Source organism: Actinomadura chokoriensis (assembly GCF_039529475.1).
Lineage (GTDB): Bacteria > Actinomycetota > Actinomycetes > Streptosporangiales > Streptosporangiaceae > Spirillospora > Spirillospora bangladeshensis.
The window spans coordinates 1-56,013 of record NZ_BAAAMW010000030.1; the positions used below are offsets into that span (position 1 = coordinate 1).

The window sequence follows — 56,013 nt, forward strand, 5'->3', positions numbered from 1 at the left end:
GCCGGGCGTCCGGCCCCCGCCGAAGCCCGCCGGCGGAGGGGGGCTGCGGGGGCGGCGGTGCCCGCGCGGCGCCGGCGGGCGGCCCCGCCGGAGGAGCCTGCTGAACGGCCGTCATGTCGCCTCGCCTCGGGTGAGCGTGATGGTGGTCCAGGCGCCGACGTGGATGCGGTCGCCGTCGGCGACGGGGACCTCCACGTTGTAGGGGATGGGCTCGGTGGACCCGTTCACGCAGGTCCGGTTGGTGGAGCCGGGGTCGACCAGCGTCCAGGTGCCGTCCGGCTTGGCCAGCAGCACCGCGTGGACGTGGGACACGCCGGGGTCCTCGGGGGGCTCGCGCAGGTCGATCTCGGGCGGGGACGGCTGCGACGAACTGCGGCGGCCGATCCTGATCTGCGCCCCGGTGAGCGGGATCCGCCGCTCGGGCGCGTACGGCGGGAAGGACAGCGACGCGGAGTCGGGCCCCTCCTCGGCGATGACCGTGGTGAAGTACTCGCGGTCGGCCGTCACCACCGCCGTCCACGCCGCACCCGTGGCGGGCGGGGGCGGGGCGGGCGGCGCCGGGGTCGGTGCCGGGGTCGGTGCCGGGGTCGGGGCCGGGACGAGGGGCGGGTGCGGCGCGGGCGGCGGCTCGGACGGCCCCCGGAGCAGCGGAGAGGGCGCGGGAGGCGCCGGGGGGACGGGCGGCCCCGGAACCGGCGGGGCCGGCTGGGCGGGGGCCGTTCGCGGCGTGGGCAGGCCCCCGCCGGTCGCGAAGTCGTAGCCGCACATCTCGCAGAAGCGGTCGGCGCCGGGCGTCCCGCAGTCCGGGCAGGGCGTCCCGCCGGGCGGGGGCGCCTGCGCGTGCGGGGCGGGCGGCGGCGCCGGCGCTCCGGTGGCGCCGCCGGCCGTGGCGCCGCCGATGCGCTCGCCGCAGACGTCGCAGTAGTCCGCCGACTGGGAGGCGTGTCCGTTCGGGCAGCTCGCCATGCTCAGCCCTCGCCCCGCCGGGTGGTCACGGTCTCGTCTTTCCGGGTCCGGACCGTCTTGGTCGACCGGGTCTCGATCTCCATCTCGGCCGCCTTGTCGACGTCGCGCTTCAGCCGGACGGTGCCGGTCACCGGATCGACGACGTCCACGACCTTGCGCAGCATCGCGGTGATCGCGTCGTTGCCGGCCTCGTCGGCGAGCACCACGGCGCGGCCGAGCCGGGCCGTCGCGGTGTCGAGGTCGCCGTCCCGGCGGGCCTGCAGCCCCTCCTGGATGACGGCCGCGAGCTCCGCCTGCCCGGTGTAGTGCGCGACCCGGTCGTTGATCTTCGTGGACTGCGCCTCGTCGTCCGTCCACTGCGCGAGCACGTTCCCGGTCGCGAGGACCTGCGCCTCCTCGCCCGGCCCGCCCGGCACGACCAGCTTCACCCACGCGGCGCGCATCTCCTTGCCGCCCACCTGGCCGGGCGTCATCTCGACGCAGATGTGGTAGTCGCGGCTCTCCGCGCCCCACGCGCCGAGCGGGTAGTCGCCCGCCTGCGGCGCCGACTCGACGCGCTTGCCGGTCAGGTCCTCCACCGCCGGCATGACCTGCTTGACGAACCGGAGCGCCGCGGTCTGCGGCGTCCAGATCCGCAGCGCGACGTCGGCGACGGACTTGCCCATCGCCGCCTCGGTCATCGCGCGGAAGTCGGCGACGAGCCCGGCCGGGTCGGCGACGATGTCGACGCTGCCGAGCATCGCGGAGGCGACCTTGCGCAGTTCGGCGACCTCCCAGTCGGTGCCGACGCCGCGGCAGTCGCACACGAACCGGCCGCCGCACGCCGCCAGCGCGGCGTCCAGCTCCTCGGGCGTCTCGTGCTGGTTCTTGCCGTCGGTCAGCAGGATCGCGTGCCGGATCCCGCCCGGCACCGTGTCGAACAGCTCGTTCGCCAGCCGCAGCCACGACCCGATCGCGGTGCCGCCGGACGCCGTCAGCCGGCCCAGCGCCTGCTTGGCCTCGCCCCGCGTCTCCGGCGTCGCGGCGACCAGCCCGGCGTGCTTGGGGAAGATCATGGAGGCGGTGTTGGAGCCGGAGACGATCGCGAACTCCACGCCGTCGCGCAGCGTGTCGACCGCGACCTGCGCCGCCGCGACCGCCGCGCGCAGCTTCGCCTCCGGATAGGACATCGAGCCCGAGGTGTCGATGATGATCACCTCGGACGCGCGGGCCGCGGACGGGGCGGGCGCGCCGTCCGCGGCGGCCGCCTCGACGGACACGATGGCGTGCACCTCGCGTCCGCCCTCGGGCAGGTACCGGTTCTGGTCGATCGTGACGGTGAACTGCGGCTGCTCGCTCATCGGGGCTGCTCCGTGCTCGGGGTGTCGCTGCTGCGGGCGGTGGGGAGCCGGTTGTCGGCGGGTGCGGCGGAATCGGCGGGGGACGGGAGCGGGATCACGGCGACGGTGATGTTGTCGCGGCCGCCGGCGTCCAGGGCGTGGCGGACGAGCGCCCTGGCCGCGCCGAGCGGGTCGGCCGCCGGATCGGGCGCCGGGTCGGGGGAGGGGTCCGGCGCGCCGTCCGCGCCGCCCGGGGCGGGTGCGCCGGACAGCAGGGCGGCCAGGTCGCCGGCCGCCGGGAAGTAGTTCCACAGGCCGTCGCTGCAGACCAGCAGCGTGCCGGGCCCGGCGGGCCGGAACGTCGCGACGTGCGGGCGGACCTCCCCGGCGTCGACGCCCAGCCACGCGGTGATGACGTGCGCGTTCGGGTGCGCCTCGGCCTCGGCCTCGCTCAGCGAGCCCTCGGCGACCATGAACGCCGCCCACGAGTCGTCCTCGGTGAGCCGGCGGGACGGGCCGAGCTCGGCCATGTCGCCGGTGCCGACCTCGCTCTCGTCGAGGTCGCTGCTGCCCGGGCCGGTCCCGTTCGATGCCGTGTCCCCGGCGGGCTCGGCCGCGCCGGCGGCGGACAGCCAGTAGGCGCGGCTGTCGCCGACCCAGCCGACGGTGACGGTCGGGCCGCGGGTCACCGCGGACACGTACGTGCAGGACGGCGCGTCCGACGGCGAGGTGGCGAGCGCGGCGACGGCAGCCGCCGCGCGCAGCGCCGCGTGCCGGGTGGCGTCCTCGGGGTCCTCGCCGGCGTCGAGGCGGGCGACCAGCTCGGCGGCGCCGGTGTCGGCGGCCGTGCGGGAGGCGTCCTCGGGGCGCTGGGACGAGCCGACGCCGTCGGACACGACGGCCGCGATCCCGGCGGCGTGCGCGGCGAGGGCGAGCGCGTCCTCGTTGCGGCTGTAGCGGCGGCCGCGGTCGCTGGCGCCCGCCGCCACCACCGGGCCCGCGCCGTTCGCGCCGGCGGCCGGCAGCTCGATCTCGACGTGGTCGCGCTCGGCGGGCTGGCGCAGCCCGCAGTTCTCGCAGTAGCCGTCGGCGTCGATCGCCGGCCCGCCGCAGCTCGTGCACGCCCGCGCCGCGCCCCCCTCCGGCCCGGCCCGCTCCGGGCCCGCCGGGGCGGCGGGCTCCGGTTCGTCGGCGAGCCGGTGCCCGCACTTCTCGCAGAAGACCTCCTCCGCGTAGACGATCTCGCCGCAGGAGGGGCAGGACAGCTCCGCCGCCTTCGCGTGGTCGGCCGCCGCGCGCTCGGCGGCGGCTCCGGTCTGGTCATCGGTCACAGCAGCGTCCTCGGGCGTACGGCGTTGGCGGAGTCGACGAGGCGGCGGCACTCGTCCCGGTCGCGGGTGCGGCGCGCGAGCTCCCGGTACGTCGCCTCCAGCAGGCGGCGCAGCGCGGTCTCGGTGAGCGGGGCGCCGAGCAGCGACCCGCCCTGGGAGCGGCCGGCCGCGCCGGACCCGGCGAGCAGCCAGTCGAGCGCGGCCTCCAGCACCTCGGCGGCGAGCCGGTCGCGGCGCTCGGCGTCCAGGTCGAGGCCGCCGAGCCGGTCCCCGGCGGCGACCAGTTCCGCCGCCGACAGCTCGGCGGGCGGGCGGCCGCGTACCGCCGTGGCCACCGCCGCGACCTGCGCGGGCACGTACCGGATGGAGATCCGCGGCACCGAGTCGAGCGCGGCGACCGCCGCCGCCCGGTCGCCCGCCGCGAGATGCACGCGGGCCAGGCCGAACGCGGCGTTGAGGTAGCTCTGGTCGGTGCGCCACACCGTCCCGTAGAGGCGGACCGCGTCGGCCGGCGCCGTCCGCTCCCGGCAGTAGGCGAGGGCCAGCTTGGGCGCCGCCTCGCCGGGCAGCAGCCCGTACATGCGGTCGAACAGCGGCTCGGCCTCGGCGGTCCGGCCGAGGGCGAGCAGCCCGACCGCGCGGTACCAGCCGATCCGCCAGTCGCCGGGGCGTTCGGCGTCCAGCTCGTCGAGCAGCGCGCCGGCCTCGTCCGCCGCGCCCAGCTCGATCTTGACGCGGGCGAGCGCCAGCCGGACCTCGGGGGTGCGCGCGGGCGCGTTCGCCGCCGCCTCCGCGACCTGCGCGGGCTCCAGCGCCGCGAGCCCGGACACGAACGCGGCGGCCGGGTCGGTCCCGTCCACCAGCGGCACCGGCAGCGCCGCCGCGGCCACCTCCGGGGGGACGGGCGGCAGCGCCTGCTCGTCCGCGTCCCCGCCCGCCATCCGGGTCGTGAACCGCTCCGGCCCGAACAGCCCGGACGGGGCGGGCCGCGGGTCGCCGTCCTCGGCGGCGAGCACCTCCCGCAGCACGCCGGTGAGCTGCTCGGCCATCTCCGCCGCGTCCTGGAACCGCTCGGCCGGGTCGGCGTGCGTCGCGCGCAGCAGGAACCGGTGGAACGACTCGAACCGCTGGAACACCGGGACGTCCTCGCGCGGCGGCAGCGAGTGGACGTACGTCCTGGTGTAGCCGCGGAACGGGAAGCTCAGCACGGCCAGCGCGCGGCCGACCGTGTACAGGTCGGAGGAGATGGAGGGGCCGTCGTCGGCGATCTCGGGCGCCTGGTAGCCGACCGTGCCCCAGATGGCGCCGTCCGGGTCGTCCAGCCGGCGGACCCCGCCGAGGTCGATCAGCCGCAGCTGCTCCTCGGACTGGATCACGTTGTCCGGCTTGAAGTCGCAGTACAGCAGGCCCTGCGCGTGCAGGTACTCGAACGCCCGCAGCGCCTCCAGGCCGTAGGCGATGGCCTGCGCGAGCGGCAGGTGCCGCTCGCCCGGCGGCTGCGGCTGGCGCAGCAGGATGTCCTTCACCGACTCGCCGCCGACGTACTCCATGACGATGTAGCCGTCGCCGTCGTGCTGGACGAAGTTGTAGATCTTGACGATGTTGGGGTGCTCGACCTCGGCGAGGTAGGCGCGCTCGGCGGCCGCCGCGGCCATCGCGTCGGCGTCGCCGCTGTCCAGCAGGCCCTTCAGCACCACCCACCGGTCGCTGACGTTGCGGTCCTTGGCGAGATAGATCCAGCCGAGGCCGCCGTGCGCGAGGCAGCCGAGCACGCCGTACTGCCCGCCGACGAGGTCGCCGGGCGCGAGCTTCGGGGTGAAGGAGAACCGGGCGCCGCACTTCGGGCAGAAGCCCTCGGTCAGGCCGGGGCGGTCGCCGCGCCCCCGGCCGACGGGGCTGCCGCAGCTGCTGCAGTACCGCTTGGCCTCCGCGACCTGCGGGTCGCTCATCACCGCGCTGGAGGGGTCCCGGTACGGGACGCGCGGCACCTCGACCAGCCCGGCGCCGAGCATGCCGCGGCGGCCGGACGAGCGCGACGACCCGGTGCGGGTGCTGCCCGTCCGGGTGCTGCCGGTCGGGGTGCTGCCCGAGGTGGCGCCCGTGCCGCCGCCGGTGGACGCCGTCGCCACCCGGGCCGTGCGGGCGGGCGGCGAGCCGCACACGTCGCAGTAGCCGTCCATGATCGTTCCCGTGCAGCCCGCCTGGGCGCACGCGTCGTGCGGTGGCCCGGCCGCCGGCCGCGGGGCGGGCACGCCCGGCGTAGCGGCGTCCGGCGGGTTGCCGCAGACGTCGCAGTAGCCGTCGGAGATCGTCCCGCCGCAGCCCGGCCGCGCGCAGCCGCCGGGCGGCGCCGGCGGGGCCGGGGTTCCGGGAGAGGCCGCCACGCCGCATACGACGCAGTAGCCGCCGTCGACGGTTCCGCCGCAGCCCGGCTCGGTGCACCGACTCATCGTTCCGCTCCCTCCGCCCGCGCCATGATGGCCCGCTGGTATCCCGACAGCGACACGGTCGCCTTCCGCAGATCGCAGGGCGAGGTCCACAGGAGCTCGCGGGCCTGCTCGTACATCCGGGCCAGTTCGGCGTCCTCGGCGTGGCCGAGCCGCGCGGCCTTCACCCGGTAGGCCTCCAGCCGGCCGCGCAGCTCCTCGCGGCGGTCCAGCAGCCCGCGGACCACGCCCGCGGTCTCGCGCGCCCGCTCCAGCGCCGCGGCGGCCGCGCGCTCGAGGCCGGCGACCCGCTCGGCCAGCTCGTGCCAGCCGCCGCGCGCCGTGCCGCCGAGCGCGGCGAGCCGGTCGGCGAGCCCGGCCGCCATGTCGGGGAGGTCGGGCAGCGCCGGGGAGGCGATCTTGGCGAGCACCTCGTCCCGGACGGCGCGGGCCTCCGCCTCGGTCTCGCGCAGCAGCTCCACGATGTCGGCGATCGCATGGATGCGGTCGGCGTACCCGTCGCGCAGCCGCTCCGCCTCCGCCAGCGCGCGGCGCACCCCGGCGAGGCCGGTGCGGACCGCGTCGAGCCGCGCGGTGTCGGCGCGGCCGTCCCGCGCCAGCGCGAGGGGGTCGCGGCGGACGACGTCCGCGACCGACTCCAGCTCGGCGCGCAGCCGGTCGAGGTCCGGGTCGGTCCCGCCGAGGGACGCCAGCAGCTCCTCGGCGGCGCGCCGCTCCGCCTCGACCTCCGCGAGCCGGGACAGCAGCGTCGACCAGACCGCGTCGAGCGCCGCGACCGACCGCGCGACCTCCTCGTACAGCGGGGTCATCCGGTCGACCGCCGCGCGCAGCGTCAGCCGCTCGCCGGACGGGACGGCCAGCAGCGTCCGCCGCTCCAGCGGGACCTCCCGGACCGGCAGCTCCACCGACGGCCCGGCGAGCAGCCGGTCCAGCTCGGCGAGCTGCGCCTGCCCCGGCCTCGGATGGCGGGCCCGCAGCTCGCCGGCGGCGTCGACCGCGCGCCCGTACAGGTCGAAGAGCGTCCACAGGGACGCCATGCGCGACCGGACGTCCGACTGCACGCGCAGCGTCTCGCCGGTCAGCGCCGCGCCCTCCAGCAGCTGGTACCCCTGGTGGGCCTCCAGTTCGAGGAGCGCGGCGGCGATGCGCTCCCGCTCGTCGCGGAGCCGTGCCAGCGCCCGGTCGGCCTCCTCGCGGCTCATCGGGGGACCGGTCACGCGCGCGTCACTCAACGCCGGTCCGCGGTTGACCCATGTTCGCCCCCGATTCCCCCGAATAGAGCACGTTTTGGAGCCTCAGTTTTCCCCATGCACGGGCGCCTTCTCAACCGCTGGTCGATCTTCACCGCCCGGCGGGCCCGCCGTGCGTCACGCGACGCGATCCGGCCGTGCCCGAAGGGTGGGAAATGTCAGTGTTCGAACGTATGATCGAACCATGGCGAACGTTGCGACGCACCCCCAGACCGCGCCCACCGCGCCGGCCCCGCTCAGCGCGGCCGAGATCGCCGCCCTCGCGCTCTCCCTCGCGCACCTCGGCACCGGCCCGCAGGCCGCGACCGCGCGCCGCGCCCTGCACGCCCTCCTCGACGCCACCCCCCACGACGACGTCGTCACCACCACCCTCGCCACCCTCACCGCCCCGCTGGACGCCTCCACCTCCGACCGCGCCCGCGTGGTCGCCGCCGCCATCACCGAGCACCGCGTCGTCCGCCTCTGCTACGGCGACGCCGGCGCCAACGTCACGATCCGCGAGGTCGAGCCCGTCACCTGCCTCGTCCACCGCGACCACTGGTACCTCGTCGGCTGGTGCCGGATGCGGCGCGGCGTCCGCGCCTTCCGCTTCGACCGCATCCTCGCCGTCGAGTCCACCGGCCTGCGCGCCCGCCCCCGCCGCACCGACCGCTACCTGCCCTTCCAGCCCAGGGGGCTGTGTTAGCCCAGGGGGCGACCCCCTGGAACCCCCGTTGCGAGCCGGTCGATCCTCACGCCACGGTGCGGGTTGTTGTGACCGTGCGGGTTCGTGGCGTGTCGCTGCGGTCGCCCGGCTCGGCGGGTCGGGCGACCTCCGGGCGCTAGAGCGCCCTCCGGCCGCCCGACCCGTGGTCCGGTGGCCGGGGTTCAAGCCGGGGTGTAGAAGGAGTCGACGGCCGGTTGGCCCGTGTAGTTCGGGCCTGCTCGGTCGTCGGCTCCCATGTAGTGGTAGGGCAGCTCGATCGTGTGGTTGCCGCGTATGGAGATGCGGCGGCGTCGTCCAGCATGGGGCGATACTGCCCGATCAGACGGCCGCGGTGCGGTCGACCGCGTCCGCGACGACGGCCGCGATGTCGCGGGTGCGGGCGTGGACGCCGCGCTGGTGCCGGGCGCCGTTGCCGCGTTCCAGCAGGTCGTGGAGGAGGCGGGTGGCGGGCTCCAGGTCGCCGGCGCGGTCGAGCGCGGGGGTGAGGTGGTCGAGCAGTGCCCCGACGACCGCGGCGGCGGGGGCGGCGCGGCAGGTGCGCGGGTGGACGAGGTCGCCGCGCAGGCCGGAGCGGCCCGCCCGCCACATCGCCAGCCGCATCAGGTCGGCCCGCACCGGGTCGGGCGGCGCGCCGGCGTGCCACGCCTCGGCGGCGGTGTCGACCAGGGCCCGGACGAACGCCGCCATCAGCACGGCGTCGTCGGCGTCCAGGCATACGTCCGGCACCCGGATCTCCACCGTCGGGTAGTGCCGGGACAGCCGGGCGTCGAAGTAGATCATGCCCTCGTCGACCAGCGCGCCCGTCGCGAGCAGCGCGTCGATCGTCGACCGGTAGCGCGCGGCGGAGCCGAACAGCTCGGTGGGGCCGCTGGACGGCCAGCGGCTCCACACCTGGTGCCGCCAGCTGTCGTAGCCGGTGTCGGCGCCCTGCCAGAACGGCGAGTTCCCGCTGAGGGCCAGCAGCGGCGGCAGCCACGGCCGGATCCGGTCCAGGACGGCGACGCCCTCGTCCGGCGAGTCGATGCCGACGTGCACGTGGCAGCCGCAGGTGAGCTGCTCGTCGGCGGCGGGCCCGTAGGCGTCCGCCATCCGCAGGTAGCGGTGCGACGGGGTCAGCGACGGGCGGACGCTCACCGGCGAGGTGGCGAGGGCGGCGACGGCGGCGCCCACCCCGGCCGCCGACTTCGCCGCCGCCAGCCGCGCCGTCCGGACGTGGTCGGACAGCTCCCCGAGCGTCCGGCAGACCGGCGTCGCGGTCTCGAGCTGCTCGCGCTGCAGCTCGGTCTCCAGCGATCTCGACCGCCGGCCGCCGGTCAGGAACAGTTCGTCGTGGCGCCGCGCGTAGCGGATGACGGAACCGGAGACGGCCTGCGGCGCACCGCTCGCCGGGTCGACGAGGAGCAGCTCCTCCTCCACCCCGAACGTGCGCGGCCCCGTGTGAACACTCACCAGGGTCTCCTTCCCGCGAGTGCACCGATGTACGTCGCGGAAGGGGATCGTCCTGGTCGGGGCCCCGTGCCTACACTGCGCCGGCAGGTGACCCGGCACTCGGTCGAAAGCTGGTGGTATGTCCTATCTCGTCGGCCACTGGGCCGCCGGCGCCGTCGACGGGCGGACGCTCCGGGCCCTCATCGGGCATCCGGACCTCGAACTCGCCGGCGTCGTGACCGGCTCCCCTCGCGAGGAGGGCGTGGACGCCGCCGAACTGGCCGGAACCGGGCGCCCGCTGGGGGTTCTCGCGGGCGGCGACCCCGCCGGGATGCTGGCGAGGCGGCCCCGCGTCGTCTGCCACACCGGCGGCTCGATCGACGACCTGTGCCGTGCGCTGGAGGCGGGCGCCGGGGTCGTCTCGACGGGCCCGGCGGCGCTGCTGGACCCGCCGTCCGCCGACCCGGCCGTGGTCCGGCGGCTCCGCGCGGCCTGCGCGACGGGCGGGGCCGCCTGCCTCACGCTCGGCACCGGGCCGGCGGGGGACGTGCTCCCTGCGCTGCTGAGCGGGGGATGCGGGCGCGTCGAGGCGATCAGGATCACCGAGTTCCGCCGCGTGGGCCCGGAGGCCGCCGCGCGGTTCGGGCTCGGCGCGCCCATCGGCCGCCGCCCGCCGGTCGTGCGGCCCGGCGCGCCGGCGCGGCGCTGGGGGCCGGTCGTCCGGCTCCTCGCCCGGCACCTGGCCGTCCCGCTGGACGGTCTCACCGAGACCCACGAGGTGTGCGCGGCCCCCGAGGAGGTCGACGGCCCGGCCGGCCGGATCGCGAAGGGCGCCCTGGCGGGCCTGCGGTTCCAGGTGTCGGGCGTCCTGCGCGGCCGGCCGGTGATCACCGTGGACCGGGTGGTGCGGGCGCGCGCCGACCTCGCCCCGCACTGGCCGGCCCCGCCGTTCGGCGCCGAGGACGGCCACCGCGTCGAGATCGCCGGGGAACCGCCCGTGCGGATGGACCTCGCCGGCGGCCGCACCGGCGCGCACCGCGCGGCCAACGCCGTCGCGGCGGTGGCCGAGGCCCCGCCGGGCCTGCACACCCCGCTGACGCTGCCGGCGGTCACCGGCCGGCGTCTGCTCCGCTGAGCCAGCCGGCGATCAGCGTCCCCGTCTCCTCCAGGCGGTCGACGTAGAGCATGTGCCCGGCCTCGATCTCGCTGATCACGAGGCCGGGGCCGAGCGCCGCGCGGCAGTCCACCACGAACTCGGGCCGGACGAGGTCGGCCCGCGCCGCGATCACCAGGTGGGTGGGCACGTCCGCCGGCGGCGTCAGGTGCGGGCGGGCCATCTCCGAGTAGGCGGTCACCACCGCCGCCGGCTCGAACCGCCACCGCAGGCGCCCGTCCGGGGACGGTTCGAGGTGCTCGGCGACCTCCTCGTCCACGGCGCCGGCCGGCGCGTCCGACCAGCGCGCCGCCCGGTACGCGCGGGCCTCGGCGGCGTCCGCGAACGACACCGGGACCAGGTAGCCGCGGGCCTCCCGCACCGCGTCCGCCGGGGCGAGCCCGGTCGCCGGGTCGAGCAGCAGGAGCCGCCGCACCCGCCGCGGCGCCGTCCGCGCCAGATGCAGCGCGATCATCCCGCCGTAGGAGTGCCCGACGAGGTCGGCCCGCTCGACGCCCTCCGCGTCCAGCAGGGCCAGGACGTCCGCCACGTGCCGCTCGACCGTCCACGGCGGCTCGTGCGGCGACCGCCCGTGCCCGCGCAGGTCGGGCGCCAGGACGGCGCGGTCCGCCAGGTACCCCTCCGCCGTCCGCCGCCACCGCGCCCCGTGCCCCGTCACCCCGTGCAGCAGGACGACGGGTTCGCCCGCCGGGTCTCCATATCGATGCACATGCAACGCCGCGTCCGTCATGGAGTGAAGCGTATGCGGGTGCGGCCCGCGCCGGACGTCCTTCACCGGCCAGAGTCCGGACCGGTCAGGGGCGCTCCCACCGGACGGAGCTCAGCGCCAGCAGGGCGACATGGAACGACACACAGGACTCCACGTCGTCGAGATCGGCGTCGAGGACCCGCTCGATGCGGCGCAGCCGCTCGTAGAAGGCCGGGCGGGACAGGTGCGCCTGCTGCGCGGCGACCGCCTTGTTCCGGCCCGCCTCTAGGTAGAGCTCCAGGATGCGGGTGAGGTCGCTGCCGCGCTGCGCGTCGTACTCCAGCAGCGGCCCGAGCTCCCGCTCGACGAACGTCTGGACGCGGGCGTCGTCGCGGAGCAGGTGCAGCAGGCCGCGCAGCCGCAGGTCGGGGAGCCGGTAGAACAGCCGGGCGCCGGAGCCGCGGGCGGCGACGTCGGCGACCTGCTCGGCCTCCAGGAACGAGCGCCGGACGTCCTGGATCGTCTCCACCACCGACCCGGCCGCCATCACCGTGTCACCGGACCGCTTGCGGACGCGGGTGGCGACCTCGGTGAGCGCGGTCTCGGCGTCCGCGCGGGCCGGCAGCGAGGCGAGGACCCCGACGCGGGCGTGCGGGCCGCCCTCGTCCAGGACGCCGACGAGCGCGGCGAGGCGGGCGTCCCGGCAGGCCGCGGCGGCGGTCTCGGCGAGCGCGGACAGCTCCCCGACCGGCGGCGCGGGCGAGCCGGGGCCGCGGTGCCGCAGCACCACCCCGAGCAGCCGCCGGCCGGACAGCGGCACGCCGAGCGCGCGGGCGCGGGCCGCGGCCTCCTGCGGGTCGGAGTAGGCGTGCGCGAGGATGCGGGCGATGATCGTCCCGTGCGCCTGCCGCTCGACGCTCTCGGCGTGCCGGTCCAGCAGCCGGCCGAGCGCGAGGGTGGTCGCGGCCCGCTCGATGAGCACGGTCTCGCGCGGCGACGGCGGCGACCCGAGGTCGACGATGAGGCGGCCCCAGTCCTCGCCGCGCGCGCCGACCATCGTCACCAGCCAGCCCGACACCGGGTCGTAGCCGGTGCGGCGGCCCGGCCGCACCGCCCGCGACCGGGTCTCCCACGCCGACAGCAGCTCCGCCGGGTCGGCGCCGGCCGCGTCGGCGGCGAGGACCTGGTGGGCGAGGTTCTCCAGCACGACCGGGTGCCCGCCGAGCGCGGCGACCTGCCGGACGACCTCGTCGGTGGAGGCGCCCTCGACCGACAGCTGGGTGAAGATCTCGTGCAGCCGCTCGGAGGCGCGCAGCTCGGCGAACTGCTCGCGGACGATCCTGGCGTGCACGGCCTCGGTGATGTCCACGAACGCGGGCTCGTGCGCGAGGACGACCACCGGGAGGCCGTGGTCCTCGGCGGCGGACACCAGCGCGGGCGGCAGCACGCTGGCGTAGCGCCGGCCCAGCTCGATCATCAGGCCGCTGACCCCCACCTCGGCGAGGTCGGCGATGTAGGCGCGCAGCCGCTCCGGCTCGTCCGGCAGCGCGATCCCCGTCGTCAGCACCAGCTCGCCGCCGTGCAGCAGGTGCGCGATGTCGGTGACCTCGGCGACGTGCACCCAGCGGACGCGGTTGCCGGTGCGGTCCGCGCCCGCGACGACGCGCGGCTGGCCGCGGCGGACCGCGTCGAGCTGGAGGACGTCGTCGACAGTGGGCAGCATCTCGCCGCGATGATATCCGGGCGGTTCCGCCCCCGAGCAGACCGTCAACGGGAAGCGCCCGGTCGTGACACTCTGCGGCTGGCCTGGGACGTCGTCACCGCCGAGACTTGGGCCATGGCGGAACACGCGAACCTGCTCCGGCGCCACAGGGCGGTCATGCCGTCCTGGATGGCGCTCAACTATTCGGACCCCATCGAGATCGTCGGCGGCAAGGGCGCCCGCGTGACCGACGCCGAGGGGAACGGCTACCTCGACTTCTTCACCGGCATCCTCACGAACATGCTGGGCTACGACGTCCCCGAGGTGCGGGACGCGGTGGAGCGGCAGCTCGCCACCGGCGTCGTGCACACCTCCACCGCCTACCTGCTGCGCGGCCAGGTCGAGCTGGCCGAGAAGATCGCCCGGCTGTCCGGCATCCCGGACGCGAAGGTCTTCTTCGCCAACTCCGGGACGGAGGCGAACGAGACGGCGCTGCTGCTCGCCGCGTACGCGCGGCGCAGCGACCAGGTCCTCGCGATGCGGCAGAGCTACCACGGCCGGTCGTTCGCTGCGGCGGGCGTCACCGGCAACCGGGCCTGGCGGAACCTGTCGTTCTCGCCGCTGGACGTCCACTTCCTGCACGGCGCCGACCGGCACCTCCCGCAGTTCGCCGGCATGTCCGACGAGCGGTACATCGACGCGTGCGTCGCCGATCTGCGGCACGTGCTCGCCACCGCGACCGGCGGGGACGTCGCCGCGCTCGTCGCCGAGCCGATCCAGGGCGTCGGCGGCTTCACGATGCCGCCGGACGGCCTGTTCGCCGCCTACAAGAGCGTCCTGGACGAGTTCGGCATCCTGTTCATCTCCGACGAGGTCCAGACCGGGTGGGGGCGGACGGGCGAGAACTTCTGGGGCATCGGGAACCACGGCGTGACCCCGGACATGATGACGTTCGCCAAGGGCCTCGGGAACGGCTTCGCGGTCGGCGGCGTCGTCGCGCGCGGCGACCTCATGGACGCGCTGCCCGCGCTCGGCATCTCCACGTTCGGCGGCAACCCGGTCTCCATGGCCGCGGCGAACGCGACGCTCGACTACGTCCTCGACCACGACCTGCAGGCCAACGCGGCGAAGCAGGGCGCGACGATCATCGAGGGGCTGCGCCGGGCCGCCGGACGGCTGCCGGTCGTGTCGGACGTCCGGGGCAAGGGCCTGATGTTCGCGATCGAGCTGGCCGACCCGCGCACCGGCGAGCCGAGCCCGCCGCTCGCCGCCGCGCTGATGGAGGCCGCCCGCGAGCGGGGCCTGCTGATCGGCAAGGGCGGCCTGTACGGCAACGTGGTGCGCATGGCGCCGCCGATGACCCTGACCGACGCCGAGGCCGCCGAGGGCCTCGGCATCCTGATCGCATCGCTCGAGACCGTGAACGGGGAAGCCGCATGACCACGCGCGTCACGCACTGGATCGGCGGCAAGCCGTTCGCCGGGGAGTCCGCGCGGCGCGGCGACGTCTACGAGCCCGCGTCGGGCCGCGTCGCCGGGACGGTCGACTTCGCCGGGCGGGAGGAGGTCGACGCGGCCGTCGCCGCCGCCAAGGCCGCGTTCCCCGGCTGGCGGGACGCCTCGCTCTCCCAGCGCACGAGGGTGCTGTTCCGGTTCCGCGAGCTCGTGAGCGCGCACCGCGACGAGATCGCCCGGCTGATCTCGTCCGAGCACGGCAAGGTGGTCTCGGACGCGGCCGGCGAGGTCGCCCGCGGCCTGGAGGTCGTCGAGTTCGCCTGCGGCATCCCGCACTTGCTCAAGGGCGGGTTCTCGGAGAACGTGTCCACCCGCGTGGACGCCTACTCGATCCTGCAGCCGCTCGGCGTCGCGGCGGGGATCACCCCGTTCAACTTCCCGGCGATGGTGCCGATGTGGATGTTCCCGGTGGCGATCGCGTGCGGGAACACGTTCGTCCTCAAGCCGTCGGAGAAGGACCCGTCGGCGTCGGTCCGGCTGGCGGAGCTGTGGGCCGAGGCCGGCCTGCCGGACGGGGTGTTCAACGTCCTGCACGGCGACAAGGCCGCCGTGGACGGGCTGCTGCACCACCCCGACGTCAAGGCCGTCAGCTTCGTCGGCTCCACGCCGATCGCCCGGTCCATCTACGCGGCGGCCGCGGCGAACGGCAAGCGCGTGCAGGCGCTCGGCGGCGCGAAGAACCACATGCTGGTGCTGCCGGACGCCGACCTCGACCTCGCCGCCGACGCCGCCGTCTCGGCCGGGTTCGGCTCGGCGGGGGAGCGGTGCATGGCGATCTCCGTCATCGTCGCCGTGGACCCGGTCGGGGACGAGCTGATGGCCAGGATCCGCGAGCGGGTCGGGAGGCTCAAGGTCGGACCGGGGGATCACCCGGAATCGGAGATGGGCCCGCTCGTCACCGGCGCGCACCGCGACAAGGTGGCCTCCTACCTGGACTCCGGCGTCGCGCAGGGAGCCACCCTTGCGATCGACGGGCGCGACCCCGACGTGCTCGGCGGCGCCGGCGGCGGGTTCTGGCTCGGCCCGACGGTCCTCGACCACGTCACCCCCGAGATGGACGCCTACAAGGACGAGATCTTCGGCCCGGTGCTGTCGGTCGTGCGGGCCGGCTCGTACGAGGCGGCCATGGAGCTGATCGCCGCCAACCCGTACGGCAACGGCACGGCGATCTTCACCAACGACGGCGGGGCGGCGCGCCGCTTCCAGAACGAGGTGGAGGTCGGCATGGTCGGCGTGAACGTGCCGATCCCGGTGCCGATGGCGTACTACTCGTTCGGCGGCTGGAAGGACTCGCTGTTCGGCGACAGCCACGCGCACGGCATGGAGGGCGTCCACTTCTACACCCGGACCAAGGCCGTCACGTCGCGATGGCTAGATCCCAGTCACGGCGGTGTGAACCTGGGCTTCCCCACGAGCGGCTGACGAGCGTTCGCATCGCGTACGGCCGGTGACCCCCGCGGGCACCGGCCGTACGCACGCGCAGGTCGCGGGGGCGCGGGTTTGGGAATTTCCCACGTCCGCCGAATTTCTTCGTTGATTTTTGTCCGCCGCCGCGGTGCGAATAATGCCAACACCCATTGACGCGCTCTGTGTCCGGCGACACAATCTGACTGTCTCAATTAATTGAGGCGAAATTGAAAAGTCAGAGTCGGTAGTCAAGGGAGCCGCGCCATGACCGCAGGCGACCACGCCGCGGAGGCGGACGCACTGGGAAGGCGATTTCCGGGCTGGACCATTTGGTTCGGCCTGTGCACCCGCCACTGGTGGGCGCTGCCGCCGGCCGGCCGCGACGTCGGCGACTTCCTGGAGGCCGACACCCCGCAGCGGCTGATCGCACGGATCGAGGTGGTCAAGCAGGCCGCACCGAGGCGGCCGCCGGCACCGCGGCCGGCCCCCCTGGACCACGGCCGCCCGCGGCCGTCCCGCGACACCCGGCCGGACGTGCGGCGTCCCTCGAACCTCCGCCGTATCGAGGGCGTCACACCGTCGCCGTTCGGCCGGGCACCGGTGATCGCGTGGCCGGGCAGCACCGCACGGTGATCCGCTGTTCCCCACCCCTCGCCACGCCCGCCGGTGCCGCCGCGGCCCCGGGACGGACGGCAGCCCGCGCCATATCCCTCTCCGGCAACCTCCGTGTATGGCGCGGACGCCAGCACCCGCCGTCCCCCGGGGCCCCGGCGGTCTCCTCATCCGTGATTCGCCGCCCGGGGCCGTCCGAAAAGGCGCACATAATGGTGCGGCAATGGTCAGGTAATTCTTACCTTCTGGAAACGCGGCGCGCGGGCTTCCCGGTCGCGATCTTCGGTAATTGCCCGCCGCCGCACGCTCCGCCGTAGGAGAAGGCGCCGGAAAACCGGCGATCGAATCGCGGCGGCCCGCCGGAGCCGTCGGAATGGCGGTGCGGGCCGGCCGCCGGCGCCCGCTCGCCGCGGGTACCCGCCGTCCCGCCGGGCCGGACGCGCTACGCTGCGCCGATGGGCCCGTTCGCGAGGGGGAGGGCCCGGGGCACGGATCGGGAGCGACATGCGGCGGACGGCCACGGCACGGGTCACCACGACGCGCGCCAGGGCGGCGGGCGCCCTGCTGGCGGCCGCGACGCTCGCCGCGGGGGTCCTCGCCGGCTGCAGCGGCGAGGACGGCGGCGAGCCGGTCGGCGTCGCCAAGGTCGCGACCACCCTCGGCCCCGGCGAGGGGATGCTCAACCTCGTCGCGCTGCCCGGCTCCATCGAGAGCGGCGGCACCGACCCGCGCGTCGACTGGGTCACCCCGTTCCAGGAGCGCACCGGCTGCAAGGTCGGGCTGAAGGTCGCGCGGACGCCCGAGGAGATGGCCGGCCTCATGCGCGACCCGGACCGCCGCTACGACGGCGTCGCCGCGCCCCCCGAGGTGGCCGGCCGGCTCATCGCCGAGAACCAGGTCGTCCCCGTCAACACCGACCTCGTCGACGGGTACAAGAAGCTCGAACCGAAGCTGCGCGGGCTGCTGGAGCGGGACGGCAAGCACTACGGCATCCCCTACGTGTGGGGCTCGAACCTGCTCATGTACGACACGCGGACCGTGCCGCCGCCCACCGGCTGGGCCGCGATCTTCGATCCCGCCCAGGCCCGCCGCTACTCCGGCAGGATCGTGATGCGCGACAGCCCGCTCGCGATCGCCGAGGCCGCGCTCTACCTCAAGGGCCGGGAGCGCAAGCTCAAGATCCGCGACCCGTACTCGCTGACGCCGAAGCAGCTCGCCGCCGCCGGGCGGGTGCTGGCGAAGCAGCGCCCGCACGTCGGGGAGTACTGGGACCTTCCCGCCGACGCGATCAGCGCCTTCGCGGGCGGCCGCGCCGTGCTGGGCCAGGCGTGGCCCTACCAGGTCGACGTGCTGAGCCGCGCGGGCCGGTCCGTCCGCGGCGTCGTCCCGGCCGAGGGCGCGACCGGCTGGATGGACGCGTGGATGATCGGCGCCCGCGCCCAGCATCCGAACTGCATGTACCAGTGGCTGCAGTGGACGGCGTCGCCGGACGTCCAGCAGCAGGTCGCCGAGTGGACCGGGGTGGCGCCCGCCAACCCGCAGGCGTGCTCGGGCGACCGGCTGAGGTCCGGCTTCTGCGCCGCCTACCACGTCGGCGACCGCGGCCACCTGGACAAGATCATTTTCGCGCACGCGCCCGCGAAGGAGTGCGGCGGCGGCTCGGACGGCGACGACTGCACCGACTACACCGAGTGGACGCGCGTCTGGATCGAGGCGACGCACCCGCAGTCGGTGAGGAAGCCGCAGGCCAAGCCCTGAGCGGGACGGCGGCCCGCGGGGCCTAGAGGTCTCTCCGGCGCGCCCGGCCGCCCCCAGCCGGGCGCGCCTGCCGGGTGGTCCCGGGCTTCCCCCCGAACGCCCGGGTCACCCTTCTCCCTGGAGAGACCTCCACGACGACGGACGCGAGGCCCGCCGCCTTCGCCGGCGCCGGCTCCCCGCCCGGCCGTCCGGCGTCCGTGCGCGGCTCCCCAGGTCCCCGCCGCGGGCGGGGTGCCGGCGGGGCGGGTGCGCATTCGTCGCACGCGAACACCCCGGACGAGTCCGGCAGGCGGCCGACGCGGACGCGCGGCCGGGGCCACTTCTTGCGGCAGACGACGCAGGCGTCGCCCAGAAGCTGGGCTTCGGTCAGCCCGTCCGGGTCGACCGTCGGCTCGCCTGTCTGGCCCATGTTCCATCCCCCTGGCGGGAGTCGCCTTCACGTGACTCCTTTATAGGCGCGGCAGGGTGTTGGCACCGTTACCGAACGTGAAAAGGGCGGCAAAGCCTCCCGTGTCGGTGCCGCGCCGGCGGAGGGACGGACTATGCGCCCGCGCGCGGCCGCCGCGGCGGCGCCCCGGGCCGCGCGTACGGACCGGGCGTACGGACCGGGCGTATAGGCCGGGCATATGCAGACCAGGGCTATGCGACCACCGTTCGGGGGCTTTGCCGTTGTTTGGAGCCGATGTGCGTACAAAGGAGACATGTCGGCACGGAAGGGCGTTCTCTCGCACATCCGGCCGCACAGGCTCCGCACGGTACGGGCGCGCGTGACGCTGAAGGAGGCCACCGCTCTCGGCTCCCTGCTGATCACCGCGGTGGCCGTCGCGGCCGTCCTGCTGCACGTGTACGCCGATGCCGCCACCGGCGTGCTCGTGGCGGTCATGGCGGTGCTCGCCGCCGCGGTCTCCGCGCTCGCCTGGTGGCGCCTCCGGCACGCGGTGACGCGGGCACTGCGGCCCGTGCGGCGGCTCAGGGCGGACCTGATCGACGTCGCCGACGCCACCGAACCGGGCGCCCGCGTCGGCGTCCCGGCCACCGGCGACGACGTGGAGCGGCTCGCCGGCCGGGTCAACCTGCTGCTCGGCCGGCTGGAGACCTCGGCCGCGCAGCGTCGTGCCTTCATCGCCGACGCCTCGCACGAGCTGCGCACCCCGCTCGCCGGCCTGCGGACCCGCATCGAACTGGCCCTCGACGACCCCGACGACGGCGACCTCGCCGACAACCTGCGGCACGCGCTGGAGGACGTCGAGCGCCTGCACCGGATCGTCGAGGACCTGTTCGTCCTCGCCCGCCTCGACTCCGGGGACCTGCCGGAGCGCCGCCGCGTGGACCTCGGGGAGCTGGTGGAGTCCGAGGTCGCCGGACGGAGCTCCCCCGTCCCGGTGACGGTCAAGGCGGAGCGGGGGGTCGTGGTCATCGGCAACCGGTCGCGCCTGTCCCGCGTCCTGTTCAACCTGCTCTCCAACGCCGAGCGCTACGCCGTCGCGCACATCGAGGTCCACGCCCGCGCCGTGGGGGAGGAGGCCGTCGTCGAGGTGCACGACGACGGCCCCGGCATCCGGCCGGACGACCGCGACCGGGTCTTCGAGCGGTTCGCCCGGCTCGACGCCGCCCGCAGCCGGGACAAGGGCGGCAGCGGCCTCGGCCTGCCGATCGCGCGGCAGATCGCCATCGCCCACGGCGGGACCCTGTACGTCGCCAACGGCGCCTACGGCGCCCGCCTCGTCCTCCGCCTCCCGCTCGCCCGCTGACCCCTCGCCCGCCGACCGCTCGCCCGCCGACCGCTCGCCCGCCGACCGCCTCCGGACGCGGTGCGGCGGACCCGGGCGGCGGGATGCCGGACAATGGAGCGGTGATGTCTCCCTCAAGCACCGACAGCGCGAACACGGCCGCCCGCGAGGTGGTCGTCCTCGGCTCCACCGGTTCGATCGGCACCCAGGCGATGGACGTGATCCGCCGCAACCCCGGCAGGTTCCGCGTGGCCGGGCTCGCGGCCGGCGGCGGGCGGGTGGACCTGCTGGCCGCGCAGGCGCTGGAGTTCGGCCCCGAGGTCGTCGCGGTGGCCAGGGCGTCCGCCGCGCAGGACCTGCAGCTGGCGTTCTACGCCGAGGCCAAGCGGCGCGGCTACGCCGCCGGCGACTTCGCCATCCCGAAGATCGTCGCGGGTCCGGACGCGGTCGCCGAGGTCGCCGGCTGGCAGTGCGACGTCGTCCTGAACGGGGTGACCGGCGCGCTCGGCCTCGCCTCGACGCTGGCCGCGCTGGACGCCGGCCGGACGCTCGCCCTCGCCAACAAGGAGTCGCTCATCATGGGCGGCCCGCTGGTCAAGGAGCGGGCGCGGCCCGGGCAGATCGTCCCGGTCGACTCCGAGCACTCGGCGCTCGCCCAGTGCCTGCGCGGCGGGACCGCCGGCGAGGTTCGGCGGCTCGTGCTGACCGCGAGCGGCGGCCCGTTCCGCGGCCGGAGCCGCGCCGAGCTGGGCGAGGTGACCCCCGAGCAGGCGCTGAACCACCCGACCTGGACCATGGGCCCCGTCGTCACCATCAACTCCGCGACCCTGGTCAACAAGGGGCTGGAGGTCATCGAGGCGCACCTGCTGTTCGACGTCCCGATGGACCGGATCGAGGTGATGGTCCACCCGCAGTCGGTCGTCCACTCGATGGTCGAGTTCACCGACGGCGCGACGCTCGCGCAGGTGAGCCCGCCCGACATGCGGCTGCCGATCGCGCTCGGCATCGACTGGCCCGACCGCGTCCCGGACGCCGCGCCCGGCATCGACTGGACGCGGGCCCACACGTGGGAGCTGTTCCCGCTCGACGACGAGGCGTTCCCCGCGGTGGCGCTCGCCCGCCGCGCCGGTGAGCTGGGCGGGACGGTGCCGGCCGTTTACAACGCCGCGAACGAGGAATGTGTGGACGCGTTCCGCGCGGGACGGCTCCCGTTCCTCGGGATAGTCGACACCGTCGCGCGGGTAGTGGAGGAGCACGGCTCGGGCACCCCCGGGGAGCTGTCGCTGGACGACGTCCTCGCGGCCGACGGGTGGGCGCGGGCCAGGAGCAGGGAACTGACCGGAACCGGCTGACCCGGGAACCCCCGGGAACGAACCGAGGGGACCCCGATGGCCTTCTTGCTCGGCGCGGTGGCGTTCGTCGTCGCGCTGCTGGCGTCGGTGATGCTGCACGAGGGCGGGCACCTGCTCACCGCCAAGCGGTTCGGGATGAAGGCGACCCAGTACTTCGTCGGCTTCGGGCCGACCCTGTGGTCGACCCGCCGGGGCGAGACCGAGTACGGCGTGAAGGCGATCCCGCTCGGCGGCTTCGTCAAGATCGTCGGCTACACGCCGCTGGAGGAGATCGACGAGGCCGACCGGGACCGCGCCTTCTACCGGCAGCCGGCGGGCCGCCGCGCGATCGTCATCGGGGCCGGCGTCGTCGCCAACTTCGCGTTCGCGTTCGTGCTGCTGTTCGCGATGGCGATGACCATCGGAGTGCCGAGGCCGGGCACGGTGACCAGCACCGTCGACGAGGTCTCCCCGTGCGTGCCCGCGACGATGCAGGACGGGTGCGGCGGCGGCCGCCCGCCCTCGCCGGCGGCGCGGGCCGGGCTGAGGGCGGGCGACCGCATCGTCGCCTTCAACGGCACGCCGGTCTCGGACTGGCAGGACCTCACCGCGGCGATCGGCGGGACGAAGCCGGGGCAGACGGTCGCGGTGGTGGTGCGGCGGCCCGGCACCGGCCGGCCGGAGACGCTGCCGATCACGCTCGCGGACGTCGGCGGCGAGCCGTTCGTCGGCGTCTCGGCGAAGATCGTCGGCGCCGCCTACGACCGGACCGGGCCGGTGGACGCGGTGCGGTTCGCCGGCGGCGGCATCGGCCGGACGGTCCAGGGCATCGGCACGGTCGCCGCGGACCTGCCCACCGCGATCCCGAAGCTGTTCTCGCCCGAGCGGGAGAGCACGCCCGGCGGCCAGGTCGGCAGCGTCGTCGGCGCGACCGAGGTGTCCGGGCAGATCTTCTCCTCCGACGACACCGCCCGCGACAAGATCGCCCTGTTCCTGTCGCTGGTCGTGTCGGTGAACATCTTCCTCGGCGCGCTGAACGTCCTGCCGCTGCTCCCGCTGGACGGCGGGCACCTCGCCGTCGTCGCCTACGAGCGGGCGCGCGCGGGCGTCAACCGGATCCGGGGGCGGCCGGACCCGGGCACGGTCGACATGACCAAGCTGCTTCCCCTGACCTATCTGGCGGTCCTGCTGCTGGTGGGGTTCGGCGTGCTGCTGATCCTCGCCGACGTGTTCAATCCACTCCAGCTGCCGAAGTGACACCGGATGTTTACGGTGTGTCACCAGATGGTCACACTGTTCGGTACCGGGTGCCGTCGAGTCAGCCGCTGCGGGCGCTTAGGCTTTGTACGGGGCCGCAAGTAAGAGGAGAGGGATGAGCGTTTCACTGGGAATGCCTAATGTCCGCGGCGAAGACGGGCAGGGGGCGCAGGGTACGAGCACGCCCCGCCGCAAGTCCCGGCAGATCATGGTCGGGAACGTTCCGGTCGGGGGCGACGCGCCGGTGTCGGTGCAGTCCATGACCACCACCCTCACCGCCGACGTGAACGCCACGCTGCAGCAGATCGCGGAGCTGACCGCGTCCGGGTGCCAGATCGTCCGGGTCGCCGTGCCCTCGCAGGACGACGCCGACGCGCTGCCGGCGATCGCGCGCAAGTCGCCGATCCCCGTCATCGCCGACATCCACTTCCAGCCCAAGTACGTGTTCGCGGCGATCGACGCGGGCTGCGCGGCCGTCCGGGTGAACCCCGGCAACATCAAGAAGTTCGACGACAAGGTCGGCGAGATCGCGCGCGCCGCCACGGACGCGGGCGTGCCGATCCGGATCGGCGTGAACGCCGGCTCGCTGGACAAGCGGCTGCTGGAGAAGTACGGCAAGGCCACCCCCGAGGCGCTGGTGGAGTCGGCGCTGTGGGAGTGCTCGCTGTTCGAGGAGCACGGCTTCCGCGACATCAAGATCTCGGTCAAGCACAACGACCCGGTCGTGATGATCGACGCCTACCGGCGGCTCGCCGCCGCCTGCGAGTACCCCCTGCACCTGGGCGTGACCGAGGCGGGTCCGGCGTTCCAGGGCACGATCAAGTCGGCGGTGGCGTTCGGCGCGCTGCTGGCCGAGGGCATCGGCGACACGATCCGGGTGTCGCTGTCGGCGCCCCCGGTCGAGGAGGTCAAGGTCGGCATCGCGATCCTGGAGTCCCTCGGGCTGCGCAAGCGCGGCCTGGAGATCGTGTCGTGCCCGTCCTGCGGCCGCGCCCAGGTGGACGTCTACACGCTGGCCGAGCAGGTCACCGCCGGTCTGAAGGACTTCCCCGTCCCGCTGCGGGTCGCCGTGATGGGCTGCGTCGTGAACGGGCCGGGCGAGGCCCGCGAGGCCGACCTCGGGGTCGCCTCCGGCAACGGCAAGGGCCAGATCTTCGTCAAGGGCAAGGTCGTCAAGACCGTCCCCGAGGCGCAGATCGTGGAGACCCTCATCGAGGAGGCCATGCGCATCGGCGAGGAGATGGGCATCGAGATCGGCGAGGACGGCTCGGTCACCGGGCCGGGCGCCGAGGTCGTGGTCGGCTGACCTGGCGATAGCGGACCGCGAGGGGCCCCGGGTGCGAACCCGGGGCCCTTTCGCGTGCGCGGAAGAGCGCGCGCGGCCCTCCGCGTCCGGAACGCCGCAGGTGGTCACGAAGTTCCGTTGATCTTGTCACGATTCGGCATCCTCTTGCACCGGGCCCTGTCGAGGCCCGCCGCGACAGCGTCAAAATCTCCTGTCATTTACCCGTATGTCTGACTCAACCGGAGTCAGCACGTTAGGGGGATATGTGAAGAGGATCGTTGTCGTGGCCGCCGTGGCCGGGCTCGGTCTCACCGGCGTGGGCGCCACAAGCGCCCAGGCCGCGGGCCCCTCCGCCGGAACGGCCGGAGGTTTCGACCCCGCCGCGGCGAAGTGGCACGCGTGCCCCACGGACTTCGTGCAGACCGTGCACGACTTCTACGACGGCCTGTACCCGGTCTCCAAGATCGTGCAGTGCGCCGAGCTGCAGGTGCCGCTGGACTACGCCAAGCCGAACGGCACCAAGATCACCCTGCAGCTCACCCGGACGCCGCACACCGGCAAGGGCGCGGCCAAGGGCGACATCATCGTCAACCCGGGCGGACCGGGCGGCGGCGGCGCGCTGTTCGGGCCGCGCGTGTTCGCGCAGAACTCCGCCGCGATGCGCGACGCCTACAACGTCATCGGGTTCGACCCGCGCGGCGTCGGGATGAGCGTCCCGGCGCTCCGGTGCGACCCGACGGCCGCGAACGCGCCGCGTCCGGACTACGGCACCGGTGACTGGAGGTCGGTCGGCACCTGGCTCAAGCGGTCCAAGGCCTACGCCGAGGACTGCGCGAAGAACGACCGGATCGGGCTGCTGAACCACGTCAAGACCGTCGACTCGGTGAACGACATCGAGTCGATCCGCAAGGCGCTCGGCAACGACAAGATCGACTACTACGGTGCCTCGTACGGCACCTACCTCGGGTCGGCCTACGCCACCATGTACCCGAGGAACGTCGACAAGATGGTGCTGGACGGCAACGTCGGCCCGTCGGACGTCTGGTACGACGCCAACCTCAAGCAGGACGTCCAGTTCGACATCAACATCGACTACTACTTCGGCTGGATCGCCAAGTACGACTCGGTGTACCACCTCGGCACGACCCAGCGGAAGGTGCGCGACTTCTTCTACGACCTGCGCGCGCAGCTCAAGAAGAAGCCGGTCTACTACACCGACGCCGACAGCGGGCAGACCCTCGCCGTCGGGCCGGACGAGCTGACCGACGTCATCCTGAACGCCGGGTACCGCCGCAGCCAGGCCGTCTGGCACGGCTACGCCGCCGGGCTGTCGGCCTACAAGGCCGGCGACACCGCCGCGTTCGCCGGGACGTTCGGCGCCCCGACGACCGGAGAGTCCGACGACAACGGCAACGCGATGTACCTCGCCACCGAGTGCACCGACGTGCAGTGGCCGACGAGCTGGGCCAAGTGGCATCGCGACAACACGCGGATCAACCGGAAGCACCCCTTCGAGACCTGGGGCAACGTCTGGTTCAACGCGCCGTGCCTGTTCTGGAAGGCCAAGGCCGGCACGCCGGTGAACATCGGGCACACGCGGGACCTGCCGCGCAACATCCTGATGTTCCAGTCGACCGCCGACGCGGCCACCCCGTACGAGGGCGCGCTCGACATGCACCGCCGGCTCAAGGGCTCGCGCCTGGTGGTCCAGGACGGCGACCGCACGCACTGCATCGTGCACCGCGGCTCCGCCGAGGTGGACGCCTACTTCGACGCCTACTTCCTGCGGGGAGAGCGTCCGGAGCGGCGCACCGTGCACGTCCCGCAGCTCGGTGACCCGGTGCCGCCGTCGCAGGCGGCCGCCAGGACGCTGACCGGGACGGTCGCGCCGAAGGCCGGCGCCCTGAAGGCCGACGTCATCCGCTGACGCCTGCCGGACGGCCGCACGCGAGGGCCCCGGGGAGCGATCCCCGGGGCCCTTCCGCGTGTCCCGCGGCCGCTACCCGCAAGCGGGTGCGGCGAACGCGCACGGATGTCACGAAGTTCCGATGATCTTGTCACGATTTCGCATCCAGTCGCACCGCGCCCTGCCGCCATAAGCGACATAACCGCCACAATCTCCACGCAATCCGCATCCGCTATGCATCGGCGCCGCTCCCCCCTCCGGCCCAACGACGGGGCATCCGGAGCCGCCGATCCGAGGGGGTCACGTGAAGAAGATCGTCATCGTCGCGACCACGGCGGTCGTGACGGCGGGGGGCGGCTTCGCCGCCGCCCTCCCCGCGAGCGCGGACACCGGCCCGGCGGCCGGTGCCGCCCGGCCGGTGTCCGGAGTCGCGGCCGCGGGCATCGACTGGGGCAAGTGCGAGGTCAGCGGCCCGAGCGACCCGATGAACAACGCCCAGTGCGCCCAGGTCGAGGTCCCGCTCGACTACAGCCGGCCCAACGGGCGCAAGATCTCCATCGCGGTGTCGCGCTACCGGCACACCGACGAGAAGAACTACCAGGGCGTCCTGTTCGTGAACCCGGGCGGCCCCGGCGGCTCCGGCCTCGCCTACGCGCCCGCCCTCGCCCGCTGGATCGGCGGGGTCGGCCACGCCGACGTCGCCGCCAAGTACGACATCATCGGGTTCGACCCGCGCGGCGTCGGGTCCAGCAAGCCGGCGCTGACCTGCGACCCGAACTTCTCCGACCCGATCCGCCCGGACTACGTCCCGAGCTCGTGGAAGGAGGAGAAGGCCTGGATCGCCAAGTCGCGCAAGTACGCGCAGGACTGCGCGAAGAAGTTCGGCTGGCTGCTGCCCCACATGCGCACGACCGACGCCGCCCGCGACGTCGACGCGATCCGCGCCGCGCTCGGCCAGGACAAGATCAGCTGGTACGGGTTCTCCTACGGCACCTACTTCGGCGCCACCTACGCCACGCTCTTCCCCAACCGCGTGAAGCGGATGGTCCTGGACGGCAACGTCAACCCGAAGACGGTCTGGTACGACGCCCAGCTCGAGCAGGACAAGGCGTTCGAGCACAACATGAAGGCGTGGTGGGCCTGGATCGCCAAGTACGACTCGATCTACCACCTCGGCACGACCGAGAAGGCCGTCGAGGCGAAGTACTACGCGATCCGCGCCGCCGCCAAGAAGTCGCCCATCGGCGGGCAGATGGGCCCGGACGAGCTGGACGACACCGTCCTGTCCGCCGGGTACAACACCGGCTACTACATCCCGTTCGCCGAGGCGCTCTCCGCGTGGGCGAACGACGGGGACGCCTCCGCGCTCCTCTACTGGATGAACCCCGGCGGCGACGACAACGGCTTCGCCGTCTACAACGCCGTCCAGGCCGCCGACGCCCGCTGGCCGCGCAACTGGAGCAAGTGGCACCACGACGCCGCGAAGCTCTACCGGCAGGGCTACCGGTTCAACACCTGGAGCAACGTCTGGTTCAACGCCCCGATCGCCTTCTGGCCCTTCCAGGGCGGGCCGGCGTTCCGGCTGCACGGCAGCAGGAACCTGCCGGGCATGCTGCTCGTCCAGTCCACCGAGGACGCGGCCACGCCGGTCGCGGGCGGCCTTGAGATGCACAAGGCCTTCCCGTCCTCGCGGCTGGTGTTCGAGGTCGGCGGCAAGACCCACGCCAACACCCTCAACGGCAACGCGTGCCTGGACGACAAGGTCGCCGCGTACCTCGACACGGGTGCGCTGCCGGCGGGCCACCGCGGACCGGACGCCTACTGCAAGGCCGTCCCGGCGCTGAACGACCCGGACCCGACGGCCATGACGCTGAAGGCCGCCCGCGCCGCCGCGGGCAAGGACCTTCCGGTCGGACGCCCGTAGGACCCGGCGGTACGCCGCGGCCCGTCCGCCCCCCTGCCGGGGCGGGCGGGCCGCGGTTCGTTTCGGGCCGGTGGCCCCGGTTGGCCCGGAATCGCGCGATCCCGCGGTTCCCGCGGCGCGCGGCGCCCGGCCGGTAGAAAGCGGGGGTGCTGAACGACGCTGGAAGAAGGACGGCGGCCGGGACGGCCGCCGCGGCGGTCGCGCTCGGAGCCGCCGCCATGGGAACCCCCGCCGCCGCGGCCGAGCGCGCCGCCCCGCAGGCCGCCGCCCCGCAGAGCGCCCCGCAGCGGGCCCCGCAGACCGCACTGGCGCCGCGCGCCCTCGCCTGGAAGGCGTGCCCCGCGAAGGACCCCGTGGAGGGCACCCGGCTCAAGGGCCTGCAGTGCGCGTCCCTTCAGGTCCCCCTCGACTACGCCCGCCCGGACGGCGAGAAGGTCACGCTCGCCCTGACCCGGGCCCGGCACACCGCCGCGAAGTCGCAGGGCGCGGTGCTCCTCAACCGGGGCGGGCCCGGCGCCCACGGGCGCGACCTGCCCGCCTTCTTCACCCGGTCGCTGCCGAAGCGCGTCGCCGCGTCCTACGACTGGATCGGCTTCGACCCGCGCGGCGTCGGCGCCAGCAGGCCCGAGCTCATCTGCGACCCCGGCTACCAGGACCCGGGCCGCGCGCGGCAGGACACGGTCCCCGCGAGCACCGCGGAGGAGCAGGCGTGGACGGCCGGGGCCAAGGCGTTCGCCGACGACTGCGGCCGCAGGTACGGGAAGGTCCTCCCGCACATGGGGACGGCCGACTGGGCGCGCGACATGGACGCGATCCGGCGCGCCCTCGGCCAGCGGAAGATCAGCTACTTCGGCTACTCCTACGGCACCTACCTCGGCGCCGTCTACGCGACGATGTACCCGGGGCACGTCCGCCGCATGGTGCTCGACAGCGTCGTGAAGCCGAGCGGCGTCTGGTACCAGGACAACCTCGACCAGAATGTCGCGTTCGAGAAGCGCATCCGGGCCTACTTCGCCTGGATCGCCCGCCACCACAAGGTCTACGCGCTCGGCGACACCGGGCAGAAGGTCGCCGACGCCTACGCCAGGGTGCGGGCCTCGCTCAAGCTGAAGCCGATCGACGGGAGGATCGGCCCGTCCGAGCTCGACGACGTGTTCCTCGCCGACGGCTACGCCGACTACGCCTGGCCGGACCACGCGCGCGCCCTGTCGGCGTTCGCCGTCCGGCACGACGCCGGGCCGCTGCGCAAGGCGTGGGAGCCGCTGACGCGGCTCGACCAGAACAACTACACCGTCTACAACGCCGTCCAGTGCCGCGATGCCGCGTGGCCGCGCGACTGGGCCCGCTGGCACGCCGACAGCCGGCGCCTGTACCGCGCGGGCAACCGCTTCGAGACCTGGAGCAACACCTGGTACAACGCGCCGTGCGCGTTCTGGCCGGTGCAGGGCGGCCCGGCGCCGCGGGTGCAGGGCCCGTCGTCGCTGCCGCCGATCCTGCTCGTCCAGGGCACCGACGACGCCGCCACCCCGTACCCGGGCGCGCTGGAGATGCACCGCAGGCTGCCGACGTCCAGGCTGCTCGTGCAGGACGGCGGGCACAACCACGGAGTCTCCTTCTCCGGTGACGAGTGCGTCGACAGGCACGTCGCGGCCTACCTCGGCACCGGGGAGCTGCCTCCGAACCGGCTGGGGCCGGACGCCCGGTGCACGGCGGGCCCGGCACCCGAGCCCGCCGCGGGCAAGGAGCCCGGCCGCGCCGGCCAGGGCCCGGCGAACCGCTGACCCCGGGGCGGGGCCGGTGCCGGACCGGCGGTACCGAGCCCGCGGAGGTGCGCGGGCCCGGTACCGCATAGGCTTGTCCACGTGGAGCTTTCAGTGGTGAGGGCCGAGCGGGGGCCGCTCCCGTCCAGGGGCCGGTAACCATGCGCATGCTGGGCTCGATGCCGGTGCGCGTGCTGGACGACCGGTACCGGGCGGAGGCCCTCGCGATCTTGGACGCCGACCCGGTGTCCAACGTGTTCGTCAGCTCGCGGGTGCACGCCGCGGGGCTCGACCCGCGGCGCCTCGGCGCGCAGATGTGGGGATACCTGCGCGACGGGCGGCTCGTCTCGCTGTGCTACTCCGGCGCCAACCTGATCCCGGTCGCGGCCGGGCCGGAGGCGGTCCGCGCGTTCGCCGAGCGGGCGCAGGCGCAGGGGCGGCGCTGCTCGTCCATCGTCGGGCCGGTCGGCGCCGTCGGCGAGCTGTGGGAGATCCTCGCGCCGTACTGGGGGCCGCCGCGGGCCGTCCGCGCGTCCCAGCCGGTGATGGCGACCTCGGCCGTGCCCGAGGTGCCCGCCGACCCGCGGGTGCGGCGCGTCCGGATGGAGGAGTTCGACATCGTCTACCCGGCCTGCGTGGCGATGTTCACCGAAGAGGTCGGGGTGTCGCCCAACGCCGGCGACGGGGGAGTGCTCTACCGCGCCCGCGTCGCCGAGCTGATCCGCGACGGCCGCGCGTTCGCCCGCATCGAGGACGGCCGCGTCATGTTCAAGGCCGAGATCGGCGCCGTCACCCCGCGCGCCTGCCAGGTGCAGGGCGTGTGGGTGCCGCCCGACCTGCGCGGCCGGGGCCTGTCGGAGACCGGGATGGCGGCGGTGGTCACCGAGGCGCTGCGCAGCGTCGCGCCGACCGTCTCGCTCTACGTCAACGACTTCAACACGCGGGCGCGGGCCGCCTACCGCCGGGTCGGGTTCGGCGAGCTGGGTTCTTTCATGTCGATCCTGTTCTGACCTGCGTCCGGCTTGTCGCTGCGTGCCCGATCCGCCCCGGTACCTGATTTGATCTTGCCCGGCGGGTACCATCCCGCCGTGGAGTTCGCCGGGGCATTGCGGCAGGCCGTCCAGGCGAGCGGGCTGACCCTGGAGCGGATCCGCCACCGGCTCGGGCGGCGCGGCCTCACCGTCAGCGTGGCCACGCTCAGCTACTGGCAGCGCGGCCGCAGCCGGCCCCGCTCGCGCACCGTGGTCGCCGCGCTGGAGGAGATCCTCCAGGTGCCGCAGGGCACCCTCACCGAGCTGCTGGACGACCCCGCGCCCACCGCCGCGGCCGCGCGGACGCCGGCCGGGCCCGGCGCGGGCGGCGGCCGCGCGGGACGCGAGCTGTGGCCCGACCCCGAGCGCTACGCCGGCCTCGTCGGGCAGCTCGACCGGTCCGGCGACCACCGGCTGGAGCGGCTCAGCATCCACGACGTCTACCGGCTGGACGGGGCGCGCCGCTCCTGGACGCTGTCGGTCCGCACCGTCCTGCGCGCGGCGGGCGACGGCATCGACCGCGTCGTCTGCGTCCACGCGACCGGCGGAGGCGCCGCGGCGGACGGCGGCGGTGCCGCCCTCGCGCGCGTGCGGTACTGCCGGCCGGGCCGCGTCCGCGCCGAGGGCGGCCTGATGGCGTTCGAGCTGGTCTTCGACCGGGTGCTGTCGGCGGGCGACACGGCGGTCGTCGAGTACGAGCTGGGCCCGGCCGGCGAGCCCGCGTCCGACAGCTACGACCGGCGCTTCTCCCATCCCGTCCACGACTACGTCGCGATCGTCCAGTTCGACGGCGACCGGCTGCCCGCCCGCTGCTACGGCTTCACCGCCGAGAGCTCGCGGGCCCCGCGGCAACGGCTCGGCGAGCTGTGGGTCGGCGCGTCCGGCAGCGCGAACATCGCCGTCGGCGCCGTCCGGCGCGGCATCGTCGGCGTCGAATGGGAGTGGCACTAGCGTTTGGACCCCCGGTTGTGGGAACTTGCCTGTTGGCAACGGGGGCCATGGGCCTTACAGTGAGCGCGGAAGTTGCAATTGCAGGAGTCAAGGCCGTTGGACGGGGGCCGGCCGGAGCTGATCCGGAGGCCGCAAGTGCAGAGTGTCCAAGTGCAGAGTGTCGCAGAGGACGACCTCCTACAGGTCCTGCAGTACGGTCCGTTCAACGTCGCCCTCCACGCCGCCATCCAGGCGCGCGGCCTCAGCCTCGACTCGCTGCGGCGCCGCCTGGAGGAGCAGGGCATCGCCGTCAGCCTGTCCACGCTGAGCTACTGGCAGCGCGGCCGGACCAGGCCCGAGCGCGCCGACTCGCTGCGCGCCGTCCGCGGCCTGGAGGTCATCCTCGAACTGCCGCGCCACTCGCTGCTGACCCTGCTCAAGCCCACCATGGAGCGGACCGCCGGGGCGTGGCTGCCGGTGGAGGAGCTGTGCCCCGAGCCGGGCGTCCGCGACCTGCTGGACGAGATCGGCGACCGCGGCGAGCGGCTGCTCACCGGCCTCAGCCTGCACGACCAGTACATCGTCGGCCGCCGCCGGGAGTTGCGCGAGGTCCGCTGCCGGGCCGTGTTCCAGGCGCAGCAGCGCGGCGTCGACCGGTGGATCGCGGTGTACCACCACCCGCAGGGCGTCCTGCCCTCGTCGCGGACGGTGCGCGGCTGCCGGTTCGGCCGCGTCCGGATGGACGAGGCCAGCGGCCTCATCGCCGCCGAGCTGCTGTTCGACCGGGCGCTCGGCCGCGGCGAGACCTACCTGCTGGAGTACGGCTTCGGGTTCGACGAGACGGGCCCGCCCATCACCGAGGAGGGCCGCGGCTTCCGCACCCCGCAGCACGAGTTCCTCATCGAGGTGCGGTTCCACCCGTCCGCGCTGCCCGCCCGCTGCTACCGGACGTGGCGCCCCGACGGCCACACCGCGCTGAAGGACTCCGCCGACCTGCGCCTGTCCAGCTACCACAGCGCCCACTTCATCGAGTTCGGCATGGCCGCCGGCTACCACGGCATCCGCTGGGAGTGGGACTAGAGGACGAGCAGGCCGAGCAGCCGCTCCAACTCGGCCGCCGGGTCGGCGGTGAGGCCGGCGTGCACCGGGCCCGGCTGGACGATCGTGCTGCGCGGCGCCGTCAGCCACCGGAACCGCCGCCCCGGCGACTCGGCCGCCGCCTGCCCGGCGCGCTCGCCGCCGCCGCACACCGCCTCCACGCCCTTCAGCGACGCACGCACGCCCTCCAGGTCGAGCGAGGGGTCCAGGGCGAGGAGGCGGCGGTCGTCCAGGTGCGTCCGGCAGCCGAGGTAGTCGAGCGCCCGGCAGTACAGGACCACGCCCACGTTCATCGACTCGCCGCGCTCGACCCGCGGCACGATCCGCAGCGCCGCGTACTCGAACACCGACGGCTCCCCGGCCGTCCTGATGTTGCTCACGACGGACCGCCGAGCCAGCCGGGGCGGTTCTCCCCGCGCCGCGCCGACGTGTCCGGCGCGCGACCGCCGACGTCCAGCTCGGGCAGCCAGTCGCGGGGCTTGCCGGCGCGCGGCAGCAGGATGTCGACGTAGGCGTCCCGGAGCTCCTGCGGCCCGGCGAACCCGGGCTCGCCCTCCAGCCACCGGTCGGGCACCAGGCCGGTCACCTCGCGCAGCAGCGCCTCGGTGATCTTCGGTGCGAGCTCGGCCTCGGCGGCCTCCAGCCGGGTCGCGTACGGGGTCAGCACGTGGTCGTCCACGTCGTACGGGCCGGAGAACAGCCGGGCCGCGTTCGTCCACGCGTGGTGGAAGATGAGGCTCGCGCCGTGGTCGATCAGCCACACGCCGCCGTGCCACACGAGCATGTTCGGGTTGCGCCAGCTCCGGTCGACGTTGCCGATGAACGCGTCGAACCACAGCACCCGGGACGCGAAGTCGCGGTCGGGGCTCCACCCCAGCGGGTCGAAGCCGAGCGACCCCGGCAGGAAGTCGACGCCGAGGTTCCAGCCGGGGCTGGCCTTGAGGAGGTCCTGCACGTCGGGGTCGGGCTCGTGCCGCCCGATGGCCGGGTCCAGGTCGATGAGCACCTGATCGGGCACCCGGAAGCCGAGCCTGCGGGCCAGCTCGCCCGCGACGACCTCGGCGATCAGCGCCTTGCGTCCCTGCCCGGCGCCGTGGAACTTCATGACGTAGGTGCCGAGGTCGTCGGCCTCGACGACGCCCGGCAGGGAGCCGCCCTCGCGGAGCGGCGTCACGTATCGGATGGCCGTCACATGTGGCAACACGTCGCAACGCTATCGGCTGGGGGCGCGTGCGCGACAATCGGCATATGGGCGTTGAGCTGCTCGACCTCTCCGTGCCGATCACCACGGGCATGCCGGTCTACCCGGGCGATCCCGAGGTGGAGGCGGTCCCGGCCCTCACCGTCGCCGAGTCGGGCGTGAACGTCCTGCGGCTGCACATGGGGTCGCAGACCGGCACCCACGTGGACGCCCCGTTCCACATCGACGACGCGCTGCCCCGCCTCGACGAGCTGCCCCTGACCCGCTTCACCGGTCCGGCCGCGGTCATGGACGTCCGCGGCCTGGCGCCCCGCACCCCCATACCGCCGGACGCGCTCCCGCCCGGCCTCGAACCCGGCGACGTCCTGCTCATCGCGACGGGCTGGTCGGCCCACTGGGGCACCGGCGCCTACCTGGCGCACCCCTACCCCGCACCCGAGACGGCGGAGGCGATCATCGCCGCCGGCGTCCGCACCGTGGCCGTCGACGCCCTCAGCGTGGACCGCACCCCGCCGCCCGGCTCGGACGACTTCTCCCTGGCCGCGCACCGCGTCCTCTGCGGCGCGGGCGCGGTGATCGCCGAGAACCTGACCGGGCTGGACGCGGTCGCCGGCGCCTACGAGGCGGGCTGCGCGATCGAGGTCTCCCTGTTCCCGATCGCCCTGGCCGCCGCGGACGGCGCCCCGGTGCGCGCGGTCGCCCGCGTGGACGACCGACCCGTCCTCGTCTGACACCCGACCGAGAACGCGGGCATCTCGGGCAAATAGCAGGAATTCCGAAATGCTCGTTGTTTTCCGTGGCGCAACGTGGCCAATCATCTGCGTTGTTCCGCCGTGCCGCGCGGGTTTACCTTGGGCGCCTCAGGGGCGAGCGGCGGGGAGATCTTCATGCCGGACGGGAACGACGGAACCGTGCGCGCACCGCGCGGGCACTTCGTGCACGCGCCTTCGCGGCCGCCGCTCGACGATGCCTCCCGAATGCAGAATTCCACGCGCCATCTGTGCGCCGGCGCCTATGTCGACGAGCCGCTCTCCCGAAGAGTGATCAAGGAATTCCTGTACCGGGAGCACCGCGCCGTGGTGCCCTCCTACGGGTTCGATCTCCGGCCGGTGCTGATGCACTGCCTGCAGGCGCGGCGGCTGCGCGTGCACCGGGACGCCGCGATCACCGTCCTGCTCGCGATCGGCCTGCTGGCGTCGTGGAAGGCCACGCTGATCGTGCTGGCCACGCTGCTCGCCTTCGCGCTCGCCGTCGACTACTTCACCGGGCACCGGATGCGGGCCGTCGTGGGGGTCGTCCTGCTGTTCGCGGCCTTCCCGGTGCTGTTCGCCGCCTTTGCGGCGGTCTCACTCCTGTCCAGCGGCATCGACGGCGGTCTGCCGGGCGAGGACGGGGTCGACGGCATCTCGTCCCTGCCGGAGGAGGCGCCCGCCGAGGGCGGCCACATGTGGATGGGGCCGCTGCTCGCCTTCCTCCTGCTCGCGGGCATGGTCGGGGTCGTCGTCGGGCACCGGGTGCGGCTGCTGCTGGCACTCCGCTCGCTCGGCCCAGAAGGCCCGTCGCCCGTTCCCTCGGGGTTCTCCTCCGCGATCATGGAGCGGATCAGGTGCGTGGGGGCCGCGCAGGACGGCAACGTCACGCTCTACTCGCACGAGAATCCGTTCATCGGCTCCGGCGACGTCAGCGACGGGCTCACCCGGGCCTGGTCGGTCGTGATCGGTCTGGACCGGGCCCGTCCGGCCAAGCCCGGCGTCCCGCCCCTGCCGGTCGACCCGGTCGAGCTGCGCGAGGCCGTCCGCAAGCGGGTGACCGAGATGCGCGACGGCCTGGCGCCCGGCGAATCGGTCGCCCTGCTGGTCGACGACCACATCGTCGCGGAGGGCATCTGCGCGCAGGGCCGCCGTCCGTTCGGGCCGCGCGATCCGCGCGTGTACTTCGCGGGCCATCCGCTGATCGACGAGCAGGGGTGGCGGCCCTTCTCCAAGGCGCGCGAGCCGGCCGTCGAGGCGCTGGTCCGCAACCCGCAGGCGGACATCCGCTGCTACCAGCGGATCACCCTGGAGGTCCACGGCGAGTCCGTCAAGGACGCGCGGAACGACCCGCTCGTCCCGGCCCGGGAGGAGGGCATCCAGATCAACGCCTTCCTCTACCTCGCGGTGCAGGGGCGCACCCTCTACGCGCAGTTCGTCTGCAACGCGCTGCCGCCGATCCGGAAGGCGTTCCGGGTCGTGGACGTCCTGTCCGGGTACCGGGGCGGGAGGTTCCTCGCGCTGGCGCTCCGGCTGGTGTGGCCCGCGGCCTTCGCCGAGGTGGTCGCCGCGCCCTTCCGGCTGGCCGGCGCCGGCCGGGAAATGCTGTTCCCGCCGCGCGAGAAGGACGGCGATCCGTGGCGGTTCTTCAGCTACGACTACGGCGCCCGCTTTTCCCTCCGGGAAAGCGCGGCCGAACCCGGCTTTTCCACCTTTCTTCAGAAACTGGACGTCAACAAGTACACCCGGCTGATCGAGCGCCGCGTTCTGGAAGGGCTTCTCGACCATCTCCAGTACGACCGGAACATCGACGTCTCCGCCTATCGGGGCGAGGTCGCGGCGATCACGAGCAATTCGCTCATCATGAACGGCGGGACCGTCCAGGGGCAGGTCGCCTTCGCTCCCGGCGGGAGCGTCCGGCAGGAGCAGGCGGTGCAGGGCGCCGGTTGAGCGGGGCGCCTCGTCCCGTAGAGTGCCCGGGACGCGAGGGCGAGGGGGGCGGCGTGCGGCTGGGGATCACGATGTTCGCGACCGACCGGACGATGCCGCCGCACGAGCTGGCCCGCGAGGCCGAGCAGCGCGGGTTCCGCTCGCTCTACATCCCCGAGCACACGCACATCCCGGTGTCCCGCGCGACCCCGCCGCCGACCGGGGACGACACCCTGGCCGACGAGTACGCGCGGACGCTCGACCCGCTCGTGGCGCTCGCCGCGGCGGCCGTGACGACCGAGCGGATCATGCTCGGGACGGGCATCCTGCTGCCCGCGCAGCGCGACCCGATCGTCACCGCGAAGGCCGTCGCGACGCTCGACCGGCTCGCCGGCGGGCGCGTCGCGCTCGGCATCGGCTACGGCTGGAACGCCGAGGAGGGCGCCGGCCACGGGGTGCCGTGGAAGCGGCGGCGGGCCGTGGCGCGCGAGCACGTCCTCGCCATGCGCGCGCTGTGGACGGAGGACGAGGCGTCCTTCGAGGGCGAGTTCGTGGACTTCGCGCCGAGCTGGTCGTGGCCCAAGCCCGCCGGACGGGTCCCGGTGCTGCTCGGCGGCGCGGCGGGGCCGACCCTGTTCGCGCACATCGCGGAGTACGGCGACGGCTGGCTGCCGATCGGCGGCGCGGGCATCCGCGAGGCGCTGCCCGCCCTGCGCCGCGCCTGCGACGAGGCGGGCCGCGCCATGGTGCCCGTGATCCCCTTCGGGACGCTGCCCACCCCGGAGAAGCTCGGCTACTACGGCTCGCTCGGGATCGAGGAGGTCGTGCTGCGCGTCCCCGCCGGCGGCCGCGACGCCGTCCTGCCGGTGCTGGACGGCTACGCCCGCGCCTACCTGTGAGCTAGCGGATCATGCGGAAGCAGAAGAAGGTCGGGAAGCGGTAGTACTGCCCTTTGCCCGCCTTCACCGCGCCGAGGATGATGAACGTCCACCCGGCGATCAGCAGCTCCAGGTACGGGACGATCAGCAGGGCGAGGAACGCCGGCGCCTCCATGGCGATCGCGGGCGGCACGCACACCGCCACCACCGCCAGGACGTGGATCAGCATGGTGAGCTGCTGGTTCATCGACTGCGCCGCGTGGAACCGGGTGAACGGCGAGGAGTTCTTCTTCGCCAGGTAGATGACCAGCGCGGGCAGGAAGCCGATCAGGACGTTCCCGAGGTAGGCGAAGATCGCCCAGGTCGTCTCCTCCGGCGGACCCTGCTGCGGCACGCCGTAGGGGACGCCGGGCGGGCCGTACCCCCAGCGCGGGTCGTAGTAGCCCCCGGGAGGCTGCCCGTAGGGCTGCGAATACGGCGGAGGCTGCTGCCCGGGTGGCGGGGGCTGGTCCGTCACGAGTCGTCCTTGCGCTCTGGGGTCCGGCTTCGGAGGGTACGGCAGGAATCTATCCCGACCGGCCGCGCCGCTGCGGCGCCGCCGACCCGGGACCCGGTGTCCGGAGCGGTCGCGGCGTTATTCTAGAATTGCGTTCGGCCAATGGGGCGGTGGTTGCGGGGGGAACGCCTCCGCGAGGAGGCTGCATGAGCGGGATCCCGATGGAACGGCCCCTGCTGGGGGAGGACGAGGCGGCGGCGCTGAGCGCTCTCGCCGCCCGCGTCCGCGAGCTGGCCGAGGCCACCGTGCTCACCGCGGTCGGCACCGCCGAGGCGGCCGCCGTCGCCGCCGAGATCGAGGCGCTGACCGCGCGGCTCGCCGCCGACCGGCGGGACGCGCCGCCGTTCGTCCCGTCCGGCGAGCGCCGGATGGACCGGCAGATCGGCAACCCCGTCACCGGGGCCCTCAACCCGCTCGCGCCGCCCGTCGAGCTGACCGTCGGCTCCGACGGCATCGTCCGCGGCGAGTTCACGCTCAGCACCGTCTACGAGGGCCCGCCCTCCTACGTGCACGGCGGCGTGTCCGCGATGGTGCTCGACCAGGTCCTCGGCATGGCGGCGGCCGCGTCCGGCACGCCCGGCATGACCGCGACCCTGGAGACGCGCTACCGGCGGCCGACGCCGCTCGGCGTCCCGCTGTCGGTGGAGGCGAAGGCGAGCCGGGTCGAGGGGCGCAAGGTGTACGCGTCCGGCACGATCTGCGGCCCGGACGGCCGCGTCACGGTGGAGGCCACCGCGATGTTCATCATGCCGCAGCGGTTCGTCCCGCACTCCTGACCCGGCCCGCCCCGGGTCACGCCTTCGCGGCCGCCGGTTCCACCCGGTCGGCGACGGGCGCGGGCAGCAGGCTCAGCGCGGTCAGCGTCAGCGCGGACGCCACGATCATGCTGATCGAGATCGCCTGCCAGCCGTAGTCGTGCAGCAGCCACGTCGCGAGCAGCGGCGCCGGCCCGCCCGCGAACACCGACGCGAGCTGGTAGCCGATGCCCGCCCCGCCGTACCGCAGCCGGGTCGGGAACACCGAGGCGATCAGCGACGCCTGCGGCCCGTACTGGACGGCGTGCGGGATCTGCGCCACCACCACCGCGATGACGATCAGCGCCGCGATCCCGGTGTTCAGCAGCGCGAAGTACGGGAACGCGAAGACCGCGATGAGCAGCGACCCGGTCGCGTACACCCGGCGCGGGCCGATCCGGTCGCCGAGGTGCCCGGCCGCCGGGATCGTGAACAGCTCCAGCACGGCCGCCGCCGTCACCGCGCTCAGCGCGAGGCCCTCCGCCTTGTTCAGGTGGTCGTCCACGTAGGTGAGGGCGAACGAGGTGAACAGGTAGAACGGCATCTGCTCCGAGCAGCGCAGCAGCGCGCTCAGGACGATCTCCTTCGGGTGCCGCTTCACCACCTCGGCCACCGGCACGCGGGCGACCTCGTTGCGGGCGACCACCTCGGCGAACAGCGGCGTCTCCATCACCCGGATCCGCACCCACAGCCCGATCGCGACGAGCACGAGGCTGAACAGGAACGGGACGCGCCATGCCCAGCCCTTGAACGCCTCGTCCGCCGAAAGCGCTATCCCGGTCATCATGCCGGTGCCGAGGATGAGCCCGATCGGCACGCCGAGCTGCGGCAGGCTCGCCATCAGCCCGCGCCGCCTCCGGTCGCCCCACTCCATCGACAGCAGCACCGAGCCGCTCCACTCGCCGCCGACCGCGATGCCCTGCAGGATCCGCAGCAGGACGAGCAGGACGGGCGCCGCCCAGCCGATCGTCTCGGTGCCCGGCAGCACGCCGATCAGCGCGCTCGACACCCCCATCAGCACCAGCGTCACGATCAGCGTCGCCTTGCGGCCGAGCCGGTCGCCCCAGTGCCCGAAGATCGCCGCGCCGATCGGCCGGGCCGCGAACCCGACCGCGTAGGTCGCGAACGCCGACAGCGTCCCCGCGTAGTCGCTCGACTCGGGGAAGAAGACGTCCTTGAAGACGATCGCCGCGGCCGTGTTGTAGAGGAAGAAGTCGTACCACTCGATGGACGTGCCGATCACGCTCGCGGCCGCGGCCTTGCGGACCTGCGCGCGCCGTTCGGCGGGGTCGGCGGCGCGTGCGCGCCCGGCCTCGCCCGGATCCAGGACCATGGGAGCTTGCCTTTCCGACCGCCCCCGTCGGCCTCTGCGGTTGCCATCAGCTGTTTCCCGCTGACTTCACCGCCGAAACCGTAGAAAGTGCCGAAACGCTCTGGTCACTCGTCCACCGGGATGGCGAGCGCGACCGTGCCGCGCAGGTCGAGCCAGACCCTGCCGCCGCCGTGCACGACGCGGAGGACGACGTGGTCGCACCGCGCGCAGCGCGCCACGAACCCGGGCGCGTCCCCGTAGACGCGGAGCGCGGCGACCGAGCCCGTGCACCCGCAGTTGGCGCAGCGGCTCTGCGCGGCGGTCAGGTCGGCGGCGAAGACCTCCGACAGCGGGCCCGCGAGGACGTTGCCGTCGACGAAGTGGTCCCGGTCGCCGGCGAGGTGGTCGTCGAGGGTGGCCATGTCATCCTCCGCTGGGGCCGAAGCGTTCCGTCCGGACTCTCTCGGGGGCGTGGCCGAGCATGACCAGGTAGGCGGCGGCGCTCTCGACGAAGCCCGTCGGGCCGCACACGTAGCAGGTCGGCTCGAAGTCGGCGGGCCAGCCGTGCTTGATCAGGTCGTCCGGGGTGAGCCGCCCCGCCGGCCGCGTCCCGCCCGCCGGGGTGCTGCGCGTGTAGAGGTAGGTCACGTCGAGGCCGGGGGAGCCCTTGTACAGCTCGGTGGCGTAGAACCGGTAGTCCGGGCCGCGCACCGACTGCAGCAGCCGGAACGGCACCCGGCTGCCGGCCGCGTCCCGCGTCCGGACCATGGACATCAGCGGGACGATGCCGGAGCCGCCCCCGACCAGCAGGACCGGCTCGGTCTGCTCGGGCCGCCACACGAACCAGCCGCCGACGGGCCCGCGGACCTCCGCCAGGTCGCCCGGCATCATCTCGCCGACGAGGTAGGGCGACACCTCGCCGTTCACCACGCGCTGGACCGTCAGCTCGACGCGCTCGCCGTCGGACGCGGACGCGACCGAGTAGCTGCGCTGGGCGCTGTACCCGTCCTCGGCGGTGAGCCGGACGTCGACGTGCTGGCCCGCGACGTGGCCCGGCCACCCGGTCACCTCGAAGACGAGCGTGACCGCCGTCGCGGTCTCGGCGCGCCGCTCCAGCAGTTCGGCGGTGTGCCAGCGCAGCGGCCCGCCTAGTCGCCCTGGTACCGCTGTTCCCGCCATGGATCTCCGTAGTCGTGATAGCCGGCGGTCTCCCAGAACCCGGGCTCGTCCGCGAGGCCGAGCCGGATCCCGCGCACCCATTTCGCCGACTTCCAGAAGTACAGGTGCGGGACGAGGAGGCGGGCCGGGCCGCCGTGTTCCGGAGGCAGTTCCTCACCGTCGTAGCCGTAGGCGATCCACGCCTTGCCGTCGAGCAGGTCCGCCAGCGGGAGATTCGTGGTGTAGCCGCCGTAGGAGTGGACGAGGGTGAAATCGGCGGCGCTCTCCACGTCCTCGAAGAGAACGTCCAAAGAAACGCCGCGCCATTCGGTGCCGAATTTTGACCATTTGGTGACGCAATGCAGGTCGACGGTCGGCGTCTCGGCGGGCAGCGCCATCAGATCGGCCCAGCTCCAGCGGTGCTCGGTGCCGGTCTCGGTGCTGATGGTGAACTCCCATTCGTCCTGCGGGACGCGCGGAGTGGGACCCGCGGAGAGCACCGGGAAATCGAGCGTCTCGTACTGGCCGGGCGGCAGTTCGTGGTCACCCGATGGGCGCCGTCCGTGGAATCCACGGGAAATGATGGGCATGGCGCCGTCCTTTCCCCCCGCTCGGCTCAGTATTCGTAGACCTTCACGATCGGATCGTGCTGGTACCACGAGGCGATGACCGAGGAGGTGTGCTCGTCGTTGAGGAAGTCGACGCGCAGCCATCCCTCCGCCTGCGTCACGCGCGTCTCGTATCCCGGATTGGGCGTCGCCGAGACGAGCCGTACCCGGTCCTTCTCGATCGACATCGCGGCGCGTCCGCCGCGCGTCGCGTAACTGCGCACATTGTCGGGCGTCTTCGGCGCCTTCTCCGGCTTATCGGGCGGCGGCTCGGCCGATCTCGACGGTTTCGGAGCGGTGTCCTGCGCGTCCGGCGGGCGGGGCCGCGCGGTCGGCGATCCGACCGTCGCCGGCCCCGGCGGGGTCTCCGGGCTGGAATGGATGACGGGCCCCGCGATCGGCGGCGGCGCCGACCGCTCCGACACCGCACCGCGCACGACGTCGCGCACCCCGAGCCACGATAAGGCCACCGCCAGCGCGGTCACCCCCGCCCATGGGGCAACATACGACATTGCGCGACGCATGGGCACATGGTGGCATACGGTTCCGCCATGGCGAGTGTTTTGGTGGTCGAGGATGACGCGAATGTCCGGACCGCCCTGATTCGTGAACTGAGCGTGCGGTCGCATGTCGTGCGCAGCGTCGGGACCGCGATGGACGCGCTGCGCGAGGTCACGCAGTCGCCGCCCGACGTCGTCGTCCTCGACCTCGGGCTCCCCGATCTCGACGGCGCGGAGGTGCTGAAGATGCTGCGCGGCATCTCCGACGTCCCGGTCATCATCGCGACGGCGCGCGACGACGAACCGGAGATCGTCCGGTTACTGAACGCCGGCGCCGACGACTACCTCATCAAGCCCTTCTCCATCGAGCACCTCAGCGCCCGCCTCGCCGCCGTGCTGCGCAGGTCCGCGCGGTCCGGGCCGACCGCCGAGCTCAGCGTCGGCGGCCTGCACATCGACCTCGACCGGCGGGAGGCGCTGCTGGACGGCGAGCAGCTCGAACTGACCCGCCGCGAGTTCGACCTCCTCGCCTACCTCGCCGCCCGCCCCGGCCGGGTGGTGGCGCGGCGCGAGCTGCTCGCCGAGGTGTGGCGGCAGGCGTACGGCGACGACCAGACCATCGACGTCCACCTGTCCTGGCTGCGCCGCAAGCTCGGCGAGACCGCGGCCGCCCCGCGCTACCTGCACACCGTGCGCGGCGTCGGCGTCCGGCTGGCCGAACCCGACCCGCGGTCATGAGGAAGACGCTCGTCCTGGTGTCCCTGGCGGTCACCTCGATGGTCGCGCTGGCGTTCCTGATCCCGCTCGCGCTGACCGTCCGGGAGATCGCCCGGGACCGCGCCCTCACCACCGCCGAGCGGCAGGCGAGCGCGCTCGGCCCCGTCCTCGTCGTCACCGAGGACCCCGCCGCCCTCGAACGCGCCGTCGCCAGCACCCAGGCCGGCGCCGCCGGGCGGATGACCGTGCACCTGCCGGACGGCGGGCTCGTCCCGAAGGACGCCCACGGCGACTTCAGCGCACGCCCCGAGCAGCTCACCGAGGCCGGCCGGCGCGGGCGCTCCTACACCGCCCGCGTCGACGGCGGGTACGCCCTCCTCCAGCCGGTGTCGCTGGACGCCGGCCGCACCGCCGTCGTCGAGGTGTTCCTCCCCGACGACGACCTCTCGCGCGGCGTCTGGAAGGCGTGGCTGGTCATGACGACCGTCGCCTGCGCGCTCGTCGCCGGGTCCGTCGCCGTGGCCGACCGGCTCGGCAACCGGATGATCCGCTCCACCCGGCGGCTCGCCGAGGCGGCGGGCGCGTTCGGGGACGGCGAGATGTCCGTCCGCATCGAGCCGGACGGGCCGCCCGAGCTGATCGAGGCGGGACTCGCGTTCAACGCGATGGCCGACCACGTCGTCCAGCTCCTGTCGGCGGAGCGCGAGATGGCCGCCGACCTGTCGCACCGCCTGCGCACCCCGCTCGCCGCGCTGCGGCTCAACGCCGAGGCGCTCGGCGACGGGCCGGTCGCCGAGCAGACCCGCGAGGCCGTCGACCGCCTGGAGCGCGAGGTCGACCAGATCATCCGGACCGTCCGGCGGCCCACCGGGCGCGGCAGCTGCGACGCCTCCAAGGTGCTGCGCGACCGGGTCGCGTTCTGGTCCGTCCTCGCCGAGGACGAGGGGCGCTCCTGCGAGCTGATCGGCGCCGAGGGGCCCGCGCCGCTGCCCGTCCCCGGCACCGAGCTGGCCGCCGCCGTGGACGCGCTGCTCGGCAACATCTTCCGGCACACCGCCGAGGGCACCGGCTTCGTCGTCACCCTCCACCAGGGGCAGGGCGTCACCGGCATCCTCGTCGCCGACGGCGGACCCGGCATCACCGACCCCGACGCCGCGCTGAAGCGCGGCAGCAGCGGCGGCGGCTCCACCGGCCTCGGCCTGGACATCGCGCGCCGCGCCGCCGAGTCCACCGGCGGCTACCTGCGCATCCACCGCAGCGTCCTCGGCGGCGCCCAGGTGCAGATGTGGTTCCGGACCCGCTGGCTGCCGCCCGCCCGCCGCTCCCGCCGCCTCGTCGGACGCCGCCGCCACTCCCGCGCGTGACCCGGCATAGCGGCTGCTTAAATCAGCCTTAATCCGCGAGGCGCCGCCTCGGGACGCCCCTACCTTGACCGTCATGAAACGCCCCCGCCTCCAGTACGTCGCCGCCGGAGCGATCGGCGTCGTCGGCCTCATCGTCGCCGCGGTCATCGCGGTCGCCGCCGTCCTCGCGAGCGGCAACATCCCGACGGCGCCGAGCTCGTACGAGATCCAGGTCGTCCGCGTCGCCGGCACCGGGCCGCGGTTCGCCCCGTACGTCGACGCGGGCCTCTACCCGCCGTACGACCTCACCGGCACCGCCGAGAAGACCGGCGTCTCGACGTTCACGCTGGCGTTCATCACCTCCGGCGGCGGCTGCACGCCCATGTGGGGCGGCACCACCGACCTCGGCGCGAACCCGGTCGCGAACCAGGCCGCCGCGCTCCGCGCCGCCGGCGGCGACATCCGGATCTCCTTCGGGGGAGCGTCCGGCCGCGAACTCGGCACCGCGTGCGCCGACGTCGAGTCCCTCACCGCCGCCTACGACAAGGTCGTCACCGCGTTCGATCTCAGGCAGGCCGACTTCGACATCGAGGGCGCCGCGCTCCCGGACACGGCGGCCAACACCCGCCGTGCGAAGGCCATCGCCGCCCTCCAGCGGAAGCACCCCGGCCTGAAGGTCTCCTTCACCCTGCCCGTCCTCCCGACGGGCCTCACTCCGGACGGCGTGAACCTGGTCTCCAACGCGAAGGCCGACGGCGTCGCCATCGACGCGGTCAACATCATGGCGATGGACTACGGCCCGCCGTCCTCGGCGATGGGCGACCTGGCGGTCCAGGCGGCGACGTCGACCGAGGCCCAGCTCCGCGCGGCGCTGGACGTCCCGTCCGCGTGGAACCGCCTCGCCGTCACCCCCATGATCGGCGTGAACGACGTCGCCACCGAGACGTTCACGCTGCGGGACGCCGCGCAGGTCGCCGCGTTCGCCGCGTCCAAGGGCCTCGCCTGGACGGCGATGTGGTCCGCGAACCGCGACAGGCCGTGCCCCGGCGGCCCCGAGCCGCAGGCCGACCCGACCTGCAGCGGCATCGTCCAGCAGCCCTTCGCCTTCACCCGGGCGTTCGCCTAGTCCCGCACGTGGTCGCCGGTCGCACCATCGATCAGCTCGCGGACGATGTCCATGTGACCGGCGTGCCGCGCGGTCTCCTCGACCAGGTGGATCAGCACCCACCGCAGCGTCACCGTCGCCCCGTGCCACGCGGTTCCGCGCGCCTCCAGGTCCAACTCGGCGATCACGGCGTCCGCCGCCGCGCGCGCCCGCCGGTAGAAGGCGACGATCTCCTCCGTGGTCTCTTCGGGCCCGACCCGCAGGTCGGCGTCCGGATCGTTCTCATCGATCGGCAGCGGCTCGGTCTCCCTGCCGAACGTCCCGCAGAACCACGAGTACTCAACGGCCGCCAAGTGCTTCGTCAGCCCGAGCAGACTCGTCCCGGACGCCGTCATGGGCTTCCGTACCTGCTCCTCGTCCAGCCCTTGGAGCTTCCACAGCACCACATCGCGATGCCGATCGAGCGCGGCCTTCAAGCTCTCCTTCTCACCACCGGTGAACGGCACCTGTTCCATCCCGCCAACGTACAGCGCCCACCGGGGCCGCCCGGCGGCCTCCACCCGGGGGAGAGCCCCGCATGAGACTCGTGAGCGGGCCGCCGTCCCGCGGGGCGGCGGCCCCTCGCCCGGTCAGCAGTTGTAGTACTTGACGTACCACTTGCCGTTGCCGTTACCGACCTTGTAGTCGGCGATCCAGCGGTAGTGGCTCATCTGCACCCACAGATAGCCGTCCCGGCGCTGGATGGTGTCCCAGTCGGTCCGCACCCGCGTACCGTGCTCCAGGGCACCGACCTTGTGGTAGTGGAGCCCCGGCCCGGTGCGGACGTTGAGCCCGTTGCTCGGCAGGACCCTGCCGTAGCACCAGCGGCTGCGCTCCTCGTCCCGGTTGAGGAGCCGGTCCATCGCCTTGGCCGCGCCCTCGGGCCCCACGACGATGGCCCCGGGCCCGTGCCCCTCTTCCTCCTGCTGCCCCGGCTGCTGCTCCTGCTGCGGCTGCCCCGGCTGCTCCTGCTGCTGGGGCTGCCCCGGCTGCGGGGGCGGCTCGGCCTCGGCGACCGCTCCGGCGCTCATCATCCCCGTGGCGAGCACGCCCGCCACCAGCCCGGCACCGAGTTTCGTACGTACGCGCATCTATCCCCTCCATGTTCGTCCGACATGCAGTCCGAACATTACAGAGAGTCAGATAAACATGACACAACGTAACGAAGACTCTTCTTGCCCCTATGTCGGTCGGGCGCCCCGAAGGACGCGGGCCCGCCGGGTTGACGCGTCCGGCAACCGAATTGTTATGTGTGCGGTGGCACGGGCTTTCCGGTGCGAAGTGGAGCGCGTTTCATGAGGTCGGGCAGGCCTGCGCTCCGCGGAGGCGCGTGGCGGCGGCCGGAGAAGGCGGCCTGCGCCGCTGCGGTTGATCGAAATTTGATCGCGCGGCGATAGCTTCCCGGGGTCCAGGACGGGGTCGGCGGAGGCCCGGTCGAAGCGGCGTTCACGTTGCGGCAAGGAGAAGCATGTACGTGCGGGTGCTCGGGGGCCCTGTCGCCGTCGCCGACGGTCCGCAGGGGGACCTGGAGGTGCTGCCCGAGCAGATGCGGCTTCTCGTGTCCGCGTGGCTCGTGGCCGGGCGACCCCTCGCTCCGGAGGAGATACAGCGCGTGGTCTGGGGCGATGACGAGAAGGACCACCGCAGGGACGTCAACACGCTGGTCTGGAGGCTCCGGCGGCGTTTCCCCGGCGGCCGCGTCGTCACCAATGGCGAACGGCATCTCACCCAGGGGCATTCGCTGCAACTCAGGCGCGGGGACGACGAGGTGGACCTGTGGCGGTTCCGGGAACTCGTCCGGCGGGGCGAAGAGGCGCGTACCCGCAATACGCGGGAGGCCGCGCGGCTCTATCAGCAGGCCGTTGACCTGTGCGGTGACGCGAACCTGGTGCCGGTGCCGGACCGGCCGAAGGTCAACACGCTGCTGGTCATCAGTATCGAGCGGGTGCTGAAGGAGGTGAAGAGTGCGTGGAACGCCCTGGCGGAGCTGCGCCTATCGCTGGGAGAGCACGATGACGTCCTGCCTTACCTCAAGGGATGGGTGGCCGCCGATCCGTGGGACGAGCATCTGCGGCGCTGGCTGATGCTCGCCCTCTACCGCAATGGCAGCAAGGCGAAGGCGCTGCGCGTCTACGAGGAGATGCGGGAGCTGCTGCACCGCGAGGCCTGCTCCGACGCGGAGCCGGGGCACCTGCTGAAGCGCCTGAGCGCGCAGATCGCGGCCGACGACCCGGACCTGGCGCCCCAGCCGATGCGGAGCCCGAGCCGCGGTCCCTGGGGAGGGCTGGCCGGCGACGATCCGGATTACACTCCCGCTCCTCCGCTCGTCACCGACCGTCCGGTCGTCGCGCGCATCATCAACGTGCTGCTGGGCGGGAAGGACAACTACGAAGCGGACCGGCGCGCGGCCGCCGCGGTGGAGAAGCAGGTTCCCGGACTCAGGGATCTGGTGACGCAGCATCACGATTTCAGGCGCCGCGCCATCCGCGAGATCGCCGCGGCGGGCATCGAGCAGTGGATCGATATCGGTGCCGGGCTCCCGGACAACGGACAGGTGCTGCCGGTCGCCCGCGAAGTCGTCCCCCACGCCCGGCTGGTCTATGTCGACAACGATCCCGTTGTCGGCACCCACACGCGGGGCCTGATCGACGATCCGAGCAGGACCGCGTTCGTGGAAGCCGATCTGCGCGACACCTCCGCGGTCCTCGACGCTCCGGAGATGCGCCGGGTGATCGACTTCTCCCGGCCCGTCGGCGTGCTCGTGACCAGCGTCCTGCATCTGCTGCCCGACGACGTCACCGGCGTCATGGCCGCCTACGCCTACGCGATGGCGCCGGGCAGCTACCTGGTGGTCTCGACGGTGGTCTCGGAGGGCCTGCCCGAGGAGGTGGTGACGGTGAGCCGTGAGCACGTCCCGTTCTTCCACCCCCGCTCCCAGAGCGAGATCGTGACGTGGCTCCGGGGCCTGCAGGTCGTACCGCCCGGCATCATCGACTGCCAGCACTGGCGGCATCCGGGCACACTGCCGGAGCTCGTGAACCAGCGGGTCATGTGCGCGGTGGCCTGGAAACCGGGGCCGGGCACGCGGCGCATCTGACCGGCCGCCGGGCTCGCGGCGGCCGGCCGATCGGTCGCGTGTCAGGCCGGGACGGGGAAGACCAGGGGAAGGCGGTCGATGCGCACCCCGCTGTGCGGCCACCGGATGGCGGTACGGGCGCCTTCGGCGAGTCGGTACTCGGGGATGCGGCGGTGCCAGGCGCGCAGCATCACCGTGAGCTCCAGCCGAGCCAGATGGATGCCCAGGCACAGGTGCCGCCCGTACCCGAAGGACAGGTTCCGTCCGGTCCGGGAGAAGTCGGCCTCGTCCGGCCGCTCGGCGTCGGGAAGGTCGCGGTTCGCGGACCCGACGCAGAAGTTCACCTGCGCGCCGGCGGGAATCAGGCGGCCGGCGATCCGGGTGTCCCGGGTCGCGACGCGGGGGAGGAACGGCGCGGGCGGGTCGAGACGCACCAGCTCCTCCACGGCGGCGGGGACGACGGCGGGGTCCGCGGCGACCCGGCGGCGCAGCCGCGGCTCCTCGGCGAGCCGCGCGAACGCCGTGCCGATGGCGCCGACGATGGTGTCGAACCCGGCCATCACACAGAGCCAGGCCAGGCCGAGCACCTCGTCCGGGCTCAGGGTCTCCTCGCCGGTGCCCGCCAGCAACTGGGTCAGCACCGCGTCCGGGCGGTCCGCCCCGGCCCCGGGCCGCGCCAGATGGCGCCGGAGGTAGCCGGTCAGCTCGTCGGCCGCGGTCCGCGCGTCCCGGCCCGGACCGGCGAGCTCCAGGGTGGTCCCGCCGAGGATCCGGTCCTTCCAGGCGATGATGCGCTCCTTGTCCTCCACCGGCAGCCCGAAGAGCTCCAGGAACGCGTGAGCGGACAGCGGGACGGCCAGATCGGCGACGACATCGCAGGACCCGTCCGCCGTCGCCTCATCGATCAGCCGGTCGGCGAAGGCCGTCAGCCCCGGTTCCAGCTCGGCCATCGCGGCCCGGCTGAAGTAGGGCTTGAGAACTCGGCGGATCCGGTCGTGGTCCGGCGGGTTGATGTCGACCGGGACGAGCGGCACCGGGCACCCCACCTTCTCGCGGACGATCTCGGACTTGAAGACGTCCGGGCTGTTCAGGCCGCTGTCGACGTCCGCGCGTGAGACGACCGCGTACATGTTCGGGCCCGTGCCCACCACCGGCCCGTGCGCCAGCAGCATCCGGTAGGCCGCGGTGCGGTCCTCCCGCATCGGGAGCGCACCGAAGTCGACCTGCGGGACGTCCCGCTCGTCGACGCCCCCCGCGGCGGCGGTCTGCTCGGGGTGGATCAGTTCGGGCTGCCCCGAATCGGCCATGTCCATACTCCTCGGCTGGATGGGGTCGGATGTCGCCACTGAGCCGGGGCGCTTCGCGAAGCCGGCCCCGACGGACGCACGGTAGGAGGCCCCGATCAATTGCCCGTCAAATCCCAGGTCACCGACGCGCCGCCCGGCCCCCGAATAAGAGCGGGTGAGCCCTTCCCTAAGTGAGGCTTAAGGGCGTTCTGCCGGGAGGGCGGGGGGCTTAGCGTTGCGGGTGTCAGAGTTGAGAGACGGCGGAGGTGCACAGGCGGAGAGCGAAGCGAACGTCGGCTGAGGTTCCGACTGAGGTTCCTGATTGAGACAGGTTTCTGGCCCGCACGGCCCCGTTACCCCGCTCTGGGGCCGTGCGGGCCAGAAGTCTTTTTCAGCGGGGAAGGGCGCCGAGGAGGAGCAGGCGGAAGGCGTCGGCGGTGCCGGTGGCGCTGGTATCGCCGGTGGCGAGTCGGCGGATGGCGAGGCCGTAGAGCATGGCGACGACGGCCGGGGCGTGGCGTTCGGCGTCCGGGATCTCCAGGGCGCCGAGGACGGCCGTGGCCAGCCTGTCGTAGGCCGCGACGGAGCGCTTCGAGGTCTCGCGGAGGGACGGGTCGCGGGCGGCGTGCAGGTGGAGTTCCAGGTTCGCCACCTGCTCGGGGCCGTCGGTGAAGTCGAGGATGGCCTTCTCGACCTCGTCCGGGGCCTGGATGGGGCCGAGGCCCTCGTCGGCGAGGGCCGTGACGTAGGCCGTGATGCGGCTTATCTCCTCTTCCACGAAGGTGTGCAGGGCCTCGCGGAGGAGGTCCTCCTGGCTCGGGAAGTGGTAGGTGAGGGAGCCGAGGGAGACGCCGGCCGCGCGGGCGACGGCGCGGTTGGTCACGGCGCCGATCCCTCGCTCGCCGACGAGGCGGAGGGTGGCCTGGAGGATCTGGTCGCGAGCGCTCATCGGTGCCCAGTCTTCCCTAGAGATCGTGCGTTCGGTATCGTTCGTTCGAACGAACGATACACCGGAGGTGGCGTGGGTGCTGGGGCTGGTGGGGCAGGCGGCGGCGCTGGCGAGGGGCGACGTCTCGTCCAGTGAGCTGGTCGAGGAGAGCCTGGAGAGCATCGGGCGGCAGGAGTCGCTCGGGGCGTTCCGGGTGGTGCGGTCCGAGGGCGCGGCGCAGGAGGCGCTGGACGCCGACAAGCGGCTCGCGAAGGGCGAGCGGCTGCCGCTGCTCGGGGTTCCCGTGGCCATCAAGGACGACACCGATCTGGCGGGCGAGACCACGCCGTTCGCGGTGGCGGGTGACCACCAGCCCGCGAAGCGGGACGCCGAGGTCGTGCGGAAGCTGCGGGCGGCCGGTGCGGTGATCGTCGGCAAGACCACGACGTGCGAGCTGGGGTTGTGGCCGTTCAGCGAGTCCGAGGCCTACGGGTGCGCCCGGAACCCCTGGAATCCCGACTACACGCCGGGCGGGTCGTCGGGCGGGTCGGCGGCGGCCGTGGCGGCGGGGATGGTCGCGGGCGCGGTCGGGTCGGACGGGGCCGGGTCCATCCGGATCCCGGCGGCCTGGACGGGGCTGGTCGGCATCAAGCCGCAGCGGGGAAGGGTCTCCGGCTACCCGCAGACCGATCCGTTCAACGGGATCACGGTCTGGGGGCCGCTGGCGCGCACCGTCGAGGACGCCGCCCTGATGCTGGACGTCCTGAGCGGAAGCCACCCCGAGGACGTCTACCAGATCGACGCCCCGGTGACGCCGTTCGCCGAGGCGGCCAGGCGGGAGCCCGGGAAGCTGCGGATCGCCGTCTCGTTCCGGACGGCCTTCGGCGTGAGCGGGAAGCTCGATCCGGAGATCCGGGCGGCCGTGGAGCGGCTCGCGCGGCGGCTGACCGACCTCGGGCACAAGGTCTTCCCGGCCGACCCCGACTACGGGCTGGTGGGGCTCGGCCTCATCCCGCGCGGGACGGCCGGTGTCGCCGACTGGCTGGAGTCCCTGCCGAACCCGCGGCCCGACCACCGGACGGAGGTCGAGGCGCGCATCGGGCGCGTGCTCGGGAGGCGGCTGCTGCCGCTCGCGAAGCGGATGGACCCCCACCTGCGGCGCAAGGTGGGGCGCATCTTCCAGTTCGCCGATGTCGTGATGACCCCGACCACCGCCCGGCCGCCGCTGCGGGTCGGGGCCTTCGACGGGGCCGGCTACCAGCGGACGCAGTCGGGCGTCGCGGCGGCCTGCCCCTACGCCTGGACGTGGAACGTGCTGGGCTGGCCGGGCGTGAACGTGCCGGCGGGGTTCACCCGGGCCGGCCTGCCCATCGGCGCTCAGCTGCTCGGACACGACTCCGACGAGGCCACGCTCATCTCGCTCGCCGCCCAGCTGGAGGCCCTCGAAGGCTGGGCCGAGCGGCGTCCCTGACGGCGCGGCGGACCGCCCGGAGCGGCCCGCCACGGTTCAGTACCCCGCGCCGGTCAGCATGCCGCCGTCGACCAGGACCTCGCTGCCGGTGCAGTAGGACGAGTCGTCCGAGGCCAGGTAGACGACGAGGCCGGAGACCTCCTTGGACTTCGCCATGCGGCCGAGGGGGAGCGAGTTCATGAACGCGTCGGCGCTGCCGGCCTTGGCCGCGATGATGTCGTCCTGCATGAACAGCGGGGTCACCACGCCGCCGGGGTGGATGGAGTTCACCCGGATGCCGTACTGGCCGAGTTCGCGGGCCGCGGACTTGGTGAGGCCGCGGACGCCGAACTTGCTGGAGCTGTAGGCGGCGAGGCCGGCCGCGCCGATGAACCCCTCGGTCGAGGAGACGTTGACGATCGAGCCGCCGCCCGCCTCCTTCATGGGCGCGATCACCGACTTCACGCCGAGCCACTGGCCGACCAGGTTCACCTCCAGGATGCGGCGGAACTCGTCGACCTCCATGTCCTCGATGGTCTTGTGCCGGATGATGCCGGCGTTGTTGACCAGGACGTTCAGCGCCCCGAACGTGCTCGTCGCGGTCTCGACGGCCGCCTGCCAGTCGTCCGGCGAGGTGACGTCCATCCGGACGAACCGGGCGCCGTCCCCGAGGTCGGCGGCGAGCTTGGCGCCCTCCTCCTCCAGGACGTCGCCGAAGACCACCCTGGCGCCCTCGTCCAGGAACCGGCGGACGTGCGACTTGCCCATGCCGCGCGCACCGCCGGTGATCAGCGCCACCTTGCCGTCAAGCTGCCCCATCAACGCTCCTCGAAGCCGGTTGCCTGCCCAGTAACCTAGCGAACGCTTGGTCAACGGAACAAGGCGGCCTAGGCGGTGCGCAGGCCGTCGAAGAGCAGCGCCAGCATCCGGTCGGCGTAGGCGTCCGGGTCGGGCGTCCGCTCGGACGCGACGCCGATCGCGTTGGTGAGCCGCAGCAGGTCGCGCGGGTCGATCTCGGCGCGGATCGCCCCGGTGCGCTGCGCCCGGTCCAGCAGCCGGCCGAGCGCGTCGCAGATCGCGGCGGCCGCGGCGCCGAGGCCGGTGGCGGCCCACTCCGCCGACATCGCCTCGATGATCACCGTGGAGGTGCCGCGCGGGGTCGCCGCGCCCGCGAGGTAGGTGCGCAGCCAGCGGCCCAGCGCGGCCTCGGCGTCCGGCTCGGCGAGCAGCTCGGCGGCGTGCGCGAGGAGCCCGTCGATCCGCTCGCGCAGGACGGCGTGCAGCAGCGCGTCGCGGGTGGGGAAGTGGCGGTACAGCGTTCCGGAGCCGACGCCGGCGCGCTTGGCGATGTCGTCGAGGGAGGCGCCCGTGCCGTGCTCCATGAAGGCGGTGCGGGCGGTCGTGATCAGTCGCTCGTAGTTGCGGCGGGCGTCGGCCCGCATCGGGCGGGTGTCCATGGGCACCGTCCAGCGGTTCAGCGGATGACCTGCGGTGGTCGCCGCCTGGCGTAGGGACGAGCCTGCCATCTCCGAGGGGGAGAGCGCTACCCGCCCGCGGCGGCGGACAGGGCGTCCCGGGAGAGCCGGTCGGCGCGGCGGGTGGTCTCCGGCAGCCGGTAGTCGGGCGCCAGCGACAGGACGAGGCGGCACGCCGTGTCGAGGTCGGTGCGGTGCCCGACGGACACGAACACCGGCTTCACGCCGTCCCGCGTGCGCAGGACGCGCCCCACGACCTCGCCGCCGTCCAGCAGGGGGCTCGCGTCGCCGCGCCGCGGGCCCGGCTGCTCGTACGCGCCCACGAACGCGGTCTTGCCGACGCCGATCGCCGGCAGGCCGGTCAGGACGCCGAGGTGGCAGGCGAGCCCGAAGCGGCGGGGATGCGCGACCCCGAACCCGTCGCAGACCAGCAGGTCGGGCACGGTCGTGAGGCCGCGCAGCGCGTCGAGCAGTGTCGGCAGCTCGCGGAACGCGAACAGGCCGGGGACGTAGGGGAACGCGGCCGTCCCGACGGCCACCGACTCCTCCAGCACCTCCAGCGTCGCGGCGTCCAGGACGACCGCGGCGGCGGCCAGCCGCGTCCCGGTCCCGCCGTCGTCGCCCGCGTAGGAGACGTCCAGCCCGGCGACCGTGCGCGGCGCGGCCAGCCCCGGGACGCCGAGTTCGAGCATCGGACGCAGCCGGTCCTGGATCGCCTCCGCCTCCTCGGCCGTGGCCGGCCAGGCGTGCAGCTCGCGGACCTCCATGGACCGGCACGCTACCGCCCGGCGCGGACGTCCGGTGCGGTGCCGTCAGGCGAGCGACGCGTAGGCGGCCTCGGTCAGGCGGTAGGCGCGCATGTCGCCGGTCAGGTGGTCGCCCATCAGGTTCGGCAGGTAGGCGAGCGCGAGCCCCGCGTCCGGGTCGCCGAGGCCGATGGAGCCGCCCGCGCCGGTGTGCCCGAACGCCGACTCCCGCCCCGCCGCCGGGACGAAGAACGTCTGGGCCGGGCGCATGAAGCCGAGCCCGAACGAGCTGTCGACGAGCATCGTCCGGTCCGGTCCGGCGACGCGCGGGCGGATCGCCTCACGCAGCGTGTCGGGACGCAGGATCCGGCCCGCCACGAGGTCGCGGTAGAAGCCGGCGAACGCGGGCGCGGTGGCGAGCATCCCGGCGGACGGCCAGCCCGCGCGCAGCACGACGGGGTTGTTGTAGCCGCCCTTGCCCGGGTGCGGGTTGTTCAGCGCCCGGTTCATCATGCTGTCCGGGTCGGTGTAGGCGGCGGCGAGGCGCTCCAGCAGGCCGCGGTCGCGGGTCCGCGGATGGTCGGCGGCGCCGCGCCGTCCCGCCGACATCTTCGCGGCGCGCTCGATCACGTCGTCCGGGGAGCCGATCCACAGGTCCAGGTCGCGGGCGAACTCGTCCTCGGCGAACGCGCCGACCGTCCGGCCCGAGTGGCGCCGGACGATCTCGCCGGCGAGCCAGCCGTAGGTCAGCGCGTGGTAGCCGTGCGCCGAGCCCGGCGTCCACTCCGGCTTCTGCGCGGCCAGTTCCGCCGCGAGCGCGGGGGCGTCCGCCGCCTCCTCGGCCGACACGGGGCGGGCGAACGCGGGCAGCCCCACCTGGTGCGAGAGGAGGTGCGCGGCGGTCGCGCCCTCCTTGCCCGCGGCGCCGAACTCCGGCCACCAGTCGGTGACCGGGCCGTCCACGTCGTAGGCGCCGCGCTCGGCGAGCAGGGCCGCGGCGGCGGCCGTGACGGCCTTGGTGCAGGAGAACCCGAAGCAGGGCGTGTCGGGCAGCCACGCGCGGCCGGTGCGGCGGTCGGCGACGCCGCCCCACAGGTCGACGACCTTGCGGTCGCCCGCGTAGACGGCGACCGCGGCGCCCAGTTCGCGCCCCTCCGCGAAGTTCTGCTCGAACACCTCGCGGACGCCCGCGAACGCCGGGTCGCAGTGCCCCTGCACCACCGTGCTCATGCCGCATTCCTCTCGACGGGGACTCCATAGAATCACGTTCTAGGAATGCCCGGCGAGCGCGCCCGCGGTCAGCGGCCCAGATGGTGGACGGGTGCGGTGAGCGGCTCCTCCGCGGGCTCGGCCAGTCCGGTGCGGCCGAACTCCAGGGTCAGCAGGGCCGCCGCCAGCAATGCGATGTCGAACCAGGAGCGGAACACGACGTTGCGCGGCTTGTAGGACGGCCGGAACTTCTTGTTGAACAGGTAGAGCGACTCGACCGCGATCCACGGGTCCAGCAGGTGGAGGGCCTGGTAGCCGGCCTTCTCCAGGAGCCCGCGCTCGTCGCTGTCGAGCAGCTCGCGGAACGCGGCGAAGTTCAGCGAGACGACGCCGTGGCCGT

The 56,013-nt window shown here is 73.8% G+C and carries 51 protein-coding genes (1 of these 51 only partly in view); 25 read left to right on the plus strand and 26 right to left on the minus strand.

The features are described 5' to 3' along the window. Nucleotides 1–111 precede the first annotated feature (111 nt). The 5 genes from ABFX46_RS38010 to ABFX46_RS38030 all read right to left on the minus strand — a co-directional run bounded on the left by ABFX46_RS38010 (nt 112) and on the right by ABFX46_RS38030 (nt 7,280). Nucleotides 112–966, minus strand: a complete 855-nt coding sequence (locus ABFX46_RS38010; RefSeq protein WP_346048846.1) for an FHA domain-containing protein — start codon at nt 964–966, stop codon at nt 112–114. A gap of 2 nt (nt 967–968) precedes the next feature. Continuing rightward, a complete protein-coding gene (locus tag ABFX46_RS38015; RefSeq protein ID WP_346048847.1) occupies nt 969–2,306 on the minus strand; it encodes a VWA domain-containing protein in 1,338 nt (445 codons plus the stop codon). Continuing rightward, nucleotides 2,303–3,616, minus strand: a complete 1,314-nt coding sequence (locus ABFX46_RS38020; RefSeq protein ID WP_346048848.1) for a protein phosphatase 2C domain-containing protein — start codon at nt 3,614–3,616, stop codon at nt 2,303–2,305. The genes ABFX46_RS38015 and ABFX46_RS38020 overlap by 4 nt, the downstream gene beginning before the upstream one ends. Continuing rightward, on the minus strand, nt 3,613–5,628 hold the full coding sequence (locus ABFX46_RS38025) for a serine/threonine-protein kinase (RefSeq protein WP_428831360.1): 2,016 nt from the start codon (nt 5,626–5,628) through the stop codon (nt 3,613–3,615). Before ABFX46_RS38025 ends, ABFX46_RS38020 begins: the two co-directional genes overlap by 4 nt. A gap of 434 nt (nt 5,629–6,062) precedes the next feature. After that, the gene (locus ABFX46_RS38030; protein ID WP_346048850.1) at nt 6,063–7,280 is read right to left on the minus strand and encodes a hypothetical protein; all 1,218 of its coding nucleotides are present in this window, start codon (nt 7,278–7,280) and stop codon (nt 6,063–6,065) included. Between the two features lie 217 nt (nt 7,281–7,497). On the opposite strand from ABFX46_RS38030, the gene ABFX46_RS38035 reads away from it, so the two are divergent. Beyond that, nucleotides 7,498–7,998, plus strand: coding sequence for a helix-turn-helix transcriptional regulator (locus tag ABFX46_RS38035; protein WP_346048851.1), 501 nt, complete (start codon nt 7,498–7,500; stop codon nt 7,996–7,998). 339 nt (nt 7,999–8,337) lie between these two features. On the opposite strand, the gene ABFX46_RS38040 is transcribed toward ABFX46_RS38035, so the two are convergent. Continuing rightward, on the minus strand, nt 8,338–9,468 hold the full coding sequence (locus ABFX46_RS38040; protein WP_346048852.1) for a carboxylate-amine ligase: 1,131 nt from the start codon (nt 9,466–9,468) through the stop codon (nt 8,338–8,340). A 118-nt stretch (nt 9,469–9,586) separates the two neighbouring features. On the opposite strand from ABFX46_RS38040, the gene ABFX46_RS38045 reads away from it, so the two are divergent. Further along, on the plus strand, nt 9,587–10,582 hold the full coding sequence (locus ABFX46_RS38045) for a hypothetical protein (RefSeq protein ID WP_346048853.1): 996 nt from the start codon (nt 9,587–9,589) through the stop codon (nt 10,580–10,582). Here the strand turns inward: ABFX46_RS38045 and ABFX46_RS38050 are convergent. Continuing rightward, nucleotides 10,557–11,351, minus strand: a complete 795-nt coding sequence (locus tag ABFX46_RS38050; RefSeq protein ID WP_346048854.1) for an alpha/beta fold hydrolase — start codon at nt 11,349–11,351, stop codon at nt 10,557–10,559. The two genes, ABFX46_RS38045 and ABFX46_RS38050, sit on opposite strands and share 26 nt — an antisense overlap. 64 nt (nt 11,352–11,415) lie before the next feature. After that, nucleotides 11,416–13,032: a PucR family transcriptional regulator gene (locus ABFX46_RS38055; RefSeq protein ID WP_346048855.1), complete on the minus strand. Its 1,617-nt coding sequence runs from the start codon at nt 13,030–13,032 to the stop codon at nt 11,416–11,418. A gap of 114 nt (nt 13,033–13,146) precedes the next feature. Between ABFX46_RS38055 and ABFX46_RS38060 the strand changes: the two genes are divergently transcribed. The 4 genes from ABFX46_RS38060 to ABFX46_RS38075 all read left to right on the plus strand — a co-directional run bounded on the left by ABFX46_RS38060 (nt 13,147) and on the right by ABFX46_RS38075 (nt 18,302). Continuing rightward, on the plus strand, nt 13,147–14,451 hold the full coding sequence (locus ABFX46_RS38060; protein ID WP_346048856.1) for an aspartate aminotransferase family protein: 1,305 nt from the start codon (nt 13,147–13,149) through the stop codon (nt 14,449–14,451). Then, the gene (locus ABFX46_RS38065; protein WP_346048857.1) at nt 14,448–15,947 is read left to right on the plus strand and encodes a CoA-acylating methylmalonate-semialdehyde dehydrogenase; all 1,500 of its coding nucleotides are present in this window, start codon (nt 14,448–14,450) and stop codon (nt 15,945–15,947) included. Before ABFX46_RS38060 ends, ABFX46_RS38065 begins: the two co-directional genes overlap by 4 nt. Nucleotides 15,948–16,196: 249 nt before the next feature. Next, entirely contained in the window at nt 16,197–16,565 is a 369-nt protein-coding gene (locus ABFX46_RS38070) for a hypothetical protein (RefSeq protein ID WP_346048858.1), read from the plus strand. Nucleotides 16,566–17,048: 483 nt separating this feature from the next. Further along, nucleotides 17,049–18,302 carry an ABC transporter substrate-binding protein gene (locus tag ABFX46_RS38075; protein ID WP_346048859.1) on the plus strand — a complete coding sequence of 418 codons (1,254 nt, stop codon included), beginning with the start codon at nt 17,049–17,051 and terminating at the stop codon, nt 18,300–18,302. A 22-nt stretch (nt 18,303–18,324) separates the two neighbouring features. Here ABFX46_RS38075 and ABFX46_RS38080 read toward each other — a convergent pair whose 3' ends face one another. After that, complete coding sequence (locus tag ABFX46_RS38080) at nt 18,325–18,711, minus strand: hypothetical protein (RefSeq protein ID WP_346048918.1); 387 nt, start codon at nt 18,709–18,711, stop codon at nt 18,325–18,327. Nucleotides 18,712–19,003: 292 nt separating this feature from the next. On the opposite strand from ABFX46_RS38080, the gene ABFX46_RS38085 reads away from it, so the two are divergent. The 10 genes from ABFX46_RS38085 to ABFX46_RS38130 all read left to right on the plus strand — a co-directional run bounded on the left by ABFX46_RS38085 (nt 19,004) and on the right by ABFX46_RS38130 (nt 32,536). Beyond that, nucleotides 19,004–20,053 (plus strand): sensor histidine kinase, encoded by a 1,050-nt coding sequence (locus ABFX46_RS38085; RefSeq protein ID WP_346048860.1) that lies wholly within the window; start codon nt 19,004–19,006, stop codon nt 20,051–20,053. 83 nt (nt 20,054–20,136) lie between these two features. Beyond that, entirely contained in the window at nt 20,137–21,384 is a 1,248-nt protein-coding gene (gene dxr / locus ABFX46_RS38090; RefSeq protein WP_428831359.1) for a 1-deoxy-D-xylulose-5-phosphate reductoisomerase, read from the plus strand. A 36-nt stretch (nt 21,385–21,420) separates the two neighbouring features. After that, on the plus strand, nt 21,421–22,620 hold the full coding sequence (locus ABFX46_RS38095; protein WP_346048862.1) for a M50 family metallopeptidase: 1,200 nt from the start codon (nt 21,421–21,423) through the stop codon (nt 22,618–22,620). 115 nt (nt 22,621–22,735) lie between these two features. Next, a complete protein-coding gene (gene ispG, locus ABFX46_RS38100) occupies nt 22,736–23,926 on the plus strand; it encodes a flavodoxin-dependent (E)-4-hydroxy-3-methylbut-2-enyl-diphosphate synthase (protein WP_424923483.1) in 1,191 nt (396 codons plus the stop codon). Between the two features lie 244 nt (nt 23,927–24,170). Further along, nucleotides 24,171–25,832 (plus strand): alpha/beta hydrolase, encoded by a 1,662-nt coding sequence (locus ABFX46_RS38105; protein WP_346048863.1) that lies wholly within the window; start codon nt 24,171–24,173, stop codon nt 25,830–25,832. Between the two features lie 283 nt (nt 25,833–26,115). After that, entirely contained in the window at nt 26,116–27,735 is a 1,620-nt protein-coding gene (locus ABFX46_RS38110; RefSeq protein ID WP_346048864.1) for an alpha/beta hydrolase, read from the plus strand. A gap of 146 nt (nt 27,736–27,881) precedes the next feature. Then, on the plus strand, nt 27,882–29,516 hold the full coding sequence (locus ABFX46_RS38115; protein ID WP_346048865.1) for an alpha/beta hydrolase: 1,635 nt from the start codon (nt 27,882–27,884) through the stop codon (nt 29,514–29,516). 146 nt (nt 29,517–29,662) lie between these two features. Continuing rightward, complete coding sequence (locus tag ABFX46_RS38120) at nt 29,663–30,505, plus strand: GNAT family N-acetyltransferase (protein ID WP_163057080.1); 843 nt, start codon at nt 29,663–29,665, stop codon at nt 30,503–30,505. 78 nt (nt 30,506–30,583) lie between these two features. Continuing rightward, nucleotides 30,584–31,477 carry a helix-turn-helix domain-containing protein gene (locus ABFX46_RS38125; protein ID WP_346048866.1) on the plus strand — a complete coding sequence of 298 codons (894 nt, stop codon included), beginning with the start codon at nt 30,584–30,586 and terminating at the stop codon, nt 31,475–31,477. A gap of 150 nt (nt 31,478–31,627) precedes the next feature. After that, a complete protein-coding gene (locus ABFX46_RS38130; RefSeq protein WP_346048867.1) occupies nt 31,628–32,536 on the plus strand; it encodes a hypothetical protein in 909 nt (302 codons plus the stop codon). Here ABFX46_RS38130 and ABFX46_RS38135 read toward each other — a convergent pair. Together ABFX46_RS38135 and ABFX46_RS38140 are read right to left on the minus strand one after the other, a co-directional pair. Next, complete coding sequence (locus ABFX46_RS38135) at nt 32,533–32,934, minus strand: DUF3037 domain-containing protein (protein ID WP_346048868.1); 402 nt, start codon at nt 32,932–32,934, stop codon at nt 32,533–32,535. The two genes, ABFX46_RS38130 and ABFX46_RS38135, sit on opposite strands and share 4 nt — an antisense overlap. Continuing rightward, a complete protein-coding gene (locus ABFX46_RS38140) occupies nt 32,931–33,758 on the minus strand; it encodes a HipA family kinase (RefSeq protein WP_346048869.1) in 828 nt (275 codons plus the stop codon). Before ABFX46_RS38140 ends, ABFX46_RS38135 begins: the two co-directional genes overlap by 4 nt. 44 nt (nt 33,759–33,802) lie before the next feature. On the opposite strand from ABFX46_RS38140, the gene ABFX46_RS38145 reads away from it, so the two are divergent. From ABFX46_RS38145 to ABFX46_RS38155, 3 genes are all read left to right on the plus strand, one after another. Beyond that, nucleotides 33,803–34,486 (plus strand): cyclase family protein, encoded by a 684-nt coding sequence (locus ABFX46_RS38145; protein WP_346048870.1) that lies wholly within the window; start codon nt 33,803–33,805, stop codon nt 34,484–34,486. 246 nt (nt 34,487–34,732) lie between these two features. Next, nucleotides 34,733–36,454, plus strand: coding sequence for a hypothetical protein (locus tag ABFX46_RS38150; RefSeq protein WP_346048871.1), 1,722 nt, complete (start codon nt 34,733–34,735; stop codon nt 36,452–36,454). 53 nt (nt 36,455–36,507) lie between these two features. Then, nucleotides 36,508–37,332 (plus strand): TIGR03619 family F420-dependent LLM class oxidoreductase, encoded by an 825-nt coding sequence (locus ABFX46_RS38155; RefSeq protein ID WP_346048872.1) that lies wholly within the window; start codon nt 36,508–36,510, stop codon nt 37,330–37,332. Nucleotide 37,333: 1 nt separating this feature from the next. Here ABFX46_RS38155 and ABFX46_RS38160 read toward each other — a convergent pair whose 3' ends face one another. Beyond that, on the minus strand, nt 37,334–37,828 hold the full coding sequence (locus tag ABFX46_RS38160) for a DUF4870 domain-containing protein (RefSeq protein ID WP_346048873.1): 495 nt from the start codon (nt 37,826–37,828) through the stop codon (nt 37,334–37,336). A gap of 185 nt (nt 37,829–38,013) precedes the next feature. Between ABFX46_RS38160 and ABFX46_RS38165 the strand changes: the two genes are divergently transcribed. Continuing rightward, a complete protein-coding gene (locus ABFX46_RS38165; protein WP_346048874.1) occupies nt 38,014–38,643 on the plus strand; it encodes a PaaI family thioesterase in 630 nt (209 codons plus the stop codon). A gap of 16 nt (nt 38,644–38,659) precedes the next feature. Here ABFX46_RS38165 and ABFX46_RS38170 read toward each other — a convergent pair whose 3' ends face one another. From ABFX46_RS38170 to ABFX46_RS38190, 5 genes are all read right to left on the minus strand, one after another. Beyond that, nucleotides 38,660–39,994, minus strand: a complete 1,335-nt coding sequence (locus ABFX46_RS38170; RefSeq protein WP_346048875.1) for an MFS transporter — start codon at nt 39,992–39,994, stop codon at nt 38,660–38,662. A 104-nt stretch (nt 39,995–40,098) separates the two neighbouring features. Then, nucleotides 40,099–40,395 carry a DUF6510 family protein gene (locus ABFX46_RS38175; RefSeq protein ID WP_346048876.1) on the minus strand — a complete coding sequence of 99 codons (297 nt, stop codon included), beginning with the start codon at nt 40,393–40,395 and terminating at the stop codon, nt 40,099–40,101. A 1-nt stretch (nt 40,396) separates the two neighbouring features. Further along, nucleotides 40,397–41,152, minus strand: coding sequence for a ferredoxin reductase (locus ABFX46_RS38180; RefSeq protein ID WP_346048877.1), 756 nt, complete (start codon nt 41,150–41,152; stop codon nt 40,397–40,399). Then, nucleotides 41,122–41,721 carry a sulfite oxidase-like oxidoreductase gene (locus ABFX46_RS38185; RefSeq protein ID WP_346048878.1) on the minus strand — a complete coding sequence of 200 codons (600 nt, stop codon included), beginning with the start codon at nt 41,719–41,721 and terminating at the stop codon, nt 41,122–41,124. Before ABFX46_RS38185 ends, ABFX46_RS38180 begins: the two co-directional genes overlap by 31 nt. 26 nt (nt 41,722–41,747) lie before the next feature. Further along, nucleotides 41,748–42,224 (minus strand): hypothetical protein, encoded by a 477-nt coding sequence (locus ABFX46_RS38190; protein ID WP_346048879.1) that lies wholly within the window; start codon nt 42,222–42,224, stop codon nt 41,748–41,750. A 66-nt stretch (nt 42,225–42,290) separates the two neighbouring features. On the opposite strand from ABFX46_RS38190, the gene ABFX46_RS38195 reads away from it, so the two are divergent. The 3 genes from ABFX46_RS38195 to ABFX46_RS38205 all read left to right on the plus strand — a co-directional run bounded on the left by ABFX46_RS38195 (nt 42,291) and on the right by ABFX46_RS38205 (nt 45,425). After that, a complete protein-coding gene (locus ABFX46_RS38195) occupies nt 42,291–42,977 on the plus strand; it encodes a response regulator transcription factor (protein WP_176195944.1) in 687 nt (228 codons plus the stop codon). Continuing rightward, nucleotides 42,974–44,320, plus strand: a complete 1,347-nt coding sequence (locus ABFX46_RS38200) for a sensor histidine kinase (protein WP_131939351.1) — start codon at nt 42,974–42,976, stop codon at nt 44,318–44,320. The genes ABFX46_RS38195 and ABFX46_RS38200 overlap by 4 nt, the downstream gene beginning before the upstream one ends. 73 nt (nt 44,321–44,393) lie before the next feature. Then, nucleotides 44,394–45,425 (plus strand): chitinase, encoded by a 1,032-nt coding sequence (locus ABFX46_RS38205; RefSeq protein ID WP_346048880.1) that lies wholly within the window; start codon nt 44,394–44,396, stop codon nt 45,423–45,425. On the opposite strand, the gene ABFX46_RS38210 is transcribed toward ABFX46_RS38205, so the two are convergent. Continuing rightward, the gene (locus ABFX46_RS38210; RefSeq protein ID WP_346048881.1) at nt 45,422–45,919 is read right to left on the minus strand and encodes a DinB family protein; all 498 of its coding nucleotides are present in this window, start codon (nt 45,917–45,919) and stop codon (nt 45,422–45,424) included. The genes ABFX46_RS38205 and ABFX46_RS38210 overlap by 4 nt on opposite strands. Nucleotides 45,920–46,033: 114 nt before the next feature. Beyond that, nucleotides 46,034–46,534: an SH3 domain-containing protein gene (locus tag ABFX46_RS38215; protein ID WP_346048882.1), complete on the minus strand. Its 501-nt coding sequence runs from the start codon at nt 46,532–46,534 to the stop codon at nt 46,034–46,036. 440 nt (nt 46,535–46,974) lie between these two features. Between ABFX46_RS38215 and ABFX46_RS38220 the strand changes: the two genes are divergently transcribed. After that, a complete protein-coding gene (locus ABFX46_RS38220; protein WP_346048883.1) occupies nt 46,975–48,540 on the plus strand; it encodes an SAM-dependent methyltransferase in 1,566 nt (521 codons plus the stop codon). 41 nt (nt 48,541–48,581) lie between these two features. Here ABFX46_RS38220 and ABFX46_RS38225 read toward each other — a convergent pair whose 3' ends face one another. Further along, nucleotides 48,582–49,826: a cytochrome P450 gene (locus ABFX46_RS38225; protein ID WP_346048884.1), complete on the minus strand. Its 1,245-nt coding sequence runs from the start codon at nt 49,824–49,826 to the stop codon at nt 48,582–48,584. A 370-nt stretch (nt 49,827–50,196) separates the two neighbouring features. Next, nucleotides 50,197–50,754, minus strand: coding sequence for a TetR/AcrR family transcriptional regulator (locus ABFX46_RS38230; protein WP_346048885.1), 558 nt, complete (start codon nt 50,752–50,754; stop codon nt 50,197–50,199). 76 nt (nt 50,755–50,830) lie between these two features. On the opposite strand from ABFX46_RS38230, the gene ABFX46_RS38235 reads away from it, so the two are divergent. Continuing rightward, entirely contained in the window at nt 50,831–52,204 is a 1,374-nt protein-coding gene (locus ABFX46_RS38235; protein ID WP_346048886.1) for an amidase, read from the plus strand. A 36-nt stretch (nt 52,205–52,240) separates the two neighbouring features. Here ABFX46_RS38235 and ABFX46_RS38240 read toward each other — a convergent pair whose 3' ends face one another. The 5 genes from ABFX46_RS38240 to ABFX46_RS38260 all read right to left on the minus strand — a co-directional run. Continuing rightward, nucleotides 52,241–53,002, minus strand: coding sequence for a glucose 1-dehydrogenase (locus ABFX46_RS38240; RefSeq protein WP_346048887.1), 762 nt, complete (start codon nt 53,000–53,002; stop codon nt 52,241–52,243). Nucleotides 53,003–53,070: 68 nt separating this feature from the next. Next, complete coding sequence (locus ABFX46_RS38245; RefSeq protein ID WP_346048888.1) at nt 53,071–53,640, minus strand: TetR/AcrR family transcriptional regulator; 570 nt, start codon at nt 53,638–53,640, stop codon at nt 53,071–53,073. Between the two features lie 86 nt (nt 53,641–53,726). Further along, the gene (locus ABFX46_RS38250) at nt 53,727–54,425 is read right to left on the minus strand and encodes an endonuclease V (protein ID WP_346048889.1); all 699 of its coding nucleotides are present in this window, start codon (nt 54,423–54,425) and stop codon (nt 53,727–53,729) included. A 45-nt stretch (nt 54,426–54,470) separates the two neighbouring features. Next, nucleotides 54,471–55,634: a serine hydrolase domain-containing protein gene (locus ABFX46_RS38255; RefSeq protein WP_346048890.1), complete on the minus strand. Its 1,164-nt coding sequence runs from the start codon at nt 55,632–55,634 to the stop codon at nt 54,471–54,473. A gap of 68 nt (nt 55,635–55,702) precedes the next feature. Next, nucleotides 55,703–56,013: the end of a bifunctional lysylphosphatidylglycerol flippase/synthetase MprF gene (locus ABFX46_RS38260; protein WP_346048891.1), read on the minus strand. Its footprint extends 1,318 nt past the window's final position; 311 of the gene's 1,629 nt are visible here — the last part of the coding sequence; the start codon falls outside the window, past its right edge; its stop codon occupies nt 55,703–55,705.

Coding starts and splice junctions, on each gene's coding strand:
- ABFX46_RS38010 (WP_346048846.1), bottom strand. CDS start 966: ATGGCGAGCTGCCCGAACGGACACGCCTCCCAGTCGGCGGACTACTGC.
- ABFX46_RS38015 (WP_346048847.1), bottom strand. CDS start 2,306: ATGAGCGAGCAGCCGCAGTTCACCGTCACGATCGACCAGAACCGGTAC.
- ABFX46_RS38025 (WP_428831360.1), bottom strand. CDS start 5,628: ATGCTCGGCGCCGGGCTGGTCGAGGTGCCGCGCGTCCCGTACCGGGAC.
- ABFX46_RS38035 (WP_346048851.1), top strand. CDS start 7,498: ATGGCGAACGTTGCGACGCACCCCCAGACCGCGCCCACCGCGCCGGCC.
- ABFX46_RS38045 (WP_346048853.1), top strand. CDS start 9,587: ATGTCCTATCTCGTCGGCCACTGGGCCGCCGGCGCCGTCGACGGGCGG.
- ABFX46_RS38050 (WP_346048854.1), bottom strand. CDS start 11,351: ATGACGGACGCGGCGTTGCATGTGCATCGATATGGAGACCCGGCGGGC.
- ABFX46_RS38055 (WP_346048855.1), bottom strand. CDS start 13,032: ATGCTGCCCACTGTCGACGACGTCCTCCAGCTCGACGCGGTCCGCCGC.
- ABFX46_RS38060 (WP_346048856.1), top strand. CDS start 13,147: ATGGCGGAACACGCGAACCTGCTCCGGCGCCACAGGGCGGTCATGCCG.
- ABFX46_RS38065 (WP_346048857.1), top strand. CDS start 14,448: ATGACCACGCGCGTCACGCACTGGATCGGCGGCAAGCCGTTCGCCGGG.
- ABFX46_RS38070 (WP_346048858.1), top strand. CDS start 16,197: ATGACCGCAGGCGACCACGCCGCGGAGGCGGACGCACTGGGAAGGCGA.
- ABFX46_RS38075 (WP_346048859.1), top strand. CDS start 17,049: ATGCGGCGGACGGCCACGGCACGGGTCACCACGACGCGCGCCAGGGCG.
- ABFX46_RS38080 (WP_346048918.1), bottom strand. CDS start 18,711: ATGGGCCAGACAGGCGAGCCGACGGTCGACCCGGACGGGCTGACCGAA.
- ABFX46_RS38085 (WP_346048860.1), top strand. CDS start 19,004: ATGTCGGCACGGAAGGGCGTTCTCTCGCACATCCGGCCGCACAGGCTC.
- dxr (WP_428831359.1), top strand. CDS start 20,137: ATGCCGGACAATGGAGCGGTGATGTCTCCCTCAAGCACCGACAGCGCG.
- ABFX46_RS38095 (WP_346048862.1), top strand. CDS start 21,421: ATGGCCTTCTTGCTCGGCGCGGTGGCGTTCGTCGTCGCGCTGCTGGCG.
- ispG (WP_424923483.1), top strand. CDS start 22,736: ATGAGCGTTTCACTGGGAATGCCTAATGTCCGCGGCGAAGACGGGCAG.
- ABFX46_RS38120 (WP_163057080.1), top strand. CDS start 29,663: ATGCTGGGCTCGATGCCGGTGCGCGTGCTGGACGACCGGTACCGGGCG.
- ABFX46_RS38145 (WP_346048870.1), top strand. CDS start 33,803: ATGGGCGTTGAGCTGCTCGACCTCTCCGTGCCGATCACCACGGGCATG.
- ABFX46_RS38150 (WP_346048871.1), top strand. CDS start 34,733: ATGCAGAATTCCACGCGCCATCTGTGCGCCGGCGCCTATGTCGACGAG.
- ABFX46_RS38165 (WP_346048874.1), top strand. CDS start 38,014: ATGAGCGGGATCCCGATGGAACGGCCCCTGCTGGGGGAGGACGAGGCG.
- ABFX46_RS38170 (WP_346048875.1), bottom strand. CDS start 39,994: ATGGTCCTGGATCCGGGCGAGGCCGGGCGCGCACGCGCCGCCGACCCC.
- ABFX46_RS38175 (WP_346048876.1), bottom strand. CDS start 40,395: ATGGCCACCCTCGACGACCACCTCGCCGGCGACCGGGACCACTTCGTC.
- ABFX46_RS38180 (WP_346048877.1), bottom strand. CDS start 41,152: ATGGCGGGAACAGCGGTACCAGGGCGACTAGGCGGGCCGCTGCGCTGG.
- ABFX46_RS38185 (WP_346048878.1), bottom strand. CDS start 41,721: ATGCCCATCATTTCCCGTGGATTCCACGGACGGCGCCCATCGGGTGAC.
- ABFX46_RS38195 (WP_176195944.1), top strand. CDS start 42,291: ATGGCGAGTGTTTTGGTGGTCGAGGATGACGCGAATGTCCGGACCGCC.
- ABFX46_RS38200 (WP_131939351.1), top strand. CDS start 42,974: ATGAGGAAGACGCTCGTCCTGGTGTCCCTGGCGGTCACCTCGATGGTC.
- ABFX46_RS38205 (WP_346048880.1), top strand. CDS start 44,394: ATGAAACGCCCCCGCCTCCAGTACGTCGCCGCCGGAGCGATCGGCGTC.
- ABFX46_RS38210 (WP_346048881.1), bottom strand. CDS start 45,919: ATGGAACAGGTGCCGTTCACCGGTGGTGAGAAGGAGAGCTTGAAGGCC.
- ABFX46_RS38215 (WP_346048882.1), bottom strand. CDS start 46,534: ATGCGCGTACGTACGAAACTCGGTGCCGGGCTGGTGGCGGGCGTGCTC.
- ABFX46_RS38225 (WP_346048884.1), bottom strand. CDS start 49,826: ATGGCCGATTCGGGGCAGCCCGAACTGATCCACCCCGAGCAGACCGCC.
- ABFX46_RS38230 (WP_346048885.1), bottom strand. CDS start 50,754: ATGAGCGCTCGCGACCAGATCCTCCAGGCCACCCTCCGCCTCGTCGGC.
- ABFX46_RS38240 (WP_346048887.1), bottom strand. CDS start 53,002: ATGGGGCAGCTTGACGGCAAGGTGGCGCTGATCACCGGCGGTGCGCGC.
- ABFX46_RS38245 (WP_346048888.1), bottom strand. CDS start 53,640: ATGGACACCCGCCCGATGCGGGCCGACGCCCGCCGCAACTACGAGCGA.
- ABFX46_RS38250 (WP_346048889.1), bottom strand. CDS start 54,425: ATGGAGGTCCGCGAGCTGCACGCCTGGCCGGCCACGGCCGAGGAGGCG.
- ABFX46_RS38255 (WP_346048890.1), bottom strand. CDS start 55,634: ATGAGCACGGTGGTGCAGGGGCACTGCGACCCGGCGTTCGCGGGCGTC.